Origin of the sequence: Pseudomonas sp. Irchel 3E13 (genome assembly GCF_900187455.1) — a bacterium.
Taxonomy (GTDB): Bacteria; Pseudomonadota; Gammaproteobacteria; order Pseudomonadales; family Pseudomonadaceae; genus Aquipseudomonas.
This window is the reverse complement of sequence record NZ_FYDX01000027.1, coordinates 1-56652: the sequence shown is the minus strand read 5'-3', so window position 1 is coordinate 56652 and position 56652 is coordinate 1. Positions and strand designations below refer to the sequence as shown.

Annotated in this window: 50 protein-coding genes and 1 pseudogene (1 of these 51 only partly in view); 28 read left to right on the top strand and 23 right to left on the bottom strand. The window is 63.6% G+C overall.

Annotated elements, in window-relative coordinates:
* Nucleotides 1-41 carry the 5' portion of a LysR family transcriptional regulator gene (locus CKW37_RS31160; RefSeq protein ID WP_095159943.1) on the bottom strand. The gene continues 907 nt to the left of window position 1, outside the view, so only the first 41 of its 948 coding nucleotides appear in the window; its start codon is at nt 39-41; the stop codon falls past the left edge of the window.
* Between the two features lie 134 nt (nt 42-175).
* Between CKW37_RS31160 and CKW37_RS31155 the strand changes: the two genes are divergently transcribed.
* Together CKW37_RS31155 and mmsB are read left to right on the top strand one after the other, a co-directional pair.
* Complete coding sequence (locus CKW37_RS31155) at nt 176-1702, top strand: CoA-acylating methylmalonate-semialdehyde dehydrogenase (protein WP_095159942.1); 1527 nt, start codon at nt 176-178, stop codon at nt 1700-1702.
* A gap of 10 nt (nt 1703-1712) precedes the next feature.
* The gene (mmsB, locus tag CKW37_RS31150) at nt 1713-2600 is read left to right on the top strand and encodes a 3-hydroxyisobutyrate dehydrogenase (RefSeq protein WP_095159941.1); all 888 of its coding nucleotides are present in this window, start codon (nt 1713-1715) and stop codon (nt 2598-2600) included.
* A 58-nt stretch (nt 2601-2658) separates the two neighbouring features.
* Here the strand turns inward: mmsB and CKW37_RS31145 are convergent, their stop codons facing one another.
* Together CKW37_RS31145 and CKW37_RS31140 are read right to left on the bottom strand one after the other, a co-directional pair.
* Nucleotides 2659-3003 (bottom strand): cupin domain-containing protein, encoded by a 345-nt coding sequence (locus CKW37_RS31145; protein WP_042124881.1) that lies wholly within the window; start codon nt 3001-3003, stop codon nt 2659-2661.
* A gap of 84 nt (nt 3004-3087) precedes the next feature.
* A complete protein-coding gene (locus tag CKW37_RS31140) occupies nt 3088-3975 on the bottom strand; it encodes a LysR family transcriptional regulator (protein ID WP_095159940.1) in 888 nt (295 codons plus the stop codon).
* A gap of 118 nt (nt 3976-4093) precedes the next feature.
* Here CKW37_RS31140 and CKW37_RS31135 point away from each other — a divergent pair, with 118 nt between their 5' ends.
* Nucleotides 4094-4858 (top strand): sulfite exporter TauE/SafE family protein, encoded by a 765-nt coding sequence (locus CKW37_RS31135; protein WP_095159939.1) that lies wholly within the window; start codon nt 4094-4096, stop codon nt 4856-4858.
* Here CKW37_RS31135 and CKW37_RS31130 read toward each other — a convergent pair.
* Entirely contained in the window at nt 4848-5162 is a 315-nt protein-coding gene (locus CKW37_RS31130) for a putative quinol monooxygenase (protein WP_095159938.1), read from the bottom strand. The two genes, CKW37_RS31135 and CKW37_RS31130, sit on opposite strands and share 11 nt — an antisense overlap.
* 190 nt (nt 5163-5352) lie before the next feature.
* On the opposite strand from CKW37_RS31130, the gene CKW37_RS31125 reads away from it, so the two are divergent.
* The 3 genes from CKW37_RS31125 (at nt 5353) to ggt (ending at nt 8654) form a co-directional block, all read left to right on the top strand.
* A complete protein-coding gene (locus tag CKW37_RS31125; protein ID WP_095159937.1) occupies nt 5353-5943 on the top strand; it encodes an NAD(P)H-dependent oxidoreductase in 591 nt (196 codons plus the stop codon).
* 65 nt (nt 5944-6008) lie between these two features.
* The gene (locus CKW37_RS31120) at nt 6009-6905 is read left to right on the top strand and encodes a LysR family transcriptional regulator (protein WP_095159936.1); all 897 of its coding nucleotides are present in this window, start codon (nt 6009-6011) and stop codon (nt 6903-6905) included.
* Between the two features lie 81 nt (nt 6906-6986).
* Entirely contained in the window at nt 6987-8654 is a 1668-nt protein-coding gene (gene ggt, locus CKW37_RS31115) for a gamma-glutamyltransferase (RefSeq protein WP_095159935.1), read from the top strand.
* Between the two features lie 175 nt (nt 8655-8829).
* On the opposite strand, the gene CKW37_RS33900 is transcribed toward ggt, so the two are convergent.
* The 3 genes and pseudogenes from CKW37_RS33900 to CKW37_RS31105 all read right to left on the bottom strand — a co-directional run bounded on the left by CKW37_RS33900 (nt 8830) and on the right by CKW37_RS31105 (nt 11836).
* Complete coding sequence (locus tag CKW37_RS33900; protein WP_371864354.1) at nt 8830-9693, bottom strand: methyl-accepting chemotaxis protein; 864 nt, start codon at nt 9691-9693, stop codon at nt 8830-8832.
* A pseudogene (locus CKW37_RS33895) lies at nt 9685-10614 on the bottom strand (methyl-accepting chemotaxis protein); the annotation flags it as partial. The gene CKW37_RS33900 and the pseudogene CKW37_RS33895, both read right to left, overlap by 9 nt.
* Before the next feature lie 343 nt (nt 10615-10957).
* The gene (locus CKW37_RS31105) at nt 10958-11836 is read right to left on the bottom strand and encodes a neutral zinc metallopeptidase (RefSeq protein WP_095159933.1); all 879 of its coding nucleotides are present in this window, start codon (nt 11834-11836) and stop codon (nt 10958-10960) included.
* A 207-nt stretch (nt 11837-12043) separates the two neighbouring features.
* On the opposite strand from CKW37_RS31105, the gene pcaH reads away from it, so the two are divergent.
* Both pcaH and pcaG read left to right on the top strand, forming a co-directional pair.
* On the top strand, nt 12044-12763 hold the full coding sequence (gene pcaH, locus CKW37_RS31100) for a protocatechuate 3,4-dioxygenase subunit beta (RefSeq protein WP_095159932.1): 720 nt from the start codon (nt 12044-12046) through the stop codon (nt 12761-12763).
* Nucleotides 12764-12776: 13 nt separating this feature from the next.
* Entirely contained in the window at nt 12777-13382 is a 606-nt protein-coding gene (gene pcaG / locus CKW37_RS31095) for a protocatechuate 3,4-dioxygenase subunit alpha (protein WP_095159931.1), read from the top strand.
* A gap of 46 nt (nt 13383-13428) precedes the next feature.
* On the opposite strand, the gene CKW37_RS31090 is transcribed toward pcaG, so the two are convergent.
* Complete coding sequence (locus CKW37_RS31090) at nt 13429-13734, bottom strand: putative quinol monooxygenase (RefSeq protein ID WP_095159930.1); 306 nt, start codon at nt 13732-13734, stop codon at nt 13429-13431.
* Nucleotides 13735-13794: 60 nt separating this feature from the next.
* On the opposite strand from CKW37_RS31090, the gene CKW37_RS31085 reads away from it, so the two are divergent.
* Nucleotides 13795-14199 (top strand): VOC family protein, encoded by a 405-nt coding sequence (locus tag CKW37_RS31085; protein ID WP_095159929.1) that lies wholly within the window; start codon nt 13795-13797, stop codon nt 14197-14199.
* Here the strand turns inward: CKW37_RS31085 and CKW37_RS31080 are convergent, their stop codons facing one another.
* Complete coding sequence (locus tag CKW37_RS31080; RefSeq protein ID WP_095159928.1) at nt 14200-15915, bottom strand: FAD-dependent oxidoreductase; 1716 nt, start codon at nt 15913-15915, stop codon at nt 14200-14202. It abuts the gene before it with no gap.
* 173 nt (nt 15916-16088) lie between these two features.
* Between CKW37_RS31080 and CKW37_RS31075 the strand changes: the two genes are divergently transcribed.
* The 3 genes from CKW37_RS31075 to CKW37_RS31065 all read left to right on the top strand — a co-directional run bounded on the left by CKW37_RS31075 (nt 16089) and on the right by CKW37_RS31065 (nt 18763).
* Nucleotides 16089-16865 (top strand): IclR family transcriptional regulator, encoded by a 777-nt coding sequence (locus tag CKW37_RS31075; RefSeq protein ID WP_095159927.1) that lies wholly within the window; start codon nt 16089-16091, stop codon nt 16863-16865.
* A gap of 130 nt (nt 16866-16995) precedes the next feature.
* Entirely contained in the window at nt 16996-17814 is an 819-nt protein-coding gene (locus tag CKW37_RS31070; RefSeq protein ID WP_095159926.1) for a sugar phosphate isomerase/epimerase, read from the top strand.
* A gap of 88 nt (nt 17815-17902) precedes the next feature.
* Nucleotides 17903-18763, top strand: a complete 861-nt coding sequence (locus CKW37_RS31065) for a DMT family transporter (RefSeq protein ID WP_095159925.1) — start codon at nt 17903-17905, stop codon at nt 18761-18763.
* A gap of 67 nt (nt 18764-18830) precedes the next feature.
* Here the strand turns inward: CKW37_RS31065 and CKW37_RS31060 are convergent, their stop codons facing one another.
* Nucleotides 18831-20171, bottom strand: coding sequence for an MFS transporter (locus CKW37_RS31060; protein ID WP_095159924.1), 1341 nt, complete (start codon nt 20169-20171; stop codon nt 18831-18833).
* A gap of 288 nt (nt 20172-20459) precedes the next feature.
* Here CKW37_RS31060 and quiC point away from each other — a divergent pair, with 288 nt between their 5' ends.
* Together quiC and CKW37_RS31050 are read left to right on the top strand one after the other, a co-directional pair.
* The gene (gene quiC / locus CKW37_RS31055) at nt 20460-22376 is read left to right on the top strand and encodes a 3-dehydroshikimate dehydratase QuiC (protein WP_095159923.1); all 1917 of its coding nucleotides are present in this window, start codon (nt 20460-20462) and stop codon (nt 22374-22376) included.
* Between the two features lie 175 nt (nt 22377-22551).
* The gene (locus tag CKW37_RS31050; RefSeq protein WP_095159922.1) at nt 22552-23220 is read left to right on the top strand and encodes a TetR/AcrR family transcriptional regulator; all 669 of its coding nucleotides are present in this window, start codon (nt 22552-22554) and stop codon (nt 23218-23220) included.
* A gap of 33 nt (nt 23221-23253) precedes the next feature.
* Here CKW37_RS31050 and CKW37_RS31045 read toward each other — a convergent pair whose 3' ends face one another.
* Entirely contained in the window at nt 23254-24114 is an 861-nt protein-coding gene (locus CKW37_RS31045) for a shikimate dehydrogenase (protein ID WP_095159921.1), read from the bottom strand.
* Between the two features lie 163 nt (nt 24115-24277).
* Here CKW37_RS31045 and CKW37_RS31040 point away from each other — a divergent pair, with 163 nt between their 5' ends.
* Entirely contained in the window at nt 24278-25432 is a 1155-nt protein-coding gene (locus CKW37_RS31040; protein ID WP_095159920.1) for an alkaline phosphatase family protein, read from the top strand.
* Between the two features lie 35 nt (nt 25433-25467).
* On the opposite strand, the gene trmA is transcribed toward CKW37_RS31040, so the two are convergent.
* The 3 genes from trmA to CKW37_RS31025 all read right to left on the bottom strand — a co-directional run bounded on the left by trmA (nt 25468) and on the right by CKW37_RS31025 (nt 29282).
* The gene (gene trmA / locus CKW37_RS31035; protein ID WP_095159919.1) at nt 25468-26553 is read right to left on the bottom strand and encodes a tRNA (uridine(54)-C5)-methyltransferase TrmA; all 1086 of its coding nucleotides are present in this window, start codon (nt 26551-26553) and stop codon (nt 25468-25470) included.
* The gene (locus CKW37_RS31030) at nt 26550-27845 is read right to left on the bottom strand and encodes an NCS2 family permease (RefSeq protein ID WP_095159918.1); all 1296 of its coding nucleotides are present in this window, start codon (nt 27843-27845) and stop codon (nt 26550-26552) included. The genes trmA and CKW37_RS31030 overlap by 4 nt, the downstream gene beginning before the upstream one ends.
* Before the next feature lie 204 nt (nt 27846-28049).
* Nucleotides 28050-29282 (bottom strand): MFS transporter, encoded by a 1233-nt coding sequence (locus CKW37_RS31025; RefSeq protein ID WP_095159917.1) that lies wholly within the window; start codon nt 29280-29282, stop codon nt 28050-28052.
* A gap of 380 nt (nt 29283-29662) precedes the next feature.
* On the opposite strand from CKW37_RS31025, the gene CKW37_RS31020 reads away from it, so the two are divergent.
* From CKW37_RS31020 to CKW37_RS31010, 3 genes are read left to right on the top strand one after another with little or no spacing between them, the layout of a single operon-like run.
* Nucleotides 29663-31096 carry a cytochrome ubiquinol oxidase subunit I gene (locus CKW37_RS31020; protein ID WP_095159916.1) on the top strand — a complete coding sequence of 478 codons (1434 nt, stop codon included), beginning with the start codon at nt 29663-29665 and terminating at the stop codon, nt 31094-31096.
* 3 nt (nt 31097-31099) lie between these two features.
* A complete protein-coding gene (gene cydB, locus CKW37_RS31015) occupies nt 31100-32107 on the top strand; it encodes a cytochrome d ubiquinol oxidase subunit II (RefSeq protein WP_095159915.1) in 1008 nt (335 codons plus the stop codon).
* Nucleotides 32108-32120: 13 nt separating this feature from the next.
* Nucleotides 32121-32276: a DUF2474 domain-containing protein gene (locus CKW37_RS31010; protein WP_095159914.1), complete on the top strand. Its 156-nt coding sequence runs from the start codon at nt 32121-32123 to the stop codon at nt 32274-32276.
* Between the two features lie 48 nt (nt 32277-32324).
* Here the strand turns inward: CKW37_RS31010 and CKW37_RS31005 are convergent, their stop codons facing one another.
* Together CKW37_RS31005 and CKW37_RS31000 are read right to left on the bottom strand one after the other, a co-directional pair.
* A complete protein-coding gene (locus tag CKW37_RS31005) occupies nt 32325-33449 on the bottom strand; it encodes a methyltransferase (protein WP_095159913.1) in 1125 nt (374 codons plus the stop codon).
* Between the two features lie 99 nt (nt 33450-33548).
* Nucleotides 33549-34253 carry an autoinducer binding domain-containing protein gene (locus CKW37_RS31000; RefSeq protein WP_095159912.1) on the bottom strand — a complete coding sequence of 235 codons (705 nt, stop codon included), beginning with the start codon at nt 34251-34253 and terminating at the stop codon, nt 33549-33551.
* Between the two features lie 234 nt (nt 34254-34487).
* Here CKW37_RS31000 and CKW37_RS30995 point away from each other — a divergent pair, with 234 nt between their 5' ends.
* Nucleotides 34488-35264, top strand: coding sequence for a ferredoxin--NADP reductase (locus tag CKW37_RS30995; RefSeq protein ID WP_095159911.1), 777 nt, complete (start codon nt 34488-34490; stop codon nt 35262-35264).
* A 58-nt stretch (nt 35265-35322) separates the two neighbouring features.
* On the opposite strand, the gene mscL is transcribed toward CKW37_RS30995, so the two are convergent.
* Entirely contained in the window at nt 35323-35736 is a 414-nt protein-coding gene (gene mscL, locus CKW37_RS30990) for a large-conductance mechanosensitive channel protein MscL (RefSeq protein ID WP_095159910.1), read from the bottom strand.
* Nucleotides 35737-35904: 168 nt separating this feature from the next.
* Between mscL and radA the strand changes: the two genes are divergently transcribed.
* From radA to CKW37_RS30970, 4 genes are all read left to right on the top strand, one after another.
* The gene (gene radA, locus CKW37_RS30985) at nt 35905-37275 is read left to right on the top strand and encodes a DNA repair protein RadA (RefSeq protein ID WP_095159909.1); all 1371 of its coding nucleotides are present in this window, start codon (nt 35905-35907) and stop codon (nt 37273-37275) included.
* 82 nt (nt 37276-37357) lie between these two features.
* Entirely contained in the window at nt 37358-37861 is a 504-nt protein-coding gene (locus CKW37_RS30980) for an RNA polymerase sigma factor (RefSeq protein WP_095159908.1), read from the top strand.
* 68 nt (nt 37862-37929) lie between these two features.
* Complete coding sequence (locus CKW37_RS30975) at nt 37930-38937, top strand: FecR domain-containing protein (protein WP_095159907.1); 1008 nt, start codon at nt 37930-37932, stop codon at nt 38935-38937.
* Between the two features lie 220 nt (nt 38938-39157).
* Nucleotides 39158-41857, top strand: coding sequence for a TonB-dependent receptor (locus tag CKW37_RS30970; RefSeq protein WP_095159947.1), 2700 nt, complete (start codon nt 39158-39160; stop codon nt 41855-41857).
* Here CKW37_RS30970 and CKW37_RS30965 read toward each other — a convergent pair.
* The 4 genes from CKW37_RS30965 to CKW37_RS30950 form a co-directional block, all read right to left on the bottom strand.
* Entirely contained in the window at nt 41796-42587 is a 792-nt protein-coding gene (locus CKW37_RS30965) for a DUF2182 domain-containing protein (protein WP_095159906.1), read from the bottom strand. The two genes, CKW37_RS30970 and CKW37_RS30965, sit on opposite strands and share 62 nt — an antisense overlap.
* A gap of 2 nt (nt 42588-42589) precedes the next feature.
* Nucleotides 42590-44155 carry a tyrosinase family protein gene (locus CKW37_RS30960; protein ID WP_159985350.1) on the bottom strand — a complete coding sequence of 522 codons (1566 nt, stop codon included), beginning with the start codon at nt 44153-44155 and terminating at the stop codon, nt 42590-42592.
* 174 nt (nt 44156-44329) lie between these two features.
* Complete coding sequence (locus CKW37_RS30955; protein ID WP_095159904.1) at nt 44330-45850, bottom strand: nucleobase:cation symporter-2 family protein; 1521 nt, start codon at nt 45848-45850, stop codon at nt 44330-44332.
* Nucleotides 45851-46112: 262 nt separating this feature from the next.
* Nucleotides 46113-46478 (bottom strand): PilZ domain-containing protein, encoded by a 366-nt coding sequence (locus tag CKW37_RS30950; protein WP_095159903.1) that lies wholly within the window; start codon nt 46476-46478, stop codon nt 46113-46115.
* 182 nt (nt 46479-46660) lie between these two features.
* Between CKW37_RS30950 and CKW37_RS30945 the strand changes: the two genes are divergently transcribed.
* From CKW37_RS30945 to CKW37_RS30925, 5 genes are all read left to right on the top strand, one after another.
* Complete coding sequence (locus tag CKW37_RS30945; RefSeq protein WP_095159902.1) at nt 46661-48727, top strand: carbon starvation CstA family protein; 2067 nt, start codon at nt 46661-46663, stop codon at nt 48725-48727.
* Between the two features lie 15 nt (nt 48728-48742).
* Complete coding sequence (locus CKW37_RS30940) at nt 48743-48940, top strand: YbdD/YjiX family protein (protein WP_056841925.1); 198 nt, start codon at nt 48743-48745, stop codon at nt 48938-48940.
* An 87-nt stretch (nt 48941-49027) separates the two neighbouring features.
* Nucleotides 49028-49999, top strand: a complete 972-nt coding sequence (gene yjiA / locus CKW37_RS30935) for a GTPase (protein ID WP_095159901.1) — start codon at nt 49028-49030, stop codon at nt 49997-49999.
* Nucleotides 50000-50147: 148 nt separating this feature from the next.
* Entirely contained in the window at nt 50148-50483 is a 336-nt protein-coding gene (locus CKW37_RS30930) for a type II toxin-antitoxin system RelE/ParE family toxin (RefSeq protein WP_256587899.1), read from the top strand.
* Nucleotides 50484-50786 carry a helix-turn-helix transcriptional regulator gene (locus CKW37_RS30925; RefSeq protein WP_095159899.1) on the top strand — a complete coding sequence of 101 codons (303 nt, stop codon included), beginning with the start codon at nt 50484-50486 and terminating at the stop codon, nt 50784-50786.
* 88 nt (nt 50787-50874) lie between these two features.
* On the opposite strand, the gene glyA is transcribed toward CKW37_RS30925, so the two are convergent.
* Complete coding sequence (gene glyA / locus CKW37_RS30920) at nt 50875-52128, bottom strand: serine hydroxymethyltransferase (RefSeq protein WP_095159898.1); 1254 nt, start codon at nt 52126-52128, stop codon at nt 50875-50877.
* 107 nt (nt 52129-52235) lie between these two features.
* Entirely contained in the window at nt 52236-56084 is a 3849-nt protein-coding gene (locus CKW37_RS30915) for an EAL domain-containing protein (protein ID WP_095159897.1), read from the bottom strand.
* Between the last annotated feature and the right edge of the window lie 568 nt (nt 56085-56652).

The following is a 56652-nucleotide window of genomic DNA, read 5'->3' as shown; positions in this document are numbered from 1 at the left end:
TCCCAGTTCAGTGAACCCAGGGAGGTGATGTTTTTTTGCATGTTGGACCGGCTTTTATGTGCGTTTTTGTTGGAAGTTTGCACATCTATACTCGAAAACAGCCCAGGCCCCAAGCCCCGTCGCGGCTGCCGCGCCGGCAATTCTCTCGCTAAAAACAATTTCCAGGAGAAGCCTCATGAACGCATCCCTCACCCCCGGCCAGACCAAGGTCGACCAGGTCCGCCTGCTGATCGACGGCCAATGGGTCGAATCGAAAACCAGCGAGTGGCGTGACGTGGTCAACCCGGCCACCCAGGAAGTCCTGGCCCGCGTTCCCTTCGCCACCGCCGAAGAGCTGGATGCCGCCGTGGCCGCCGCGCAACGCGCCTTCAAGACCTGGAAAGACACGCCGATCGGCGCACGGATGCGCATCATGCTGCGTCTGCAGGCGCTGATCCGCGAACACTCCAAGCGCATCGCCGTGACCCTCAGCGCCGAGCAGGGCAAGACCATCGCCGATGCCGAGGGCGATATCTTCCGCGGCCTGGAAGTGGTGGAGCATGCGTGCAGCATCGGCACCCTGCAGATGGGCGAGTTCGCCGAGAACGTCGCTGGTGGCGTCGACACCTACACCCTGCGCCAGCCGATCGGCGTCTGCGCCGGCATCACCCCGTTCAACTTCCCGGCGATGATCCCGCTGTGGATGTTCCCGATGGCCATCGTCTGCGGCAACACTTTCGTCCTCAAACCGTCCGAGCAGGATCCGCTGTCGACCATGCTGCTGGTGGAACTGGCAATCGAGGCCGGTGTGCCGGCCGGCGTGCTCAACGTCGTGCACGGCGGCAAGCAGGTGGTTGATGGCCTGTGCACCCACAGCGATATCAAGGCGGTGTCCTTCGTGGGTTCCACCGAAGTCGGCACTCACGTGTACGACCTGGCCGGCAAGCACGGCAAGCGCGTGCAATCGATGATGGGCGCGAAAAACCATGCGGTGATCCTGCCCGACGCCAACCGCACCCAGACCCTCAACGCCCTGGCGGGTGCCGCGTTCGGTGCGGCCGGCCAGCGTTGCATGGCGACCTCGGTGGCGGTGTTCGTCGGCAAGTCCCGCGAGTGGCTGCCGGAGCTGAAAGCGCTGGCATCGAAACTCAAGGTCAATGCCGGCAGCGAGCCGGGCACCGATGTCGGTCCGGTGATTTCCAAGCGTGCCAAGGAGCGTGTGCTGGGCCTGATCGAGAGCGGCATTCGCGAAGGCGCCACGCTGGAGCTGGACGGTCGTGACGTGAAGGTGCCGGGCTACGAGAACGGCAATTTCGTCGGCCCGACCCTGTTCTCCGGGGTGACCACCGACATGCAGATCTACACCCAGGAAATCTTCGGCCCGGTGCTGGTGACGCTGGAAGTCGACACCCTCGACGAAGCCATCGCCCTGGTCAACCGCAACCCCTTCGGCAACGGCACTGGCCTGTTTACCCAGAGCGGTGCGGCGGCGCGCAAGTTCCAGTCTGAAATCGATGTCGGCCAGGTCGGTATCAACATCCCGATTCCAGTGCCGGTTCCGTACTTCAGCTTCACCGGTTCGCGCGGCTCCAAGCTGGGCGACCTCGGTCCTTACGGCAAGCAAGTGGTGCAGTTCTACACTCAGACCAAGACCGTCACCGCTCGCTGGTTCGATGACGACAGCGTCAACGATGGCGTGAACACCACCATCAGCCTGCGCTAAGGAGTTGATCATGCGTATTGCATTCGTGGGTCTGGGCAACATGGGCGCGCCGATGGCGCGCAACCTGATCAAGGCCGGCCACAGCCTCAACCTGTTCGACCTCAACACCACCGTCCTGGCCGAGCTTGCCGAGCTGGGCGGGCATATCAGCGACTCGCCGCGTGATGCGGCGAGCAACGCCGAACTGGTGATCACCATGCTCCCGGCCGCGGCCCATGTGCGCGGCGTGTACCTCGGTGAAAACGGCGTGCTGGCCGGTGTGCGCGCCGGCACGCCGGTGGTGGATTGCAGCACCATCGACCCGCAGACCATCCGCGACGTTTCCGCCGCGGCGGCGAAGCAGGGCGTGGACATGGGCGATGCGCCGGTGTCCGGTGGCACCGGCGGCGCGGCGGCGGGGACCCTGACCTTTATGGTCGGCGGCAGCGATGAACTGTTCGCCAGCCTGCAACCCGTGCTGGCGCAGATGGGTCGCAACATCGTCCATTGCGGTGGCGTGGGCACCGGGCAGATCGCCAAGATCTGCAACAACCTGCTGCTGGGGATTTCCATGGTCGGCGTGTCCGAGGCCATGGCCCTGGGTAACGCGCTGGGCATCGACACCAAGGTGCTGGCGGGGATCATCAACAGTTCCACCGGGCGCTGCTGGAGTTCTGATACCTACAACCCATGGCCGGGCATCATCGAAACGGCGCCGGCGGCGCGTGGGTATACCGGTGGCTTTGGTGCTGATCTGATGCTGAAGGACCTGGGCCTGGCGACCGAAGCGGCGAAGCAGGCGCACCAGCCGGTGATCCTCGGCGCGGTGGCGCAGCAGTTGTATCAGGCGATGAGTTTGCGCGGGGATGGCGGGAAGGACTTTTCTGCGATCGTGGAGAGTTACCGCAAGCCGGAGTGATGCTGAAACCCATCGCTGCGGTTCGGGGCGCCGAACCGCAGCGATTAGACCTTGAAGATCAGGCAAACACGAAATACTTGCGCACCGTCTCAACCACTTCCCAGGTCCCCTTCATCCCCGGCTCGACGATGAAGATGTCCCCCGCCCGCAGATGAATCGGCTCCTGACCATCCGGCGTGATCACGCAGTAGCCTTCCTGGAAATGGCAGTACTCCCACTTCTCGTAGTTCACCCGCCATTTGCCCGGGGTGCAGATCCAGGTGCCCATGATCTTGCTGCCGTCTTCGCTGGTGTAGGCGTTGAGGTTGACGGTGTGCGGGTCGCCCGCCAGTTTTTCCCATTTGCAGGCGTCGAGGACCGGCAGCGGATGGGTATCGCGAAGGACGACGATTGGCTTGGACATACAGGCTCCGGCAGACAGAAGAAAGAGCCCGCAGCCTAGCGAGCCCGTCCATCCGGCAATTGCCTGTACTCGACGTCGAGTTGTCTAAACGCGCGGCGCCAGCGCATCGAGCAATGCCCCGGCCTGGCCGGGCAACGCGGCGAAATCCCGGGCGCAGAGCAGCAGCCGACGCTCGGCCCAGCCTTCGCGCAACGCCACGCTGCGCAGCGGCAACACGCCTTGCCAGCGCTGCACCGCAGCGAGCGGCACGATGCCCAGCCCGGCACCATGGGCGACCATGCGAATCACCCCATCGAAACCCTCCGCCCGCACCCGCACCTGCATCCGCCGGCCCAGGTGCAGCGCCTGTTCTTCCAGGTGCAACGCCAGTGCACTGGCGGCGCCGAGGCCGACGTAACCGTGCTCCAGCGAGCGGGCGAAGTCGAGGTTATCCACAGCCGCGAGCGGATGGTTCGGGGCCATGATCAGCACCAGTGGATCGTCGCGGAAGGGGCGGGTCTGCAGGTCTGCGGTAACCACCGCGTCGGAGACGATGCCGAGGTCGGCGACGCCCTGGCCGAGGGCCTGGACGATGCGCAGGCTCGGCAGTTCCTGGATATCCACATCGATGTGCGGGCGCTGGCGCAGAAAACCGGCGAGCAGTTCCGGCAGGTACTCGGTCAGCGCCGCCGTGTTGCACAGCAGGCGCACCTGGCCCAGCAGGCCACTGGCGTATTGCGCCAGGTCGAACTGCAGGCGCTCCACCTGCTGGCCAATCTGCCGCGCATGATTGACCAGCGCCTGCCCGGCCGGAGTCGGCTGTACGCCACGACGATTGCGCTCCAGCAGGGCGATGCCGAGTGAGCTTTCCATCGCCCGGATCCGCGCACTGGCCGCCGGCAGCGACAGGTGACTGCGCTGAGCCCCGGCGGTGATGTTGCCGCACTCGACGGTGTGGAGGAAAAGGCGGAGGTCGATGAGGTCGAAATGCATGGGCGGGGCCAGCGTGAAGGTTGGCGAAGTATAGAACGGCCAGACTATTGTCTGGCGATAGGCAGGCTCAACTAATCGCGGCTGTTCAGCGCGCATCGCCCACCGCAACATTGGCCCTATGAACACACTTCTCGGCTTCTACCAAGACATCGGCCCAGCCCTATCACTGCTGGTGATAGCAACCTTCCTCCTGGCCGGCGCGGTCAAGGGCGTGATCGGCCTCGGCTTGCCGACCATCGCCATGGGCCTGCTCGGTCTGGCTATGGCGCCGGCGCAGGCTGCGGCGTTGCTGATCGTGCCATCGACCGTGACCAACGTCTGGCAACTGGCGAGCGGCGGGCATTTGCGTGCGTTGCTGCGGCGGCTGTGGCCGGTGCTGCTGATGGTGTTTTTCGGCACGCTGCTGGGCAGCGCCTGGCTGGGTATCAGCAGCGGGGCGTGGGCGGTGCATGCGTTGGGCGGGGCGTTGTTGCTCTATGCGCTGGTCGGGCTGTGGTTGCCGCCGTTCAGTCTGAAGCCGGGGCAGGAGCGCTGGCTGGGGCCGCTGTGTGGCGGACTGACCGGGCTGATCACCGCCGCGACGGGGGTGTTCGTGATTCCGGCGGTGCCTTATCTGCAAGCGCTGGACCTGGACCGCGATGAGCGGGTTCAGGCCCTCGGCCTGTCGTTCACGGTGTCCACCGTGGCGCTCGCCATCGGTCTGGCCGGGCAGGACGCGCTGGGCGGCGAGGCGTTGGGGGCCTCGCTGCTGGTGCTGGCGCCGGCGCTGCTGGGCATGCTGTTTGGCCAATGGTTGCGCCAACGCATCAGCGCGGCGCTGTTCAAGCGCTGCCTCTTCATCGGCCTGGGCCTGCTCGGCGCGCACCTGATGATCAACGGTTAGCCGAGGACTCGCTGAGCATCTCGATCAACTGGATATCGAAATCCCGTTCCAGGTAATCCATGCGCTGCTCGGAGAACTGCTGCATGTGCGGCAGGGCCGAGTGCACGTCCAGCGCCGCCTTGCTGGCCCAGATTTCGTAGAACACGAACAGGCTCGGGTCTTCCTTGTCGCGCAGCATGTGGTACTCGATGCAGCCGGGTTCGGCACGGCTTGGCTCGACGTAGCCACGGAACAAAGCCTCGAAAGCCTCGGCCTTTTCCGGACGGGTCTTGGCTTTGAGGATAAAGCCATAGGGTTCGCTCATGGGATGACCTCCGTTGAATGGGATGCTGATTTTATTTCATCAATAAGCTGGCCATTCGTGCTTTTAGGTCAAAAGTATTTTGCCCGCGCGTGGGTTTTTCCGTAGCCCTGGCCTCATTAATCTGCCGCCATCCAGTTATCCCGGTCCCCAGGCCAGACGCCCGGCAGGACCCCGACAGATGAGGCAAATGATGAAAAAGGTCCTGTTGCTCAACGGTGGCAAGAAATTCGCCCACTCCGATGGCCGCCTGAACGAAACCCTGCATGAGACGGCCCTGGCCTTTCTCGACCGCGCCGGCTTCGACGTGAAGACCACCTATATCGACGGCGGCTACGACAATCAGGAAGAGGTCGAGAAATTCCTCTGGGCCGACGTCATCGTCTACCAGATGCCTGGTTGGTGGATGGGTGCGCCGTGGACCGTCAAGCAGTACCTCGACGAAGTCTTCACCGCCGGCCACGGCAGCCTTTACGCCAGCGATGGTCGGACCCGCTCCGATGCCTCGCAGAAGTACGGCAGCGGCGGCCTGATCCACGGCAAGCAGTACATGCTCTCGCTGACCTGGAACGCGCCGCAGCAGGCATTCGATGATCCTGCCGACTTCTTCGAAGGCAAGGGCGTGGACGCGGTGTACTTCCCGTTCCACAAGGCCAACCAATTCCTCGGCATGAGTGGCCTGCCGACCTACCTGGCGGTGGATGTGATGAAGCGCCCGAACGTGCCGGCCGCGGTCGCCGCGTATGAAGCGCACCTGGCGAAGGTGTTTGGCGTCGAGGCCTGATGCGACTTGCATCGCCGGCTGTGAAGGGCTATCACTCTGCGCGTCGTGTGTCGTGAGGTAGTCCCGTGAAAGCCAGGTCCGATGAGTTGCAGGTGTTCGTCTCGGTGATCGAGTGCGGCTCGATTTCCGCCGCCGCCGAGCAGGGCGGGCAGACGCCCTCGGCGATCAGCCGCACGCTGTCGCGGCTGGAAGCCAAGCTCGGCACCACGTTGATCAACCGCACCACGCGGCGCATGGACCTGACCGAAGAGGGGCGGTATTTCTTCGAGCGGGCCAAGTCCATTCTCGAACAGATGGATGATCTGGAAGACCACCTTTCCCGGCATCAGCAGACGCCGTCCGGGCGCCTGCGCATCAATGCGGCGCTGCCGTTCATGCTGCATGCCATCGTGCCGTGGGTGGCGGAGTTCCGTGCGCTCTACCCGCAGATCCAACTGGAGCTGAACACCAGCGACCTGATCATCGACCTGCTGGAGCAGAGCACCGACGTGGCGATCCGCATCGGTGATCTGGCCGACTCCAGCCTGCATGCTCGCTCGCTCGGCTGCAGCCCGCTGAACCTGCTAGCCAGTCCTGAATACCTCGAACGCCACGGCACGCCGCAGCGGGTCGAAGACCTCGCCGGGCATACCTTGCTCGGTTTCACCCAGACCGAAACCCTCAACCACTGGCCGCTGCGTCATGTCGAGGGCGACCGCTTGCTGATCCGCCCGGACCTGTCCGCCTCCAGCGGCGAAACCCTGCGTGCGCTGGCGCTGGCCGGTGATGGCATTGCCTGCCTGTCGCATTTCATGACCCACGAGGACATCCGCAATGGTCGCCTGCAGGTGCTGCTGGGCGATTTCAACAGCGGTTATCGCCAACCGATCAATGCGGTGTATTACCGCAACTCGCAACTGGCGCTGCGCATCCAGTGCTTCCTCGATTTCATCCAGCGCAAGCTGGCGGCCTACGCCTGCTGAAGAAACGTCCTTCAGCGTTTGAAAACTCTTCCTTCATAGTCCTTACTGGTTGTTCAACGAAAACAACACCAAGGACGTTTTATGCGCGTTGTGATTTTTCGAACCTTGGGCCTCGGTGCGGCGATTCTCGCCAGCGCATCGGCTTATGCAGTCACCCTGGACGGCGGCGCCGTTGCCGCTCCCGATCAATATGGCGCACAGGTCGCCGCCGACATCCTCAAGAAGGGCGGCAACGCGGTGGACGCCGCAGTCGCCACGGCCTTCACACTCGCGGTCACCTACCCCGAAGCCGGCAATATCGGTGGCGGCGGGTTCATGACCCTGTACGTGGACGGCAAAGCGTATTTCCTCGACTACCGCGAAGTGGCGCCCAAGGCCGCCACGCGCAACATGTACCTGGACGAGAAGGGCGAGATCATCGAGAACCTGAGCCTGGTCGGCGCCCGCGCCGCGGGTGTGCCGGGTACGGTGATGGGCTTGTGGGAGGCGCACCAGAAGTTCGGCAAGTTGCCTTGGTCCGAACTGCTGACCCCGGCGGTGGGCTATGCGAAGAACGGCTTCAAGGTCGCCGCCAAGCAATACCAGTACCGCGAAGATGCGTTGGGATTGTTCAAGGACAGCACCAACTTCAACGACTACTTCGGCCAGATGAAGGTCGGCGAAACCTTCAAGCAGCCAGAGCTGGCGCAGACCCTGGAACGCATCGCCGACAAGGGCGTCAGCGAGTTCTACCAGGGCAAGACCGCCGACCTGCTGGTGGCGCAGATGCAGGCCAGCAACGGCCTGATCAGCAAGGACGACCTCAAGGACTACAAGGCGGTGTGGCGCGAGCCGATGCGCATCGACTGGCGCGGCAACACGGTCTACACCGCGCCGCTGCCCAGCTCGGGCGGTATCGCCCTGGCCCAACTGCTGGGCATCAAGGAGCAGCGTGCGGCTGACTTCAAGGGCGTCGAACTGAACTCGGCGCGCTACATCCACCTGCTGGCCGAGATCGAAAAACGGGTGTTCGCCGACCGCGCCGACTACCTCGGCGACCCGGCCTTTGCCAAGGTGCCGGTGGCGGAACTGGTGGCGCCCGAGTACTTGGCGCGGCGGGCCAAGGAGGTCAACCCGAACGCGATTTCCGAGACCGAGAAAGTCCGTCCGGGGCTGGAGCCGCACCAGACCACCCACTTCTCCATCGTCGACAACCAGGGCAACGCGGTGAGCAACACCTACACCCTGAACTGGGACTACGGCAGCGGCATGGTGGTCAAGGGCGCGGGCTTCCTGCTCAACGATGAAATGGACGACTTCAGCTCCAAGCCAGGGGTGGCCAACGCCTTTGGCGTGGTGGGCGGCGATGCCAATGCCATCGAGCCGGGCAAGCGCATGCTGTCGTCCATGAGTCCGAGCCTGGTGACCCGCGATGGGCAGGTCACGCTGGTGCTGGGCACGCCGGGCGGTTCGCGGATTTTCACCTCGATCTTCCAGGTGCTGAACAACCTGTACGACTTCAACCAGCCGCTGGAAAAAGCCGTCGCGGCGCAGCGGGTGCATCACCAGTTGCTGCCGAAGGACACCATCTATTTCGACGCTTATGCACCGCTCACCGGTGAGGTGGCGCAGGAGTTGAAAAAGATGGGCTACACCCTTGAGGACCAGGGCTGGGAGATGGGCGATGTGCAGGCGATCCGGGTGATGGGGACCAAGCTGGAGACGGCTTCGGATCCGCGGGGGAGAGGGGTAGGGCAGGTGGTCAGGTAATGGCTAGAAGGCGCTTGTCAAAAGATCGAGTAATGACCACTAGGCGCTAGCCCGAAGTGTTCCAGCGTTCTTGAGATCGAGCGCCGCCCGCGCGGCGCTCGGTCTTGAGAACGCTGAAAAACTGTCGACTAGCATCTGGTCGCCATTACCCGGTCTCCTGACTGGAGCCTCATGCTCACACCCGGAAGTGACTCACCATCAACTGCAACTGATTCCCCAGCCGCGCCAGCTCGACACTGGACGCCGCCGTCTCATCGCTCGCCGCCGCTGTCTGTTCCGACACATCCCGCACGCTCAAGATACTGCGGCTGATTTCTTCGGCCACGGCGCTCTGCTGTTCGGCTGCTGCGGCGATCTGCTGGTTCATCGACTGGATGTCGGACACCACACGGGTGATGCTTTCCAGTGAGGTGCCGGCCTTGCGCGTCAGTTCGACGCCGCTGTCGGTCAGGCTGCGGCTGCCGAGCATGATGTTGGCCACCTGCTGGGTGCCGCTCTGCAGGCCGGCGACCAGTTCTTCGATTTCTTCGGTGGATTTCTGGGTGCGCTGGGCCAGCCCGCGGACTTCATCCGCGACCACCGCGAATCCACGTCCGGCCTCGCCGGCACGGGCCGCTTCGATGGCGGCGTTGAGGGCCAGCAGGTTGGTCTGTTCGGCCACCGACTTGATCACGTCCATGACGCTGCCGATCTTCTGGCTTTCTTGCTGCAACTGCGCCATGGCTTGAGTGGAGCGCTCCACTTCGCCCGCGAGTTTTTCGATCTGGGCGATGGCTTGCGACACCACCTGATCGCCGGCCCGGGCCTGCTTGTCGGCGTCGGTTGCGGCTTCGGAAGCGTGCTCGGCGTTACGCGCGACTTCCTGCACGGTGGTCGCCATTTCGTGCATGGCGGTGGCGACCTGATCGGTCTCGACTTTCTGGTTGTTGGCGCCGGCGCTGGTCTGCTCGGTCACTGCGGAGAGTTCTTCGGCGGCGCTGGCGATTTGTGTGACGCCATCACGGATGCCGCTGATCAACTCGCGCAGGGTCGTGCCCATGCGCTGGATGCCTTGTTGCAGCACGCCCATTTCGTCGCGGCGGGTGACGCGCAGTTCGTGGGTCAGGTCGCCGGCGGCGATGCGCTCGACCACGTCCAGGGTCTGGCGCAGCGGGCGGGTGATCTGGCGGGTGATCAGCACCGCAGCGACGATGCCGGTGAGCAGTGCCAGCAGGGTTGCGATCAGTTGCAGGGTGCTGGCTTGGGCGCTTTCGGCGTCGCGGCGCTCGAGCTGGATCTTGTAGAGGGCTTCGCTGCGATTGACGATGTCGTAGCCCTGCGCGGTCATTTCCTGGCGCGCTACGCCGATCTCGGCGATAGCCGCCTTGTAGCGGTTGAGGGCATCGCGATAGCCGCTCAAGGCCGTTTCGAACTGCTGGATGCGCGCGGTCTCGTTGGGCAGGGCGCGGCTCAGCTGGCGGGCCTGGTCCAGCGCGCTATCCAGTTGGCGCAGGGCGGTCTGTTCGCTTTGCGCGGTGTTGTCGGCGATGTAGCCGCGGACTTCCAGGCGTACCAGCAGCAGTTGCTCCTTGGCGGCGCTGGCGGCGCGGTATTGCTCCAGGCGGGCGGAATCGCTGTCCGGCTGGGTGAGCACGTCGCGGTTGATGCCCTCGATCAGTTGCAGGGCGGTAGCGGCGGTGGTTTCCAGGTCGCTGCGGGCGGTCGCGCTGGCCTTGTAGGTGGCGCGCATCTTGTTCAGCGAGACCTGATAGGCGCTGATGATCTGCGCCTGCTCTTCCAGCAGCTTGACGTTTTCCGGGCTCTTGAAGGTCTTCAGCAAGCGTTGCTGTTGCTGGCTGAATTCATTGAGCTTGACCTGCACGTTGCCGGCGGCGTCGTCGTCGCCGTTGGCCAGCATGTATTGCAGGCGCGCGACCCGCAGGTTGGTCAGGTCGCTGTTGAGGCGGGTGATGTCGCTCATCCAGTTGCTGCGCTGGATCAGGCTGTCGAGGCTGTTCCAGCCGGTCAGTGCGAGCAAGGCGGTCAGCAGCAGGACCAGGCCGAAGCCCAGGCCGAGTTTCAGGTTGACGCTGATGTTGGCAAACCAACTGTTCATGGGTTCCCTCCAGGAAAAGGTGTAATCGGGTCGCTGATGATTTGTTTTTCTTGGAGGCCAGCGGATGTTGAGGAGCTTTTATCGGCGATAAGACGGGGAGCTGAAACGCTTTTTCAGTAAAACCGACAAAAACACTCAACAAAATGTGACAAGCCCCGCAAGTGCGGGGCTGTGGATGGAAAAAGAAGGGGTATTTGCAGGGGGATTATCAGAGCGCCTTGGCGTTGAAGGTGTCGCACTGGTTGATATCACCCTTGCCGAAACCGGCCTTGAACCAGCGCACTCGCTGCGCCGAAGTGCCGTGGGTGAACGAGTCGGGAACCACGCGGCCCTGGCCCTGTTGCTGCAGGCGGTCGTCGCCGATGGCGTTGGCGGCGTTGAGGGCTTCTTCGACGTCGCCCGGTTCCAGCCAGTTGTGCCGTTGCTGCGCCTGATAGGCCCAGACCCCGGCCAGGCAGTCGGCCTGCAATTCCTGACGCACCAGCAGGCCGTTGGCGCCCTCGACCCGCTGGCCGCTGCGCCGCGCCGCGTCGACCTTGGCCGAAACGCCCAGCAGCGTCTGCACATGGTGGCCGACCTCGTGGGCGATCACGTAGGCCTGGGCGAAGTCGCCGGCGGCGGCGAAGCGTTGTTCCATTTCGCGGAAGAAGCTCATGTCCAGGTACACCTGCTGGTCCGCCGGGCAGTAGAACGGGCCGGTGGCCGAGGTGGCGAAGCCGCAGGCGGATTTCACCTGGCCGCTGAACAGCACCAGTTTCGGGTCCTTGTATTGCTTGCCGGCCTGGGCGAAGAGCGCCCGCCAGGTGTCTTCGGTGTCGCCGAGGATGCTGGCGACGAACTGGCTGCCTTCGTCATTGGCCGCCGGCTTCTGGCCAGTCTGGGTTTGTGTCGGGGCGCCTTGTTCCATTTGTCCGGCGAGTTGGCCGAGGATCTGCATCGGGTCTTGCCCGGTGAGCAGGCCGATACCGACGATCAGCACCACCGCGCCGAGGGTGAGCCCCTTGCCGCCACCGAAGCGCGGACCGCCCGGACTGTCGCCCCGTGCATCGACCACGTTGTCGCTGCGTCTGCCTTTTCGCCATTGCATGGGTTGTCTCTCCCGGGTGGATTTATCGCCATGAAAGGTTAGCCCACGACCCTTGGTCGAGGGAGCCCTGTCGCTATTCATAACCAAATGGTTATGTTTGTCGGTGTTCTTTTCAGTATTCGCCGGGGCTGGTCCGCGAGACACTTTGTCACACCACCTCGCCCGTCCTGATCGGGCTCTCCATAAATCCAAGAACAGGAGAACGGCATGTCTGCTACAGACACCAGTCGCTTCGTTATCCGTGATCGAAACTGGCATCCAAAAGCCTTCACCCCGGACTACAAAACCTCCATCGCCCGCTCGCCGAGCCAGGCGCTGGTCAGCATTCCGCAGTCGATCAGCGAAAGCACCGGCCCGAACTTTTCCCACCTGGGTTTCGGTGAGCACGACAACGACCTGCTGCTGAACTTCAACAACGGTGGCCTGCCGGTCGGCGAGCGCATCATCGTTGCTGGTCGTGTTTTCGATCAATACGGTAAGCCGATTCCCAACACTTTGGTTGAAATGTGGCAGGCCAACGCTGGCGGCCGCTATCGCCACAAGAACGACCGCTACCTGGCGCCGCTGGACCCCAACTTCGGTGGCGTCGGCCGCGCGCTGACCGACAGCGAAGGTTTCTACAGCTTCCGCACCATCAAGCCGGGCCCGTACCCATGGCGCAACGGCCCGAACGACTGGCGTCCGGCGCACATCCACGTGTCGATCAGCGGCCCGTCGATCTCCACGCGTCTGATCACCCAGCTGTATTTCGAAGGCGACCCGCTGATCCCGCTGTGCCCGATCGTCAAGTCCATCGCCAACCCGGACGCCGTTCAGCGCCTGATCGCGCGCCTGGACATGGGTAACGCCAATCCGATGGATTGCCTGGCGTACCGCTTCGACATCGTGTTGCGCGGCGAGCGCAAGACCCACTTCGAAAACCGCTGAGAGGAGTCCAGTCATGCCTATCGAACTGCTGCCGGAAACCCCTTCGCAGACCGCCGGCCCTTACGTCCACATCGGCCTGGCCCTGGCGGCCGCCGGTAACCCGCCCCGCGCTCAGGAAATCTGGAGCCAGATGGCCCGCGAAGGCGCGCCGGGCGAGCACATCGTGGTGTTCGGCAACGTCTATGACGGTAATGGCCACCTGGTCCGCGACTCCTTCGTGGAGTTCTGGCAGGCCGACCACACCGGCGCCTACAACACCGATTACAACGTGGAAAATGCGTTCAACGGTTTCGGGCGCACCGCCACCACCTTCGACGAAGGCGAGTGGACCATGCACACCGTCAAGCCCGGCGTGGCGAACAACGCCGCCGGCGTGCCGATGGCGCCGCACATCAACGTCAGCCTGTTTGCCCGGGGGATCAACATCCACCTGCAGACCCGTCTGTACTTCGATGACGAAGCCGAGGCGAACGCCAAGGACCCGGTGCTGAACCTGATCGAGCAGCCACAGCGTCGCGCCACCCTGGTGGCCAAGCGTTGCGAGTTGAACGGGAAGACCGCGTATCGCTTCGACATCCGCATTCAGGGTGAGGGCGAGACGGTGTTCTTCGACTTCTGATCGGAGTCTTCTTTGTTTGGGACCGCAAAGCGGTCCCAAATACCTTTCATCCCCGCGTGGCATTGAACGCCAGCACATCCCCCTCGATTACCTCCTGCTGCACGATCAGCGGGTCCACCAATGGCCGGCTGGCGAGGAAATGCGGCGTCAGCAGATGGGCCTCGAAGGCCGCCTCATCCGTGTACACCTCATACAGCCAGACCAGATCCGGCGCACTCCTGTCCCGCACCACATCGAACACCAGACACCCCGGTTCGTCACGCACCGAACGGGCGGCATTGACGCTCATCGCATCCATGAATTGCTCCAGGCTACCGGGCTGAAGCTGGGTCTTGAGTAGAAGGCTGTACACGTCGAACTCCGTTTTGTCTTATATTTGCGAAAAATTGTATACAAAAACGGAGCCGAAACCATGCCTGTTCGTCCAAGCCGCCTCAACGGCCTGCGCCATATCGCGATTCTGGTGCCGAACCTTGAAGTCTGTGAGCGCTTCTATGTCGATGTGCTGGGGATGGAGGTGCTGCACCGTGCCCATGAAGACCTGGTCTATCTCACCTGCGGCAACGACAACCTGTCGCTGGGCCGCGCCTTCGCCCCCAGCAGCGGGGCGCAGGCGGTGGATCATTACGGTTTCGTGGTCGACAGCCTGGACGAATTGCACGCCTGGTATGGCTATCTCAAGGAATGCGGCGTGACCTTGCTGGACACGCCGTTCGCCCATGGCGATGGCACCTGGAGCTTCCACCTGCTGGACCCTGCGGGGAACAAGGTCCAGCCGATCTATCACCCGGCGATTTCCGGGCAACGCTTCAACTGATCATTCGTAGGCGCTGACGCCACTGATGTGGCGTGCGGCGATGTAGCCGAAGGTCGCCGCCGGGCCGAGGTTGATGCCGCCGGCGGGGTAGTGCCCGCCCATGATGCTGGCCATGTCGCAACCCGCGGCGTAGAGGCCTTCGATGGGTTGCTGACGGGCGTCCAGCACTTGCGCGTGTTCGTTGGTGCGCAGCCCGGCGAAGGTGCCGAAGCAACCGGGCTCGACGTTGACCGCGTAGAACGGGCCTTTCTCGATGGGCGCCACGCACGGGTTGGGACCGTGCAGGGCGTCGCCCTGTTTGCGGTTGTAGAGGGTGGTGCCGCGCCCGAATTGCGGATCTTCGCCGCGCTCGGCGTGGCGGTTGTATTCGCTGACGGTGTCGAGCAGGCCGCGGGCGTCGATACCGCATTGGTTTGCCAGGTCGTGCAGGCTGTCCGCGCGTTTGAGGTAGCCGTTGCGCACCAGCGCCGAGGTCGGCAGCGGGAACGGGCGGGCGATGCCCAGGCCGTAGCGGCGCTGGAAGGTGTGGTCGCAGATCAGCCAGGACTCGACCTTCTCGCCCGGCGCGGCGGCGACCATGGCGCTGACGTAGTCGTAGTAGCCACCGGCTTCGTTGACGAAGCGCTGGCCGTTGCTCAGCACACCGATGATCCCCGGCTTGCCGCGTTCGATGATGTGCGGGAAATGGCCGGCGCTGCCGTCCTTGTACGGCACCTTCGACACTGGCGCCCAGGCCACCGCGCAGTGCAGGTCGTCGGCGACGCGGCCGCCGGCGCTCTCGCCCAGGCGCAGGCCGTCGCCATTGGCGGCGAGCGGCGGCAGGGCCAGGTGCTCGTGGCCGGTTGGCGTGCGCGGGAACATCGCCTTGCGGCGTTCGATGTCGTTGGGGAAGCCGCCGGCGGCGAGGACCACGGCGCGGGCGTTGATGGTCACTTCGCCGTTGGCGGTCTGCACCACCGCACCGCTGACCCGGCCATTCGCATGCAGCAGGCGCCGCGCGGGCGCCGACTCCCAGAGCAGCACGCCGAGGTCTTCGGCGGATTTCGCCAGGCGCGCAATCAAGGCCACGCCGTTGACCAGGTGCAGGGCGCGGCCGTGGGTGGCGAGGTCGATCAAGTGTTTGCCGATGCGCCGGGTCACGTGCAGCAGCGAGCGCCAGGAGCGGGTCAGGGTGAGGAAGGCGCCGAGGTCCTTGCCGGCCATGATCGGCATGCCCCAGAACGAGGTTTCGCGCATGGTCCGGCGCAGGCGCTTGAGCAACTTGCCGGCCTTGCGCCCGTCGTAGGGCGCGGCGATCACCGAACGACCGCCCGTGCCGGCGCCGGGCGTGTCGCCATGGATGTCGGCAATGCCGTTGCCGTCGGCGAACTGCAGTGCGGTGTGTTTCTCGAAGAAGCTCACCATGTTTGGCGCGGCTTCGAGGAAGGCGTCGATCAGCGGCGCGTTGAAGCGCTCGCCGAGTTCGTGTTCCAGGTAGGTACGCGGCGCCGAGCGGTCCTCGACGATGCCGGCGCGGCGCGCCAGCGGGTTGCACGGCACCCACATCCAGCCACCGGACCAGGCGGTGGCGCCGCCGAAGACCGGGTCTTTCTCCACCACGATGACCTTCTGCCCGTGCCATGCGGCGGTTACCGCAGCGCTGAGGCCGGCGGCGCCGGAACCGATCACCAGGACATCGCAGTCCACTGTGCGGGCGTGTGAGGGAAGGGCAGTCATGGAGCGTCCTCGGAGAAAAGGCTGGATTGTTGTTTTTGGAACATGATTCCATATTCTCTGATCGCCTCGGCGCTGCCAAGCGTTGTGTCGCGAAGTTGGGCGAAGATCGAACAGTGGTTTGCGCTTTGTCCGGCGCTCTTTAGAATTCGGCAACATTTTCAGGGACCATGACCATGGCCGGCAGTCAGATCGAACGCGCGCTCAGCCTTATCGAAAGCCTCACCAGCGAACCTCGCGGGTTGCCGATGCAGGCCCTGGCCGAGCAACTGGACATTCCGAAGAGCGCGACCCACCGCATGCTCGCCGAGCTGATCCGCCTGGGTTACGTGCGGCAGAACCCGGAGAACAGCCGCTACCTGCTGAGCACACGGCTGGTGGCCCAGGGCTTCCGCTACCTGGCCAACAGCGGCGCGGACATCGTCCAGCCGATCCTCGACGAACTGGCGCGGCAGAGCGGCGAACTGGTGCGCCTGGGCGTGATCGACGGCGAGCGGCAGACCTGGATCGCCAAATCCCAGGGCGCTCGCTCCGGGCTGCGCTACGACCCGGATATGGGCCGTGATGCGCCGTTGTTCTACAGCGCATCGGGGCATGCGTGGCTGGCCAGCCTCAGCGATGCCCAGGCGCTGCTGCTGGTGGAGCGCCAGGGCGTGGGGCCGCGCGAGGACTTCGGGCCGGGCGCGCCGAAGTCCAATGCCGAGCTGCTGGAGCGCCTGCGTGTGGCGCGTGAGCATGGCTATGCCTGGGTGGTGGAGAGCTCCGCGGTGGGCATGTCGGCGCTGGCGGCGGTGGTGGCGGATCCGCGCGACGGGCATGCGGTGGGCGTGGTGAGCATTGCCGGGCCGACGGCGCGGATGACCGAGGCGCGGATGCATGAGCTGTCGGCGGCGTTGCTGGCGACGACGCAGGAGTTGTCGGCGGCGAGTCCGGCGTCTGAGTTGTTCGTCTGATTTCTGCTTAGGGCCATACAAACCACCTGACCTGTTCAGGCGCTCATCGGTTTTTTTCTGCTTGCATTGAAACTGGAACCAAGTTCTAAATATTCGCATCCAGAACAACAACCCCAAGAGATGCCCGCCAATGAGTCAACGAGTCCTGTCCCTGGCCGCCCTGACTGTCCTCGAACTGTCGCCACCGGAAATGGTCGAGGTCGCCGCCCGCGCCGGCTACAGCCATGTCGGCCTGCGCCTGGAGCCGGCCACGCCGGAAGAACACCATTTCCCGCTGGTCCGCGATGCCGACCTGCGCCGGCAGACCGCCGAGCGCCTGCGCGATACCGGCATCAAGGTGATGGACGTGGAAATCCTCCGCCTCAAGCCGGAAACCCGCGTCGCTGATTTCGACGCGCTGCTGGCGGTCGGTGCCGAATTCGGCGCCACCGAACTGCTGGTGGCCGGCAATGACCCGGACCCGGCGCGGATGACCGAAAACTTCGCCGCCCTCTGCGACCTGGCCGCGAAATACGGCATCCACCCGCACCTGGAATTCATGCCCTGGACCGACGCGAAGAACCTCACCGAGGCCCTGCGCATCGTCGAGAACGCCGGGCGTGAAAACGGCTGCGTGCTGGTCGACGCCTTCCATTTCGATCGTTCCGCCTCGCGCCTGGAAGACCTGCGTCAGGTGCCGGCCTCGCGCATGCGTTACCTGCAACTGTGCGATGTGGCCGGGCCACGGCCGGACGATATGGCCGAAATCCTGCGCCAGGCGCGTAACGAACGGCGTTTCCCCGGTGATGGCGATTGCGACCTGCGCGGGCTGCTGACCAGCGTTTCCCCCGACATTCCGTTGAGCCTGGAAATCCCCACCCGGCAGTTGCTGGAGCAGGGCGTCTCGGCGCTGGAGCGCGCGCAGTGGGCGCTGGACAAGACGCGTCAGGTTCTCAGTCAGGTGCTGTAGTCACCCGCGCATCGGTGAGGTCGGGCGCCGCCTGGCCTGACCCTTGCTCGGCCGAGCCCTTCGCGAAATCATCGACCCGAGCCCGTCCATGCCCCCTCTCAGCCAGCCGTTCAAAGGCATCCTCCTGGTCGTTGTCGCGACCTTTCTGTTTTCCAGCCATGACGCCATGTCCAAGTACCTTTCGGGGTTCTACCCGATTGTCTGGGTGGTCTGGGCGCGCTACCTCGTACACACCTTGTTGATGCTCGGGATCTTCCTGCCACGGGCCGGTTTGCGTGGCTTGCGCACGCGTCGACCGGGTCTGCAGGCGGCGCGGGCGTTGTGTCTGCTCGGTTGCAGTTTGCTGTTCACCAAGGCGTTGCAGTACCTGCCGCTGGCCGAGGCGACGGCGGTCAACTTCCTTGCGCCACTGATGGTCACGGCGCTGTCGATGCCGCTGCTCAAGGAGCGGGTGACGCGCGGGCAATGGCTGGCGGTGCTGGCGAGTTTCATCGGCGTGCTGGTGATCGTGCACCCCGGTGGTGCGCTGTTTACCCCGGCGGTGTTGCTGCCACTCGGCTCGGCGACCTGTTTCTGCTTCTATCAGATCCTTACCCGCAAGCTCAGCGACATCGACAGCCCGACCGCCAGCAATTTCTTCACCGGTGTGTTCAACACCCTGGTTATGAGCCTGCTGGTGCCGTTCTTCTGGACCGTTCCGAGCCTCACCCACGGCCTGATGACCCTGGCCCTGGGCACCTTCGGCATGCTCGCCCACCTGTTCCTGACCCAGGCGTTCCGCCACGCACCCCCGGCGATGCTGGCACCGTTCAGCTATTGTCAGATCGTGTTTGCCGGGTTGATGGGCATCGTGCTGTTCGGCCAGCGGCCGGACCTGTGGGGCATGACCGGTATCGCCGTGGTCTGCCTGAGCGGGCTGGCGGCGGCCTGGTTGCAACGGCGGCGCTGAAACGACCGCGGGGCCGGCCCCGCTCCGTTGCCGGAGAGGGCAGGCCCCGCGTCATGTTGCGGAGGAATCAGATGTCGACTTTAGGCACTTTGCGCGGTGCCATGAAGTACATCCAGGTCAGGGCAATGAAGTACATCGCCGGGATCATGGTGAACAGGATGCTGTAGTTGTTGTTGGTGACGGTCAGCACGTAGCCGACGATCTGGGTCATGAACATGCCGCCGATGGCCGCGCACATGCCGCCGAAGCCGAACACCGTGCTCATCATGTGCTTGGGCGTGTAGTCCATCACCAGGCTCCAGATGTTGGCGGTCCAGGCCTGGTGCGCGGCGATCGCCAGGGAGATGGCCAGTACCGCGATCCACAGGCTGCTGGCGCCAGCGGCGAAGATCACGCCGATGATGGTGGCGGCGAACAGGGCCATCGACATCAGGCGCGCCTTGACCGGTGCCACGCCGCGTCCGATGAGGAACGAGGAGAGGATGCCGCCGCCGACGCTGCCGAAGTCGGCACTGAGGTAGATCACGATCAGCGGGATACCCATTTGGGTAACGCTGATGCCCAGGCTGTATTGCTGGTTCAGGAACGGTGGCAGCCAGTACAGGTAGAACCAGAACACCGGCGCGGTGATCGAGTAGGCCAGGGCGAAGGCCCAGGTGCCACGCATACGCAGGATGCGCGAGAACGGCACGCCTTTCTGCTCAGGTTCGGCTTCGCCTTGGACGTAAGCCAGTTCGGCTTTGCTCACGGTCGGGTGTTCTTCAGGGTTGAAGTACTTCAGGCCCCAGAAGGTGACCCAGACCAGACCCAGTGCGCCCATGGCCATGAACGCGGCCTGCCAGCCCCACACGGTGAGGATCAGTGGCAGCAGCATCGGCGTGAACATGGCGCCAACGTTGGTGCCGGCGTTGAAGATACCGGTGGCGACGGCGCGCTCACCGGCCGGGAACCACAGGCGGGTGGTCTTGACGCAGGCCGGGTAGTTGGCCGCTTCGGTCAGGCCGAGAATGAACCGGCAGACCATGAAGCCGACCGCCGAGGTGGCCAGGCCGTGAGCGCCGGTAGCCAGGCTCCAGAGCAGTACGGCGCAGAAGAACACCTTCTTCACGCCGACCTTGTCGATCAAGCGGCCCTGCAGCACGAAGCCGATGGCGTAGCCGACCTGGAACCAGAAGTTGATGTTGGCGTAGTCCATCGCCGTCCAGCTCATTTCCTTGGCCAGGATGGGCTGCATGACGCCGAGGGCGGCGCGGTCGATGTAGTTCAGGGTGGTGGCGAAGAACACCAGGGCAAGCATGACCCAGCGGGTCTTGCCCACGGCCATGGCGCCGCGGATCTTGTCGCCCATTCCTGCGTGCGGGGTGTTGCCCAGAGGCTGGGCTGCGGGATTGCTGGAGCTTTGTATCATCGTGGGTTACCCGTATTTTTATGTTTATGGGTCGAGCCTGGGTGACGCAAGAAAACGTAGTGCATGTGGATTACTTGGCAGGATCGTCCCGGTCAGGTGGCCGATGAGTACCCGCTTCATGGTTGGAAATGGTGCGCACTGCTCAAAAAAGGGTCAATTCGTCACAGCGCATTTCGGGCGATAATCGCACACAAAACTAACCGGTTCGTACCTTTTGGTTGAGGTGTTTTCCGCGCCGGCCAATAATTCGTCACAGTTGGGGCACTGCCTGCCCGTTGGAGACTGAAGATGCAGCGTTCGATTGCCACCGTGTCCTTGAGCGGCACTTTGCCAGAAAAGCTCGAAGCCATTGCCGCCGCCGGGTTCGACGGCGTGGAGATTTTCGAAAACGACCTTCTGTACTACGACGGCAGCCCCCGTGAGATCCGCCAGCGCTGCGCCGATCTGGGCCTGGCGATCACCCTGTTCCAGCCGTTCCGCGACTTCGAGGGCTGCCGCCGCGACCGTCTGTCGCGCAACCTCGACCGCGCCGAGCGCAAGTTCGACCTGATGCAGGAACTGGGCACCGATCTGGTGCTGGTCTGCAGCAACGTCGCCGCCGACGCCCTGGGCGAGCGGCAGATTCTGGTGGACGACCTGCGCCTGCTGGCCGAACGTGCCGGCGCCCGTGACCTGCGCATCGGTTACGAAGCGTTGGCCTGGGGGCGTCATGTCAACCAGTGGGAGCAGGTCTGGGACATCGTGCGCGAGGCCGATCACCGCAGCCTGGGCATGATTCTCGACAGTTTCCACACCTACTCGATCAAAGGCGACCCGAGCGGCATCGCCAAGATTCCGGGTGACAAGATCTTCTTCGTGCAGATGGCCGACGCGCCGATCCTGGCGATGGACGTGCTGGAGTGGAGCCGGCATTTCCGCTGCTTCCCCGGCCAGGGCGAATTCGACCTGCCGGCGTTCCTCGCGCCGATCCTGCAGGCCGGTTATCGCGGCCCGCTGTCGCTGGAAATCTTCAACGATGGATTCCGCGCCGCGCCGCCACGGGCCAACGCCGCCGACGGCCTGCGCTCGTTGCTGTACCTGGAAGAGAAGACCCGCGAGCGTCTGGCCCAGGTCGCGCCCGAAGTGGCCGTCGAGCCGGACCTGCTGTTCAGCACGCCACCGGTCGGCGCTTACGACGGCATCGAATTCCTTGAATTCGCCGTGGACGACGCGCTGGGCGCCAAGCTCGGCAACTGGCTGGAGCAACTGGGCTTCGCCCGCGTTGGCCAGCACCGTTCGAAGAACGTCAGCTTGCTGCGTCAGGGCGATATCAACCTGATCCTCAACGCCGAGCCCTATTCCTTCGCCCACAACTTCTTCGAAAGCCACGGCCCGTCGCTGTGCGCCACGGCCGTGCGGGTCAAGGACAGCGCCAAGGCCCTGGCCCGCGCCGTGGCTTATCACGGCCAGCCTTATCGCGGCCTGGTCGGCCCGAACGAGCGTGAGCTGGCGGCAGTGCGCGCGCCGGACGGCAGCCTGATCTACCTGGTGGACCAGGATGTCGATGGCCGCACCATCTACGACACCGACTTCAGCCTCAACGGCCAGCCGGCACCGACCAGCCTCGGCCTGACCCGCATCGACCACATGGCCATGGCCCTGCCGGCCGACAGCCTGGATAACTGGGTGCTGTTCTACAAAAGCCTGCTGGACTTCACCGCTGACGACGAAGTGGTGTTGCCCGACCCGTATGGCCTGGTGAAGAGCCGCGCCCTGCGCAGCAAGTGCAGCACCATTCGCCTGCCGCTGAACATCTCCGAGAACCGCAACACCGCGATCTCCCATGCGCTGTCCAACTACCGTGGTTCGGGCGTGCACCATATCGCCTTCGACTGCGAGGACATCTTCTCCGCGGTCAAGCGTGCCAAGGAAGCCGGCGTGGCCCTGCTGGACATTCCGCTGAACTACTACGACGACCTCGCCGCGCGTTTTGATTTCGACGACGAGTTCCTCAGCGAGCTGGCGTACTACAACGTGCTGTATGACCGCGACGCCAACGGTGGCGAGCTGTTCCACGTCTACACCGAGCCGTTCGAGGAGCGTTTCTTCTTCGAGGTGATTCAGCGGCGCAATGGTTATGCCGGGTATGGCGCGGCGAACGTGGCGGTGCGCCTGGCGGCGATGGCCAAGGCCCGGGCGGGCGGGTTGCGGCACGCCAAGCTCTGATTCGATTGAGCGTACATCGCGACGGTTCGGCGCCCCCGACAAGCTCGCTCCTACGGCTGTAGGAGCGAGCTCGCTCGCGATGGGGTCAATGCAAAATCCCCTACACCTGCAAGGCTTTCTTCTGACGCAACCGAGGCCCATAATTGCGCGGTTAATCGAAGGCCATGAGCTGCGTATGACAACCACTCCAGCACTTTACGTCGCGCCCGAAACCGCGCCACGCAAAGGTCGCAAGAACAATCCGGAAAAAACCCGCGAGAACATCCTCCAGGCGGCGATCACCGAGTTCGTCCATCAGGGACTGGCCGGTGCGCGCGTCGACGCCATCGCCGAGCGCACCCAGACCTCGAAGCGGATGATCTATTACTACTTCAACAGCAAGGAGCAGTTGTACGTCGAAGTGCTGGAGAAGCTCTACGGCGATATCCGCAGCACCGAAAGCAACCTCCACCTTGCTGAACTGGAGCCCCGCCAGGGCATCCGCCGGCTGATCGAATTCACCTTCGATCACCACGACCGCAATGTCGATTTCGTGCGCATCGTGTGCAACGAGAACATGCACCACGGCGAGTTCGTGAAGCAGTCTTCGGCGATTCGTTCGATGAACAATACGGTGCTCAAGGCGCTGAACGAGATTCTGCTTCGGGGGGCAAGCGAAGGGTTGTTCCGCGAGGGGCTGGATGCACTGGATGTGCACCTGCTGATCAGTTCGTTCTGTTTCTACCGGGTGTCGAACCGTCACACCTTCGGTGAAATCTTCCAGATCGATTTCGAGGACCAGGCCGTGAAGGCCCGGCACAAGGAAATGATCTGCGAGTCGGTCCTGCGTTACCTGCAGGCCTGATGTGTTCATCGCGGGCGCGGCCCGCGATGGTCCTCAGTTACCCAGGCTGTGGAAGTGCCCGGTCATCCGTTCCGGATCGGGCTGCACGCCACTGAACAGCTCGAACGCCTTGACCGCCTGGTACACCGCCATGGTGCCGCCATTGAGCGTACGACAGCCCAGCGCCCGGGCTTCGCGCAGCAGTTCGGTTTCCAGCGGGAAATAAACGATCTCCGCAACCCACAAATCCGCCCGCAGCAGCGCCTTGGGCACCGGCATGCCCGGCAGCTTGGCCATGCCCATCGGCGTGGTGTTGACCAGTCCGCAGGCTTGGGCCATGGCGCTTTCCAGTTCGTGGCCGACTTTCGCCGGGGCCGCCGGGAAGTGCTGGTTGAGGTTATCCACAAGGGCCTGGGCGCGTTCGATTTCCACATCGAACACCGTCAGTTGTTCCACGCCTTCGCTCAGCAGGGCATGAGCCACTGCCGCGCCTGCGCCACCGGCGCCCATCTGCACCACGCGCTGACGCGAGACATCCGTCAGGCCGCGGCGGAAGCCTTCGGCGAAGCCCAGGCAATCGGTGTTGTGGCCGATACGGCGGCCGTCCTTGAGCACCACGGTATTGACCGCGCCGATGCCGCGGGCTTCCGGGGACAGTTCATCGAGCAGCGGCAGAATCGCCTGCTTGCACGGGAAGGTGATATTGAGGCCGGTGAAGCCCATGTACTGGGCGGCGGTCAGCAGTTCTTCAAGAGCCGTGCTGTCGAGCTTGAGCTGGTCCAGGTCGATCAACCGGTAAAGGTAATTCAAGCCTTGGGCGGCGCCCTCGTGCTCGTGCAGCGCGGGGGTGCGCGAGGCCTGGATGCCCGCGCCGATAAGGCCGGCGAGAATGCCGGGCGGTTTGGCCAGATTCATCGGTAAAGACTCCGTTGTTGTTCTTGGGAAAAAGTCGGGGAGGAGTGTCCCGCTAAAATGTACCGGTTGGTTAACAGGAATCAATCGGCCAGTGTCATAAGTGTTCGCTGATCGAACAGGCTGTGCTAAACCTTGTGGTTCATCAGAGGAGGAGGGGCGAAGGATGGCTTTTCAAGCACAAGTGACGGATGAACTGACGTGGCCGGGGCTGGCCAGTCTTACCCAGTCGATCCTGTCGGGGCTGGGGGCGGAGGGTTTTCGCAATCCGTTCGGTCTGGCGCCGTCGCCCGCGACCTGCCTGCTGTTGATCGACGGGCTGGGCCAGCACCTGCTCCAGGAGCACGCCCGGCATGCGCCGTTTCTCGCTTCGCTGATGCGCCCGGAAGGTGTGTTCCGCGTCGGTTTTCCCGCGACCACCGCGTCAAGCCTGGCGGCGTTGGCCTCGGGCCTGGGCAGCGGCGCTCATGGCATCGTCGGCTGCACCTTCGCCCTGGATGCCGGGACTGAGTTTTCACCGCTGAGCTGGACCTGCGCGCCCTTTGGCTCTGAAAGGCTGGTCACGGCGCCACCGCCGCCCGAACAGTTCATCGTTCCGCAGACCGCCTGGGAGCAGGCCACCGAACAGGGCTTGCGGATCAGTACGGTGATGTCGGCACGCTTTGCCGATTCCGCCTATACCCGGGCGATCTACAAAGGCGCGCAGATTCTCGGCGCGCCGGGCTACGAGGCGTACCCGGCGCTGGTGCGTCAGGCCCTGACGCTGGATGCGGCGTCGTTCTGTTTTGCCTATTTCGGCGACCTGGATTTTGTCGGGCACCTCTGCGGCCCTGGCACCGAGCAGTGGCTGGTGCAACTGCGCAACGCCGACCGGCTGGCCGAAAGCATCTACCGTCAGCTACCCGCTGGCGCGCAACTGCTGGTGACGGCGGACCACGGCATGCTGGCGCTGGACAGTGCCGCGGTGGTGGATTTCGACCGCGAGCCGGGGTTGCGGGAGGATGTGCTGGCGCTGGCCGGGGATATTCGCGCACGGCATGTCTACACCGGCGGGCTCCATCAGGATCGGGTGCAGGAGCGCTGGCGCGGACGGTTGGGAGACGGTTATCAGGTGTTGAGCAAGGCCGATGCGATTGGCAGCGGGCTGTTCGGCGATGTGGTATTGAGCCAGGCGGAGGCGCGGATTGGCGATCTGATCGTGATTCCCACCGGGGATGGCGGGATCATTCGCAGCGAGGTGGAGCGCGATGCCAGTCGTTGGCAAGGCCACCATGGGGCATTGACCGATGCGGATCAGTTGGTGCCGTTGTTGATGGCGTGATAGCTGTCGGGCCTGCAAAGCAGGCCCGACCGTGATCACCGCCGAACCAGCAACACCCCACTTTCCATATGGTGGGTGTACGGGAACTGATCGAACAACGCACACCGCTCGATCCGGTGGGTGTCGTTGAGCTGGGCAATGTTGGCCGCCAGCGTCTCCGGGTTGCAGGAGATGTACAGGATGTTGTCGAAGCGCCGGGTCAGTTCGCAGGTGTCCGGGTCCATGCCAGCACGCGGCGGGTCGACGAACACGCTGCCGAACGCGTAGCTCTTCAGGTCGATGCCTTCCAGGCGGCGGAACGGCCGCACCTCGTTCAGCGCTTCGGTCAGTTCCTCGGCCGACAGCCTCACCAGGCGCACGTTGTCCACGCCGTTGTCGTCCAGGTTATGCAGCGCCGCGTTCACCGAGGTCTTGCTGATCTCGGTGGCCAGCACATTGCGCACCCGGGTCGCCAGCGGCAGGGTGAAGTTGCCGTTGCCGCAATACAGCTCCAGCAGGTCATCTTCACGCTCGCCCAGCGCATCGAAGGCCCAGCCCAGCATTTTCTGGTTCACCTGGCCGTTGGGCTGGGTGAACGCGCCTTCCGGCTGGCGGTAGCGGAAGTTGCGACCCGCCACCTGCAGTTCTTCCACCGCGTAATCACGGCCAATCACCAGGCGCTTGCCCTTGGAGCGACCAATGATGCTCGTGCCCAGATCGGCGGCCAGTTGCTGCGCCGCTGCCTCCCACTCTGCGTCCAGCGGGCGGTGGTAGCACAAGGTGATCATCGCGTCGCCGGCCAGGGTGGTGAGGAACTCCACCTGGAACAGCTTGTTGCTCAGCGCCTCGCTGGCCTGCCACGCGGCTTTCATGCGTGGCATCAGCTCGTTGATCCGCAGGCTGGCGATGGGGAAGTCGTCGATCAGGATCGGCGTGTGTTTCTCCCCTGGCGCGAACATCGCGTAATGGCGCTGGCCGTCCTGGCGCCACAGGCGGAACTCGGCGCGCAGGCGGTAGTGCTCGCGCGGCGAGTCGAATACCGCCGGTTCCGGCGCGTCGAACGGCGCCAGCAACTCGCGCAGGCGCTCGACCTTGGCCGCGATTTGCTGGTCGTAGGTGGAAGGGTCGAAGACAGCACTCATGCGTTGAACCAGCCCAGCTTGATGACGAACAGGATGGAAAGGATCACCAGCGCCGGGTTCAGGTCGCCACGGCGGCCCGACAGCAGCTTGATCGCAGTCCAGGAGATGAAGCCGAAGGCGATGCCGTTGGCGATGGAGTAGGTCAGCGGCATGGCCAGGGCGGTGATCACCACGGGTGCGGCTTCGGTGATGTCGTCCCAGTTGATTTCAGCCAGGCCCGAGGCCATCAGCACGGCGACGAACAGCAGCGCCGGCGCGGTGGCGAAGGCCGGCACGCTACCCGCCAGCGGCGCGAAGAACAGTGCCAGGAGGAACAGGATGGCGACGACGATGGCGGTCAGGCCGGTGCGGCCGCCGGCGCTGACGCCCGCTGCCGACTCGATGTAGCTGGTGGTGGTCGAGGTGCCCAGCAGCGAACCGGCCATGGCGGCGGTACTGTCGGCGATCAGCGCACGGCCCATTTTCGGCATATGGCCGTCCTTGCCCATCAGGCCGGCGCGCTTGGCGACGCCGATCAGGGTGCCGGAGTTGTCGAACAGGTCGACGAACAGGAAGGCGAAGATCACGCTGATCAGGCCAACGTCCAGCGCGCCCTTGATGTCCAGTTGCAGGAAGGTCGGTGCCAGCGACGGCGGCATCGACACCACGCCTTCGAACGGCGTGACGCCCAGGGCGATGGAGGCGATGGTCACGGCGAGGATGCCGATCAACACCGCGCCACGGACCTTCAGCGCTTCCAGCGCGACAATCAGGAAGAAGCCGAGGATGGCGAGGATCGGCGCCGGCTGCTTGAGGTCGCCCAAACCCACCAGGGTGGCCGGGTTATCGACGACGATGCCCGCGTTATGCAGGGCGATCAGCGCCAGGAACAGGCCGATACCGGCGGCGATCGCCGAACGCAGCGGCAGCGGGATGCTGTTCACGATCCATTCGCGGATACGGAAGATCGACAGCAGGAAGAACATCACCGCCGAGATGAACACCGCGCCCAGCGCCACCTGCCAGGTGTGGCCCAGGTGCAGCACCACGGTGTAGGTGAAGAAGGCGTTCAGGCCCATGCCCGGCGCCAGGGCGATCGGGTAGTTGGCGATCAGGCCCATGGTGGTCGAGCCGATGGCCGCGGCCAGGCAGGTGGCGACGAACAGCGCGCCCTTGTCCATGCCGGTCTCGCCGAGGATGCTCGGGTTGACGAAGAGAATGTAGGCCATGGCCAGGAACGTGGTGACGCCCGCCAGGATCTCGGTCCGCACATTGGTGTTGTGTGCTTTTAGTTGAAACAGCCTTTCCAGCATGCCCTGCTCCCCGTGGCGCGATGTGACGCCAAAAATTGTCGACTCAGTCAGAAAAGCACAAAGCTCCCGGCCTTTCCGTGATTTTTACTGGTCGGAAAAAAGCCGCGCATCATACCAGCATGACTGGCCGAGGGTAATGCGCCGGACCGCCGGCGGGGCGGGGGCTTGCCAGCGATGAGGCCCCCCAGAGCGACGGCGCTCGACTCAGGTGTCCGAGCGCCGGCTGTGCATGTGATCCCTTCCTGCCAGTGTCGGGAACAGTTTTATCCACAGCCCCGTCACCATCAGCGTCCCGACGCCGCCCATCACCACCGCCGGCACGGTCCCGAACCAGTGCGCCGTCACCCCCGATTCGAACTCGCCGAGCTGGTTCGACGCGCCGATGAACAAGCCATTCACCGCGCTTACCCGCCCGCGCATTTCGTCCGGGGTCTCCAACTGCACGAAGGAGCTGCGGATCACCATGCTGATCATGTCCGCCGCGCCGAGCACGGCCAGCACCGCGAGGGAGAACCAGAACGAGGTGGACAGGCCGAAGGCGATGGTCGCCACGCCGAACACGCCCACCGCGGTGAACATCACCCGGCCGACCTTGCGCTCCACCGGGAAGCGCGCCAGCCACACGGACATCAGCAGCGCGCCCACCGCTGGCGCCGAACGCAGCAGGCCCAGGCCCCACGGCCCGGTCAGCAGGATGTCCTTGGCGAACACCGGCAGCAACGCGGTGGCGCCGCCGAGCAGCACGGCGAACAGGTCGAGGGAGATGGCGCCGAGGATGTCCGGGCGGCTGCGGATGAAGCGAATCCCCGCCAGCAGCGATTCCAGGCTGGCGCGGCCTTGGATCAGCGGGGTCTGGCGCGAGGTCAGGCCGAGGGTCAGGCAGCAGGCGATCACGTACAGGCACACCGTTGGGCCGTACACCCAGACGCTGCCGAAGGCGTAGAGAAAACCGCCCGCCGCCGGCGCGACGATGGTCGCCGATTGCATCGCCGAGGCCGACGCCGCCACCGCCCGCGGGAACAGCTCGGCGGGCACCACGTTGGGCAGCAGCGCCTGGGTCGCCGGCATCTCGAAGGAACGGGCGCTGCCGAGCAGGAAAGCCAGCACAAAGATCAGTTCGCGGCTAACCGAATCGGTGGTGCTGGCGATCGCCAGGGCCAGGGCGATCATCGCCTGCAGGCTCTGGCACAGCGCGGCGACGCGGCGGCGGTCGTAGCGGTCGGCGACATGCCCGGTGTGCAGCATGAACAGCACCCGCGGCGCGAACTCCACCAATCCGACCAGGCCCAGGTCCAGCACGTTGCCGGTCAACTGGTAGAGGTGCCAGCCAATGGCCACGGTGAGCATCTGGAAACCGCTGGCGGTGAATACCCGGGCCAGCCAGAACGAAAGAAACGGACGGTGATGACGAAGCAACAACGGGGCGTGTGCTGACATGACGGACTGCCGGGCCTTCATGAGGGGAGGGGCGTTGCAGGTTAACACCGGGCTGTAACAAAAGGTTGCAGAACCCGCCGTTGTCGTGCGGTCAGCGCACCGATTCACCTTTTCGTAAAGGGGGGTGAGGCAACCGGTCACGCGGCAACGCACCACACAACCGCGCGGCGTCTTCGCGACTATCCTTTCTCCCTGTCGTTGATCTGGATCAATAGTTGTTTTTGCAACGATCGATGCGTCAGCGATGGGCCCTCGGGCCGAAATCCCTGTGGTGCGAAAGTTTTCAGAACAATTCCAACTTGCCGCACTCAACCACCGTAGGGGCAGTTGGCGCCAAGGCAACGGACCCTGACGCCGGATTACCTGAAAGAGGAAGCACTATGTTCGGATCAGAGGCACTCGATCTCGCCCGAATCCAGTTCGCGTTTACCGTGTCCTTTCACATCCTGTTCCCGGCCATCACCATCGGCCTCGCCAGCTACCTGGCGGTGCTCGAAGGCCTGTGGCTGAAAACCAACCAGAACGTCTACCGCGATCTCTACCATTTCTGGTCGAAGATCTTCGCCGTCAACTTCGGCATGGGGGTGGTCTCCGGTCTGGTGATGGCCTACCAGTTCGGCACCAACTGGAGCCGCTTCTCCGACTTTGCCGGCGCGGTGACCGGGCCCTTGCTCACCTACGAGGTGCTCACCGCGTTCTTCCTCGAGGCCGGTTTCCTCGGCGTCATGCTCTTCGGCTGGAACCGCGTGGGCCGTGGCCTGCACTTCTTCGCCACGGTCATGGTGGCCATCGGCACGCTGGTCTCGACGTTCTGGATCCTCGCGTCCAACAGCTGGATGCAGACGCCCCAGGGCTACGAAATCATCGATGGCCGGGTGATCCCGGTGGACTGGCTGGCGGTGATCTTCAACCCGTCGTTCCCCTATCGCCTGATGCACATGGCCACGGCCGCGTTCGTCGCCACGGCGTTCTTCGTCGGCGCCTCGGCGGCCTGGCACTTGCTGCGCGGCCGCGATAACCCGGCGATCCGCAAAATGTTGTCGATGGCCATGTGGATGGCCCTGATCGTCGCGCCGATCCAGGCGGTGATCGGCGACTTCCACGGCCTCAACACCCTCAAGCACCAGCCGGTGAAGATCGCCGCCATCGAAGGCCACTGGGAGAACGTCGGCGACGAGCCGACCCCGCTGATCCTGTTCGGTATCCCCGACATGAAGGCCGAAACCACCCGCTTCAAGCTGGAAATCCCGGCGCTGGGCAGCCTGATCCTGACCCACAGCCTGGACAAGCAGGTGCCGGCGATGAAGGACTTCCCGCCAGAAGACCGGCCCAACTCGACGGTGGTGTTCTGGTCGTTCCGGATCATGGTCGGCCTCGGCATGCTGATGATCGCGGTGGGTCTGTGGAGCGTCTGGCTGCGCAAGCGCGGCGCGTTGTACAGCTCGCGGCCGTTCCTCTACCTGACCCTGTGGATGGGCCCGTCCGGGTTGATCGCCATTCTCGCGGGCTGGTTCACCACTGAAGTCGGTCGCCAGCCGTGGGTGGTCTACGGACTGATGCGCACCGCCGACGGTGTGTCCAACCACAGCTACGCCCAACTGGGGATCACCCTGGTGATATTCGTGGTGGTGTATTTCGCCCTGTTCGGTGCGGGCCTCGGCTACATGATGCGCCTGGTGCGCAAAGGGCCGAAGACCGGCGAAGGCGAGGAAACCAATCCGGGCGGACCCGGCCAGCCACGCACCCCGGCGCGGCCGTTGTCGGCTGCCGACGACGATCACGAAGAAGGCGCCAGCCTGAACAAAGGACACTGAATCATGGGTATTGATCTTCCACTGATCTGGGCTGTGGTCATCATCTTCGGGATCATGATGTACGTGGTCATGGACGGCTTCGACCTCGGCATCGGCATTCTCTTTCCCTTCGTCAAGGGCGACACCGACCGCGACGTCATGATGAACACCGTCGCGCCGGTCTGGGACGGCAACGAGACCTGGCTGGTGCTGGGCGGTGCGGCGCTGTTCGGGGCCTTTCCACTGGCCTACGCGGTGGTGCTGTCGGCGCTGTACCTGCCGTTGATGCTGATGCTGGTGGGGCTGATCTTCCGCGGCGTGGCCTTCGAGTTCCGCTTCAAGGCCAAGGCCGACAAGCGCCACCTGTGGGACAAGGCGTTCATCGGCGGCTCGCTGGTGGCGACCTTCTTCCAGGGTGTGGCGCTGGGCGCCTTCATCGAGGGCTTCAAGGTGGTGGACCGCCAGTTCGTCGGCGGCACGCTGGACTGGATGACGCCGTTCGCGCTGTTCAGCGGGCTGGGGCTGATCGTGGCCTACGCCTTGCTCGGCTGCACCTGGCTGATCATGAAAACCGAAGGCAAGCTGCAGGAGCAGATGCACAATCTGGCGCGGCCGCTGGCGCTGGTGCTGCTGGCGGTGATCGGCGTGGTCAGCCTGTGGACACCGCTGGCCTACCCGGACATCGCCAAACGCTGGTTCAGCATGCCCAACCTGCTGTGGTTCATGCCGGTGCCATTGCTGGTGATGGTCACCTTCTACGGCCTGCTTCGGGCGGTGGCGCGCAATGCGCACTACACGCCGTTCCTGCTGACGCTGGTGCTGATCTTCCTTGGCTACAGCGGCCTGGGCATCAGCCTGTGGCCGAACATCATCCCGCCGTCGATCTCGATCTGGGACGCCGCCGCGCCGCCGCAGAGCCAGGGCTTCATGCTGGTGGGCACGCTGTTCATCCTGCCGTTCATCCTGGGTTACACCTACTGGAGCTACTACGTGTTCCGCGGCAAGGTGACCCACGAAGACGGCTACCACTAGGAGGGTTCAGGACATGACCGGTAAAGACACCTTCGACGCCGAGAAAAAGCCGCTGTGGCAGCGGCTCGGCTGGCTGGCGCTGATCTGGACCGCCAGCGTCGCGACCCTCGCGGTGGTGGCGTGGCTGATGCGGATGTTCATGAGTGCGGCGGGATTGACCACGCACTAGTCCTGCCGCTAGTCGCGACGGTTCAGCGAACCGTCGCGATCGCCGGCATCACTTGCGCGCCTTGAGCACCACGAACTTCGGCGTCGCCGCCACCTGTTCCACGCCCCGGAACAACCGCGCCAGCTTGGTGTGGTAGCCCAGGTGGCGGTTACCGACGACATACAGCGAACCGCCGGTGACCAGCGCTTCCCGCGCCTGCTGGAACATCCGCCAGGCGATGAAATCACCCACCACCTGCTGCTGGTGGAACGGCGGGTTGCACAGCACGATATCCAGCGAATCCTCCGGCTGCCCGGCCAGACCATCCGCCGCGCGCACCTCCACATCGCGCTCGCCCAGCGCCGCCTGCCAGTTCTCCCGCGCCGACTGCACTGCCATGTACGACTCATCCACCAGCGTGTAGTGCGCCTGTGGATTGTCCAGTGCACTGGCGATGGCGAGGATCCCGTTGCCACAGCCAAGGTCCGCGACCCGGGCGCTGCCGAGATTTTTCGGCAGATGCGGCAGGAAGGCGCGGGTGCCGATATCCAGCCCTTCGCGGCAGAACACGTTGGCGTGGTTGAGCAGTTCCAGCGCCGGCTTGTCGAGGCGATAGCGGCTCGGGTAAGGCGAGACGGCGCGGGGCTTGTCTTCGTGGGTGGCGATCAGCAGGCGAGCCTTTTTCTGGGCCAGCGAGGCCTGCATCGGGCCGATGTACTTTTCCAGCAATTCACCGGCCGCCCGCGGCAGGTGCTTGATCATCGCCCCCGCTACTACTCGCGCGCCCGGCGCCAACTGGCCTTGCAGGCGGATCAGTTGTTCTTCGAGCAGGGCCAGGGTCTTCGGCACGCGCACCAGAACGTGATCGAACGGGCCTTGCCAGGCTTCACTGGCCGGCACGAAGGGCACGCTGTCCCAGGGCTGGTCGTTGCGCGGCAGATTCTTTTCCAGGCCCAGGCGGGCGAGGAATGAGTCGCCGCTGCTGGTCACCGCGAAGTGCGACCGCAGGCTGATGGCCAGGCCGCCGAAACTGTCGTTGAGCACCAGCACCCGCGTGCTGGCGGGCAGCGCCTGCCCGGCCAGGTGCTCCAGCAGGTATTCGTCGGCGGCATCGAAGGCTTGCAGGGGATCGTTGGCGTATTCGGGCTGGCGGATCAGGTCGAGGTCGGCAAAGGGGCTGTTCAGCAGGGGCATGGTACGAGGGCTCTGGGGCATGGGTGTGCACCGCGCTGCTCTGGGCAGGCGGGGTGACAGACAGGTGCCGATTCTACAGGGCTTTATTGCCCAACGGGGTCAGAGCAGACCGTGCAGCGCGGCGAGGGCCACGGCGCCGGCCTTGTTGTTGGCGTTCATTTTGGTGATGACGCTGCGGATGTGGAAATTCACGGTGCTCTGCGAAAGGGTGAGGATGCAGGCGATGTCCGAGGCGGTCTTTCCCGCGGCGGACCATTTCAGCACTTCCCGCTCCCGGTCGGACAAGCCGAAACCATTGGGCTTGAGTGGATTGATCTGTTCCAGCATCAGTGTGTGCAGGACATTGCACAGCCACAGCGCCTGGCCGGTCTTGTCATAGAACTCGGCGACACTGACGACATCCTGGCTGCGCACCAGACTCAGCACACTGTTGTTGCCGCGCATGTCGTGGGCGGCCTGACTCCAGCCATAGACCAGCCCGTGGGCCTTGGCGTCCATGCGCAGTTGCGGGGTTTCGTGGAACACCTCGTCTTCCCAGAGCAGCGGGATCAACGAGTGGCGGCAATGGGTGAAGGTCGGGTCCTGGATCAGGTAGTTGCAGTCCCGGTAGTGGTCGTTCCACTCGGCGGAAAAGTTGTTGAGCATGAGGGTCTGCGGCGTGAGGCCGGAGGCCTGGCTCTGCACCACCAGGCTCAGGTATTCCATATCCAGTTGCTGTGCCAGGGCCAGGGCCTGGTGAAACAATTGTTCGGGGTTGTGCTCCCTGATCAGTTGCTCGAGTTGATCCTGCTTCCAATGCGGCATCTCAACGGTGCTCCCTGATATGGATCCAACTGCTCAATGGTGCAGGCTGAGTATAGGAATTGTCCTACATGGCGATTGGTTTTTTTCGCTATAACTTGACGTATGTCATGACTCCTAAAGGCTATGTGGCGTAACGCAATGTTTAGCTCGGCTCCGGGAAACCACCACAAACCGGCGGTGTTTATTCCGGCGGCTTTGCGCGAAACTGGGCGCACCTGATTTCCGGAGCCAACCATGACTGCCAGCGCGGAGAAATACACCCGCCAGACCCTGCTCGATGTCCAGCCGCTGACCCCCAGCCTGTTCAGCCTGCGCACCACGCGCGACAGCGGTTTCCGTTTCCGCGCCGGGCAGTTTGCCCGCCTTGGCGTGACCAAGGCCGACGGCAGTGTGGTCTGGCGCGCTTACTCGATGGTCTCGTCGCCCTTTGACGAACACCTGGACTTCTACTCCATCGTGGTCCCGGGCGGTGAGTTCACCAGCGAACTGAGCCGTCTGCGCGAAGGCGATGAGCTGCTGATCGACCGCCAGGCGTTCGGTTACCTGACCCTCGATCGCTTCGTCGACGGGCGTGATCTGTGGCTGCTGGCCACTGGCACCGGTGTCGCTCCGTTCCTGTCGATCCTGCAGGACTTCGAGGCCTGGGAGCGTTTCGACAGCATCAAGCTGGTGTATTCGGTGCGTGAGTCTTGCGAGTTGGCTTATCAGTCACTGATTGCCGGGCTGGAACAGCGCGATTACCTGGCCGAGTACGCCGGCAAATTGCAGTTCATTCCAGTGGTGACGCGCGAACAGCATCCGGGGGCGCTGAACGGGCGCATCACCACGCTGATCGAGAACGGCGAACTGGAGCGTGCCGCCGGCCTGGAGCTGACCCCCGAGCACTCGCGGGTGATGCTGTGCGGCAACCCGCAGATGATCGACGACACCCGCCAGGTGCTGAAAGCCCGCGACATGAACCTGAGCCTGAGTCGGCGGCCGGGGCAGGTGGCGGTCGAGACGTATTGGTGAGTGATCAGGCCAGACAATAAAACGGCGCCTCGGGGCGCCGTTTTTCATTTGTCTGGGTTCAAGGCCTGTCGTTTTGCGCCTTGAGCAGGTCACGAATCTCGGTCAGCAGGGTTTCCTGTGGCGTCGGTGCCGGTGGAGCGCTCGGCGCCACGGCTTCTTCGCGCTTCAGGCGGTTGATGACCTTGACGCCCATGAAGATGGCGAACGCCACGATCACGAAGTCGATGATGGTCTGGATGAACTTGCCGTAGGCCAGGACCACCGCCGGAATGTCACCTTCCGCCGCTTTCAGGGTGACCGCCAGGTCGCTGAAGTCGACACCGCCGATCAGCAGTCCGATGGGTGGCATCACGACGTCGCCGACGAAAGACGAAACAATTTTGCCGAAGGCTGCGCCGATGATGATACCGACCGCCATGTCCACGACATTGCCCTTGACCGCGAAGGCCTTGAATTCACTGATCATGCCCATGGTTTATTCCTTGTAACAATTGAAGGGGTGAACGCAGTGTAAATCAGCCTTCCGCTTCATGCGCTGCGCCGCTTTCAAATGACCTCGCTCATAGCCAATGGTTTGGTCGCGTTGGCGCCTTTCCCGGTGCGGCGGCTATCATGGCGACTTTTTCCAGGAGATTGCCCCATGGCCAAAGCCAAGCGGTTGTACGGCTGCACCGAGTGCGGCGCGACTTTCCCGAAATGGGCTGGCCAGTGCGGTGAGTGCGGTGCCTGGAACACCCTGACCGAAACCATGATCGAGAGCGGCGGCGCCGCGGCCCCCAGCGGACGCAGCGGCTGGGCCGGCGAGCAGGCGAAGATCAAGACCCTGGCCGAAGTCTCGGTCGAAGAGATCCCGCGCTTCTCCACCGCCAGCGCCGAACTGGACCGCGTGCTCGGCGGCGGCCTGGTGGACGGCTCGGTGGTGCTGATTGGCGGCGACCCCGGCATCGGCAAATCCACCATCCTTTTGCAGACCCTCTGCAATATCGCCACGCGCATGCCGGCGCTGTACGTCACCGGCGAGGAATCCCAGCAGCAGGTGGCCATGCGCGCCCGCCGCCTGGGGCTGCCGGAAGACAAACTGCGGGTCATGACCGAAACCTGCATCGAAACCATCATCGCCACTGCTCGGGTCGAGAAACCCAAGGTCATGGTGATCGACTCGATCCAGACCATCTTCACCGAACAACTGCAGTCGGCCCCCGGCGGCGTCGCCCAGGTCCGCGAAAGCGCCGCGCTGCTGGTGCGCTACGCGAAGCAGAGTGGCACGGCGATCTTCCTTGTCGGCCACGTCACCAAGGAAGGCGCCCTGGCCGGGCCGCGGGTGCTGGAGCACATGGTTGATACCGTGCTGTATTTCGAGGGTGAATCCGACGGTCGCCTGCGCCTGCTGCGGGCGGTGAAGAACCGCTTCGGCGCGATCAACGAACTGGGCGTGTTCGGCATGACCGATCGCGGCCTGAAGGAAGTCTCCAACCCCTCGGCGATCTTTCTGACCCGGGCCCAGGAAGAAGTGCCGGGCAGCGTGGTCATGGCCACCTGGGAAGGCACCCGGCCGATGCTGGTGGAAGTTCAGGCGCTGGTGGACGACAGCCACCTGGCGAACCCGCGGCGGGTCACCCTCGGCCTCGACCAGAACCGCCTGGCCATGCTGCTGGCGGTGCTGCACCGCCATGGCGGGATCCCGACCCATGACCAGGACGTGTTCCTCAATGTGGTCGGCGGCGTGAAAGTGCTGGAAACCGCGTCGGACCTGGCGCTGATGGCTGCGGTGATGTCGAGCCTGCGCAACCGGCCGCTGTCCCATGGCCTGCTGGTGTTCGGCGAGATTGGTTTGTCTGGCGAAGTGCGCCCGGTGCCCAGCGGTCAGGAGCGCCTGAAAGAAGCGGCCAAGCACGGCTTCAAGCGCGCCATCGTGCCCAAGGGCAACGCGCCGAAAGAAGCCCCGCCGGGCTTGCAGGTGGTCGCGGTAACCCGTCTGGAGCAGGCACTGGACGCGCTGTTCGAGGAGTGAGGCGCAGGAAGCGGTTTCTTGCAAGTGATTCTCACTAACGAGTAGCATGGCGCCTCCATTCCGATAGCCTTCTGGAGTTCGCGTGGCGGAGTCCGACCTCAAGCGCCTGTTCCTCAAGCACGCGAAAACCCTGCAAGGCCTGCTCACGCGCAAGGTGCGCGACCCGCAACTGGCCGCCGACCTGGTGCAGGAAAGTTTCCTGCGCCTGGCCGAGCAGCAGGCCAGCGAGCGCATCGAAAACACCCCGGCCTACCTCTACCGCACGGCGCACAACCTGATGATCGATCACGTGCGCCAGCAGCAGCGGCGCAAGACCGATCTGGTGCCCCACGAAGCCCTCGAAGGTATCGTCGAAGACAGCCCCGGCCTGGAAGAAACCACCGCGGCCGAACAGCACATGCGCCGGTTACGCGCGGCGATGAACGCGTTGCCGCCGCGAACCCGCGAAATCTTCCGTCTCAACCGTCTGGAGGGCCTGACCCATGCTGAGGTGGCGCAGCGCCTGGAGATTTCCGACAGCTCGGTTCAGAAGCACCTTTCCAAGGCGCTGGCCTATGTGATGCAGTGTTTGCAGGAGCCCGAATGACGAACGGTTTACTGGGAAATGCGCCGTCAGACGTCAGCCCTTACATAACCAGAATTCGAGAGAACCGTGTGAGCAGCGAGATTCCGCCAGAGCAAGCAATTCGCGAGCAGGCCGCCGAGTGGGCGGTCCTGCTGGATGCCGGGAGCCTGAGCCCCGAGCAACGGCAGGCGCTGGCCGCGTGGCGCGACGCCGACCCGCGTCATGCCCCGGCGTTGACGTTTGCCCAGGGCACCTGGGCTGATCTGGGGCGGCTGGGGCATCTGGACGAAACTGTCGCCGTTCCGCCGCCGGCCGCTTTGGCAGCGGCACCGCGTCCGGTCACGGGACGGCGGCGCCGTTCGCGGCTGGGCTGGGCGGCCACCAGCACCGCCCTGTTGTTGCTGGCGGTGTTCGCGGTCGATCGGGCGCCGGGCGTGCTGATCCAGATGAGCGCCGACTACGCCACCGGCCGCGGCGAAATCCGCCAGGTGACGCTGCCGGACGGTAGCCGCATCGACCTCGACAGTCACAGCGCCATCAGCCTCGCCTTCAGCGACAGCGAGCGGCGAGTAAAGCTGCTGGCCGGGGATGCGGTGTTTTCCGCGGCCCCGATTGGCGAGCGCGAGACGCGGCCGTTCGTGGTCGAGTACGCCGGCGCCAGCACCCGGGCCTTGGGCACGCGCTTCGTGGTGGGTGGCGCAGGGCAGGGCGGTTGGGTCGGGATGCTCGAACACAGCACCCGGGTCAGCTTGCAGGAGCCGCCGGTCGCGGGCGTGGCCGAGCAGGTGCTCAACGAAGGGCAAAGCCTGCGTTATGACCGCGAACACGGTATCCGCCCCTGGCCGCAACAGGATCCACTGCGCGCCAGCGCCTGGCAGCGTGGCCTGCTGGTGTTCGAGCGCGAGCCGCTGGCTGCGGTGGTCGCGCAGATCAACCGCTACCGTGGCGGGCACGTGATGATCGGCGATGCGGCGCTGGCGAAGCGTGAAGTCAGCGGCATGTTCCGCCTGGATAACCTCGATCAGTCACTGGCGATGCTGACGGATGAGCTGAAGGCCCGGCGGGTGGATGTGCCTGGGTTGACGCTGATTTATTGAAGATTCTGCGGGGCGCTCGATCTGAGGGCTCCCGCAAAGATCAAGACCAGCACCGACCAGCCCCCCCAAAAATTTATTTACTGACTTTTCCGCCCCAACGCGTCTGTTTGTTGAGATTGATTTTCATTAATAGAAAACGCCAACACAGCGAGCAACAGACGTGACCAATCCACAACAACGACGTAACCGGTTCAACCGGGTTGCCCTGGCCAGCAGCCTGATGCTGGGCGCCTGCACTTTGCCGATGGGGATCGCTTCGGTGCATGCCGTGGAACAGGGCAGTGGCGCCAGCCAGCGCAATGCGCTGATCCGGTTCGACATTCCCGCCCAGTCGCTGGACAGCGCCGTGCTCGTCTTCGCCGAGCAGGCCAAGGTCCAGGTGTTCTTCGACAGCCGCAAGCTGGTCGGCCTGCGCAGTGAAGGGCTGCGTGGCGAGCATTCGGCGCAGGACGGCCTGGCGATCCTGTTGCACGGCAACCCGGTGCGCTATCAGTTCAGCGGCAACGACCGGGTCGGTCTGGAGCGCCTGAGCGACGACGGCAAGGCGATGGAACTGGGCAGCACTCACATTCAGTCCCAGGGCGATGGCGATTGGGTCTACACCGCGCCGCGTTCGGTCAGCGTGATCACCCGCGACCAGATCGACAAACGTCCACCACGCCATGCCGCCGACATGCTGGAAGAGACCGCCGGCGTCTACAGCGCGGTCAACCAGCGCGACCCCGGCCTGTCGGTGAACATCCGCGGCGTTCAGGACTACGGCCGGGTGAACATGAACATCGACGGCATGCGCCAGAACTTCAACGTCAACGGTCACCAGCAGCGCAACGGGATCATGGTGGTGGACCCGGAGTTCGTCAGTTCGGTGGAAATCGAAAAGGGCTCGCAGTCGGGCATGGGCGGCGCCGGGGTGCTGGGCGGGATCGCCAGTTTCAACACCGTTCAGGCCAGCGAGTTCCTCGGCCCGGACAAGGAATACGGCGGCCGCCTGCGCGCCGGCCACGGTATCGGTGAGCTGGGCAACGGCACCTATTTCAACGGCAGCGCGCTGTTTGCCTTCGGCAATGAAGTGGGCGACCTGCTGCTGGGTGTCAGCGAACGGCATTTCGGCGATTACCGCGCCGGCACCCACAACAAGGACAACCTGGGCACCCAGATTCGCGCGCGCGATCTGTATCCCGAAGCCTGGGAAAGCTGGCTCAACAGCGAGGTCGGCGACATGGGCAGCGTGACCCGTTCGCGCTTGCTCAAGCTCGGCGTCAACCTGCCGCAGGATCAGCGGGTCCAGTTCAACTACATCGAGACCGATACCGACAGCAAGGACTCCTGGACCTGGCTCACCGATGACCTGAAGCAGTTCTATTACAAGCGCAGCGGCGCCACCGACCTCAATGCGAAGAATGCCTCGATCGACTACAGCTTCACCCCGGACAACGACCTGATCGACCTCAAGGCCAAGCTCTATTTCGTCCGAACCCGGATGGACCGCTGGAACTCCAGCAATGACGCGAGCCCGTCCAGCGGCAACTGGTATGCCCCCTACAACGACCGTTTCCAGACCGACACCTGGGGCCTGCAAGTGCAGAACACCTCGCGCTTCTACATCGGCGCGGCGGACAAGCTGACCCTGAACTACGGCACCGAGCTGTACGAAGACCGCTTCAAGCCGGAGAGCGAGCGCCTGCCAGCGGCCAACGAAAACGCTTACCCGTATGTCCAGGGCGCTACCCCGGAAGGCAAGAAGCTGACCGCGAGCCTGTTTGCCCAGGCGCAATACGAGCATGACAACTGGCTGACCCTGGATGCGGGCCTGCGCTACGACCGTTACCGCCTGAGCGGCGAAACCGGGATGACGGTGTGGATGTTCCCGGAAGGTCCCTACGAAGTTGGCGCCGCCCCCAAGACCCAACAGCACCTGATATTCGACGAAGACATCGAGCAAGGGCACTTCTCGCCCACCTTCGGTATTGCGGTAAAGCCCGGCGTCGACTGGCTGCAGCTTTATACCCGCTGGGGCCGCGGCTGGCGCGCGCCTTCGGTGACCGAAGTGTTCATGACCGGCCGCCCGCATGCCGGTGGCGGTGCGCAGATGGTCTATCCCAACCCGTTCCTCAAGCCGGAAACCTCACACGACTGGGAGGTGGGCTTCAACATCTTCAAGGAATCGCTGTTTCGTGACGGCGACCGCCTGGGCGTGAAGGTGGCGTACTTCGATACCCGCATCGATGACTTCTCCTTCCTCGACACCAACATCAGCGTGCCCCACGAGACGGCCTCGGGGATTGGCCTGGGCCGCATGGCCTATCAGAACAACGAAGAAACCACCCGTTTCCGCGGGGTGGAATATGCCCTGGACTACGACGCCGGTGATTACTACGGACGACTGGCCTACACCCACATGATCGGCACCAATGATTTCTGCTCGCGGCAGTTCTTCCTGGGCGGCGCCAAGACGCCAGTGCGGGTCGGCACGGTGACCCGGCCGGTGCAGATCGGCAACCGCATCATCCTGCGTCAGTTCACCATCAACCAGGCCGTGGACAACGAGGCCATGAGCAACCAGATGAGGTGTGGCGACATCATGGGCAACGCGACCTACATGCCGGCTGACCGCGGCTCGCTGACCCTGGGCATGCGCTTCCTCGACAACACGCTCGATATCGGTGGCCGTCTGCGCTACAGCAAGGGCAACGGCGAAAACCTCAATGACCACTCCTACGCCACCCTCGACCAGGCGATGTGGCCCAAATACAAGGTCTACGACCTCTTCGCCAGCTACTGGATGACGCCGCAGATCAACGTGGCAATGGCCCTCGAGAACGCCACCGATGAGTCGTATTTCGTGGCCATGGGCGACGTCAACAACCTGTCTCTTGCACGGGGTCGAACCCTGACCGGGATGCTTGAGTACCGCTTCTGATGCGATGAGGCGCCGGCAGCGGCCAGCGCCAGCGCATGGCTCGCGCCGGACGCTGACGTTCATGCACCAGCCAGAGCGTGCACAGCAACATCACCAGCAGATGTCCCTGCTGAACCAGCATCGGCAACAGCATGGCCGGCCAGCAGGCGAGGATGCACCAGCCGGCCTTGCTCACGCCGTAGCCCAGGCAATCCGCCGCCATGTCCCAGCCGAAGGCGGAAATCCGGGGTGAGGCGTGGCAGCGGTTGAGGCTTTTCTGCTTGAGCGGTGTGGCTTGCCACACCAGCGCAACCAGCATCGCCAGCGCCGTTGCCAGCCACAGCGCTTCGCCGGCCACCAGCTTGAGGCCGATCGACAGCAGGGTCAGCACGATCCCGGCGACACTCCACAGCGCAACGTAACCCGCCACGAACAACGCCACCGCCAGCGGACGGCGCCGTGGCAGGCTGCGTTGCCAAAGGGTTGCCATGGGACTGGCGAGCAGCAACGGCATCATCGCCAGCAGCATCACTAGCCAGGACTGCCATAGCCCCAACGGGTCGAGCACCAGGGCCTGGCTGATGCCACTCCAGCCGAGCGTCGAGAGCAGGTCGGCAATCGAGCCGCAGAAGGCCGGCAGCGCCGATTGTGTCGGTGCTGCCGCCAATGCCGCCCACCCCGCCAGGCTGGCGGTGGCCAGCCATGGCCAGGGACTGTGCAGCCAGGCGAGGCTACGTTGCCTGACGCTCATCCTCACTCGCCCTGACGGTAGATACTGATGCGTCCTACCGAAATGCTGTCGCCGGCACCCAGTTCCTTGTCGGGATACAGGCTGACCTGCAGATGCTCCAGATCGAGCCCACCGCTGGCGCGCAGCGCGTCGACGATTTCAGTGATCTCCAGCGAGGCGCTGACACCGCCGCCGCCGTGTGGATCGCTGGCATCACTGGCGGCCGCGATACCGAACAACGACACGCCGCCGGCACGCAGTTCCGGATGGACGCCGGGTTGCTCGCCGTCCGGCACGTTGATGTAGACCTCGATGAACAGATTGTTGCGGCGTCCGCGGATGTTTTCCAGATTGAGGAAAACCCGCTCGTGACCAGGCGCGGCGACGTTTTCCGCTCGCAGGCCCTTCGCGGCCAGGCTTTTCGCCACTTTGGCGACGCCCGGTTTGTCCAGCCGCACTTGCGTGGCGCTCTTGCGGCCCTGCAGTTTCACGCTGCCACTGTTGGCACCGATCAGTTCGACGACAGGATCTTTCACGGCGGCCACCGTTGGGCGAGCGGCGAAGGCGACAGCGTCCTTCGCGGCTTTCGCAGGTTTCGGTACGGGATCGTGGAAGCTTTCGTAGGTATAGCCCAGCGCTTTCAGGTCGAGGGTCTGACCGACTTTCCAGAAAGTGCTTTCACCGTTTTCATCCGGGAAGATGAACGGACGGCCTTGCGGGGGGCCATTGACGAAGGCGGATTCGGTCGGGTTCTGGTGGCTTGGATCTCGGTTCAGCCAGATCTGCCAGAGCCGGTCGATGTTGGCGTGGTGCAGCCAGAACACCGGGTCGAGGCCGGCGGTACGCGGATCGGCCATCAGGCCTTCATGGTATTCCGGGGAGGTGTCCGGCTTGCCGTTGTCACCGCCGACCATGTTGTGCACGTTGTTGTGCGGGCTGCTTTCCAGCAGGCCGAACGGGTAGTCGCGGGTGCTGCCGTGGTTGAAGCCGGTGGCTGCGCCACCAAAGCCCGGGGAACCGCCGGTCTGGACGCCCGTGTACTCCGCTTCTTTGAACGCGCGGGCAAGGTCGAGTTGTACGGGGGCGAGGGTGATGTTGCCGTTTCCGTCGATGCCGTAGCGCAGGTCTACCGGTAAGGCGAGGGGGTTTGGCGTGCCGTCCGGGAGGGTCTTGTCGTAGAACTCCTGGGGCAGGCCGAGGGTGTCGGGGCGCTCTGCGTAGTCGTCGTAATCCCAATACGGCAGCGCCCAGTCTGCGGGGCCGCCCAGCTTGACGATGGCGTCACGGACGATCTTCTCGAACGACAACAGATAAGGGCGGTGCCACGGCAGGAAGAACCAGGTCCGGTGCTGGCACTGGTCCCAGAACAGTTCGCGGTCAGCGGGTGCCGGCAGTTTTTCACCAGGGGTGTAGTAACCGTCGGTGACCCACAGCTCCTTGTTGAAACCATGGATCGCGGCGAGGAAGCGCCAACTGGTCGGGTCATCGATGGGGCGCGATTGCAGTTCACGGATTGCCTTGGCGTACCACAGCAGCGTCGGGTTCCAGGTTTCGCCCAGGTTCCACAGATCCTTGCGGACATAAGTCATGTTCACGCTCTCCATATTCCATGTGAAGGGGTTCCATACGGACCGATGACGATAGTCCAGTGACGGCAATGTGCCATGACCCTATGTCGAAATGTTGAACGAAGCTGACGGCGGACACTAAAAACAGAAAAAGGGCCGGTGCTTTCGCACCGGCCCTTCAGGTTTGCCGCGTTATCAGTGTTCCGCTACGGCCTGTCTTCGCGGGGCCGTGTCGGGGTTGCCGTCATGGTCCACCACCGGGACTTCCTTGCCTTCGGCGTCGAACAATTTGCCGTCCTTGAAGTAGTCGCCATCACGCAGCACGGAGATGTCGGAGTAGTTCAGGGTGCGCTCGTAGCCTGCGGCGAATACCGACTGCTGGTCCGAGTTGCCGGTCTTGAAGTGGTTGAACAGCAGGTTCAGCGAGATAGCCATGATGGCCGCCGAGCTGATCCCCGAGTGGAAGATGGTTTCGAACCAGTTCGGGAAGTGATCGTAGAAGTTCGGCGCGGCGATCGGGATCATGCCGAAGCCCAGCGAGGCGGCGACGATGATCAGGTTCATGTTGTTCTTGTATTCCACCTTGGACAGGGTACGGATACCACTGGCAGCCACGGTGCCGAACAGCACGATACCGGCGCCACCGAGCACCGAGGTCGGTACTGCGGCAATGACCCGGCCCATGATCGGCAGCAGACCGAGGACCACCAGGATCACCCCGCCGGTCGCCACCACATAACGGCTCTTGACCCCGGTCACAGCCACCAGGCCGACGTTCTGGGCGAACGCGCTCTGGGTGAAGGAACCGAAGATCGGTGCCAGGATGCTCGACGCCATGTCGGCGCGCAGGCCGTCGCCCAGACGCTTGGAGTCAACCTTGGTGTCGATGATTTCGCCGACCGCAAGGATGTCCGCCGAGGTTTCCACCAGGGTCACGATGATGACGATGCACATCGACAGGATCGCGGCGATGTGGAAGGTCGGCATGCCGAAATGGAATGGCGAGGGCAGGGCGACCATCGGGCCTTCCAGCACCTTGCTGAAGTCGGCCATGCCCAGCGACCAGGCGATCAGGGTGCCGATGACCATCGCCAGGAGGATCGACAGGCGCGAGATCGACGCACTGCCGAGCTTGCTCAGGAGCAGCACGAAGGTGAAGGTCAGGGCCGCCAGGCCGATGTTTTCCATGCTGCCGAATTCCGGCGATTTGCTGTTGCCACCCATCACCCAGCGGGCCGCGACCGGCATCAGGGTCAGGCCGATGGTGGTGATGACGATACCGGTCACCAGTGGCGGGAAGAACTTGGTGATGCGCGAGAAGATCGGCGTAATCAGGAAGCCGAGGAACGAGGCCGCCATGACAGCGCCCAATACCCCCGGCAGGCCACCGCCGCCTTCAGTGGAAAGGATGGCGCCCATGGTGGCGACGCCGGCGAAGGACACACCCTGTACCAGCGGCAACTGGCAGCCGAAGAACGGCAGGCCAAGGGTTTGCAGCAGGGTGGCCAGGCCACCGGCGAACAGGGACGCGGCGATCAAAAGACCAATCTCCGCAGGCCCGAGACCCGCGGCCTGGCCGAGAATCAGGGGGACAGCAACGATACCGCCATACATCGTCAAAACGTGTTGCAGACCATAGGCCAGGTTGGGACCCAGGCCGAGATTTTCGTCTTCAGGACGCGGAACTGAAGACGTGCTTGGTGAGGACGTGTTCATGGGAGCGTGATCTCTGTTTTATTGTTGTGCCGCCACTGTAGACAACTGCTACATAAGATTGCCAGCACAATTGTATACAATTTTTTGATTGTCTCAGGGACACTCTGCCCTTGACTTGAGCACGATCACCTTTGCAGCTTTCGTTCCAACAGGCGTGCTTCAGCGCTGAAAGGCCACGAAAGGGCCTTTCAGGTGTAGGGGATTAGCGGGATTTAAAGCTGATCAGGTCGTCAGGTTCTAGTGGGTAGCAGGCTAAACGATCTTAAACTTCGATGAGTTCGTGGAATTCCCGCTCCAATTCGGTGCGGTCAGCCAGGTTGAGCTCGATAAGGCGGCACAGGTGCTCCATCGAGTCCAGATCGATGTGTAGACAAATGAAGCCCAGATGTGGGGGCTCTATATGGCGCAATTGCACCTGCATCCTGACTACAGCGTCTTCGCTCAGATGCACGGCGGCCTCGAATAATTGCTCGCCGTCACCGTCCCAGTACTCCGGAGACTCGATCAACAGGCCTTTGAGCGAGATATCGATCAATTTGACCGGCCAGCACCGCTCACCCTGAACCAGTTCGGTTGGCGCATCGAAGGCAATGCGTTTGAAGCGTCGACGTTCATTCTGGTCGCTCATGCTCGGCCCTCCAAGGTTCCTCTGAACTATAGCGCAGTGCTTGCCAGCGCTCGGCAAGGGGCGCAATCTGCGATGGTGGCCATGGGCTCTGGAGGCTCTAGACCAACGTTGGGGCTGGCCTTTCCGGCCAGTATCGCTAGACTCGAAAAGCTACCTTTTTATCCACTAGCTGGAAGCGAACCATGAACAACAATAATAGCCTGGCCCGCCATATTCCCTGGCTGGCGCTGGCAGTGATAGGGGCCTGTGCGCTCGGGGTGGTTGCCCTGCGGCGTGGCGAAGCCATCAATGCCTTGTGGATTGTCGTCGCCTCGGTGGCGATTTATCTGGTTGCATACCGTTACTACAGCCTGTTCATCGCCACCAAGGTGATGCAACTGGATCCGCGCCGGGCCACTCCGGCGGTCCTTAACAACGATGGCCTGGACTACGTCCCGACCAACAAGCACATCCTCTTCGGTCACCACTTCGCCGCCATTGCCGGCGCCGGCCCGCTGGTCGGTCCGGTTCTCGCCGCGCAAATGGGCTATCTGCCCGGCACGCTCTGGCTGATTGCCGGCGTGGTCCTGGCCGGCGCGGTGCAGGATTTCATGATCCTGTTCCTCTCCACTCGCCGCAACGGCCGCTCCCTGGGCGACATGGTGCGCGAGGAAATGGGCCGGATCCCGGGGACCATCGCGCTGTTCGGCTGCTTCCTGATCATGATCATCATCCTCGCGGTGCTGGCGCTGATCGTGGTCAAGGCCCTGGCCGAGAGCCCATGGGGCATGTTCACGGTGATGGCGACCATCCCGATCGCGATGTTCATGGGCATTTATATGCGCTACATCCGCCCGGGCCACATCGGCGAGATCTCGCTGATCGGCGTGGTGCTGCTGCTCCTGTCGATCTGGCTGGGGGGCCAGGTTGCCGCAGATCCGGTCTGGGGCCCGGCGTTCACCTTCACCGGCGTGCAGATCACCTGGATGCTGGTGGGCTATGGCTTCGTCGCTGCGGTGCTGCCGGTCTGGCTGGTGCTGGCACCGCGTGACTACCTGTCCACCTTCCTCAAGATCGGTACCATCATTGCCCTGGCCATCGGCATCCTGGTCATCGCGCCCGAGCTGAAAATGCCGGCGCTGACCCAGTTCACCGACGGCACCGGTCCGGTCTGGAAAGGCACCCTGTTCCCGTTCCTGTTCATCACCATCGCCTGTGGCGCCGTGTCCGGCTTCCATGCGCTGATCTCCTCGGGCACCACGCCCAAGCTGCTGGACAACGAAACCAACGCCCGTTACATCGGCTACGGCGGGATGTTGATGGAGTCCTTCGTCGCCATCATGGCCATGGTTGCCGCCTCGGTGATCGAGCCGGGTGTCTACTTCGCCATGAACAGCCCGGCCGCAGTGGTCGGCGCCGACGTCGTGTCGGTGGCGCAGACCGTCAGCAGTTGGGGCTTCGCGATCACGCCGGAGCAGCTCGAAGCAACCGCCCGTGACATCGGCGAGCACACCATCCTGGCCCGTGCCGGTGGTGCGCCGACCCTGGCGGTGGGTATCGCGCAGATCCTCCACCAGGTGTTGCCGGGTGAGAACACCATGGCGTTCTGGTACCACTTCGCGATCCTGTTCGAGGCGCTGTTCATCCTCACCGCGGTAGACGCCGGTACCCGAGCCGGTCGCTTCATGCTGCAGGACCTGCTGGGCAGCTTCGTTCCGGCGCTGAAACGCACCGAATCCTGGGGCGCCAACCTGCTGGCCACCGCCGGCTGCGTAGCGCTGTGGGGTTATCTGTTGTATCAAGGCGTGATCGATCCGCTGGGTGGCATCAACACCTTGTGGCCGCTGTTCGGCATCTCCAACCAGATGCTGGCCGGTATCGCGCTGATGCTCGGCACCGTGGTCCTGATCAAAATGAAGCGCCAGCGCTACATGTGGGTCACACTGGTTCCAGCAGTATGGCTGCTGATTTGCACCACCACCGCGGGCCTGATCAAGCTGTTCGACCCGAACCCGGCCGTCGGCTTCCTGGCCCTGGCCAACAAGTACAGCACCGCGCTGGACGCCGGCCAGGTACTGGCACCGGCCAAGGACATCGGGCAGATGCAGCACGTGATCTTCAACGCCTACACCAACGCTACCCTGACTGTGCTGTTCCTGATCGTCGTGTTCAGCGTCCTGTTCTTCGCCATCAAGGTCGGCATCGCCGCCTTCGGCAAGAAAGAGCGCACCGACAAGGAAACGCCTTTCCAGGCGCAACCAGACGCTTAACCGAGGAATGCCATCATGTTCAACGACCTGGGTCGACTGGGTAAGTACCTGGGGCAGGCAGCCCGCCTGATGGTCGGGATGCCCGACTACGACAACTATGTCGAACACATGCAGGGCAAGCACCCGGACAAGCCGATGATGAGCTACGAGGAGTTCTTCCGGGAACGCCAGGAAGCTCGCTACGGCGGCAAGGGTGGGCCCAAGTGCTGTTGAAACACAGCGCTTGGCGTCAGTGACAGACCTGTGGGAGCCCGGTGCGCCGGGCTCCCACAGTCATTTTCAGCGTCAGGAGAATTCCCCGTGCAGTCCCCCATTCCCGTTACCGTGCTCAGCGGCTTCCTCGGTGCCGGCAAGACCACCTTGCTGCGGCACATCCTCAAGGCCGAGCACGGCCTGAAAATCGCCGTCATCGAGAACGAGTTCAGTGATGCCGGTATCGACAGTCAATTGCTCGGCGACGAACCGGTGCAGGTCATGACCCTGGCCAACGGCTGCGTCTGCTGCAGCATCCACACCGACCTGACCAAGGCCCTGTTCCTGCTGCTGGAGCGCCTGGACAGCGGTGAAATCGCCTTCGACCGGCTGGTGATCGAATGCACCGGCCTGGCCGATCCCGCGCCAGTGGCGCAGACCTTCTTCATCGAAGAGGAACTGCGCGAGCGCTACATCCTCGACGGCATCATCACCCTGGTGGACGCGGTCCACGCCGACCTGCACCTGACCCAGGCCATCGCCCAGGCCCAGATCGGCTTCGCCGACCGGCTGCTGCTGAGCAAGACCGACCTGGCGGACAGCCAGTCCGTCGAAGCCCTGACCGACAGGCTTGGCCGGATCAACCGCCGCGCGCCAATTCGCGTGGTGGATAACGGCCGCATCGACCTCGCCGAACTGCTGGATGTGCGGGGCTTCAACCTCAATGCCGACCTCGGTGGCGGCTTGAGCCTGCGCCCGGTGGCGGGTCCGGCGACCCCGGACCGTATTTCCAGCATGGTCCTGCGCACGGAAACCCCGCTCGACATCGACCGCCTCAGCGACTTCATGAACGAGTTGCTGGAAGAGCACGGCAAACAGTTGCTGCGTTACAAAGGCGTGCTGAACATCGCCGGCGAAGACCGTCGCCTGGTGTTCCAGGGCGTGCTGAAACTCTATGGTTTCGACTGGGACACCGAATGGGCCGAGGGAGAGGCCCGCGAGAGCGTGATGGTGTTCATCGCCGATCAACTGCCGGAAGAGAAGATCCGGGCGGGGTTTGAGGCGTTGGCTGGTAGTTGATGAGGACGGGGCTGACTGGTTGATGCCGCCTTATGGCGGCATTTTTTTGCCTTGTGTTTTCAAGGCGCGTCGCTGTTGCGAGGCATCACAGTCAGTCTTCTTGAAAGGAGTACCTTTTTTGGTACACTTCAGCCCAAGCCACCGGCCTTTGGTTTTAACAGTCAGATTTTTTCGAACGGAGGCTGGCAATGAACCGGTGCGAGAATGGCTAGGTCAGTTGCCGCGGGCTCATCGGCAGTCAATCGGGATTGAGATCAAATCTGTGCAGACAGGCTGGCCGCTAGGCATGCCGCTGGTCAGGAAAATGGAGCGTGGTCTTTGGGAAGTCCGTGTCGATTTGGGTGAGAGCCGTGCCCGGGTACTCTTCACGCTTGTGGAGGATGTCATGGTCTTGCTCCACGGCTTCATCAAGAAGAGTCAGAAAACGCCGTTGTCCGACCTGGAAACCGCCAGGCAACGAAAGGCGAAGTTGTGGAGGCAGTGAATGAACCAACATATTGGGTCGGACTTTGACGACTTCCTTGCCGATGAAGGCCTTGGTGAGGAAGTTTCCGCTGCTGCACTCAAGCGGGTGATCGCCTGGCAGCTCGAGCAGGCGATGAAAGAACAGAGGATCAGCAAGAAAGCCTTGGCTGAGCGAATGAAAACGAGTCGAACAGCGGTGGACAGAGCGTTGGATCAAAGTGATCCCGGCATGACGCTGGCGACGCTTGCGAGTGCTGCCCGAGCTTTGGGACAGCGCGTCGAGGTGCGTTTGGTTCCCGAGGGATGTTCCCGGCAACCGTGATATTCCGCCCACAAAAAAACCGATGCCAGTCACCCGGCATCGGTTTTTTCATGCCCGGCAATCAAGCCACCGGGCGGTCATCGGTCAATCAGTTGCCGTAAACCGGCAGCTTCTTGCAGATGGCTTTGACTTTCTCGCGAACAGCGTCGATCACCGCTTCGTTGTTCAGGTCAGCCAGGATGTCGCAGATCCAGCCAGCCAGTTCCTTGCACTCGGTTTCCTTGAAGCCGCGAGTGGTCACTGCCGGGGTGCCGAAGCGCAGGCCGGAGGTGACGAACGGGGAACGTGGATCGTTTGGCACGGAGTTCTTGTTCACGGTGATGAAGGCGCGACCCAGGGCGGCGTCGGCGTCTTTACCGGAGATCTCTTGTTTGATCAGCGAGAGCAGGAACAGGTGGTTCTCGGTACCGCCGGAAACCACGTCGAAACCGCGCTCGATGAAGACGCTGGCCATGGCCTGGGCGTTTTTCACGACCTGTTGCTGGTAAGCCTTGAACTCAGGCTGCAGCGCTTCCTTGAAGCAGATGGCCTTGGCGGCGATCACGTGCTCCAGTGGGCCACCTTGGGCGCCCGGGAAGACGGCGGAGTTCAGCTTCTTCTCGATGTCGGCGTTGGCGCGAGCCAGGATCAGGCCACCACGCGGACCGCGCAGGGTCTTGTGAGTGGTGGTGGTGACGACGTCGGCGAATGGAACCGGGTTCGGGTAGACGCCCGCGGCAACCAGACCGGCAACGTGGGCCATGTCGACGAACAGGTAGGCACCGACCTTGTCGGCGATTTCGCGGAAGCGGGCGAAGTCCAGGACCTGCGAGTAAGCCGAGAAACCGGCAACGATCATTTTCGGCTTGTGCTCGACCGCCAGGCGCTCGACTTCGTCGTAGTCGATCAGGCCATTGCCGTCGATGCCGTATTGAACAGCGTTGTACAGCTTGCCCGACGAACTCACGGCGGCGCCGTGGGTCAGGTGGCCGCCGTGGGCCAGGCTCATGCCGAGGATGGTGTCGCCCGCTTGCAGCAGGGCCAGGTAAACGGCGCTGTTGGCTTGCGAACCCGCGTGCGGCTGGACGTTGGCGTAGTCGGCGCCGAACAGTTCCTTGGCGCGGTCGATGGCCAGTTGCTCAACCACGTCGACGAACTCGCAACCACCGTAGTAGCGCTTGCCTGGATAGCCTTCAGCGTACTTGTTGGTCAGCACCGAACCCTGGGCTTCCATCACGGCTGGGCTGGTGTAGTTTTCCGAAGCGATCAGCTCGATGTGCTCTTCCTGGCGCTGAGCTTCTTGCTGCATGGCTTCGAAGAGCTCGGCGTCGTACTTGGCAATGGTCAAATCACGGCTGAACATGGCGGTCCTCAAGGATCGGGGTGAAATAGGCGGGCATTCTACCCCATAGACTTTTGTCTGGCATATGAAAGGGGATCATCTGGCAGACAAATGGGATTCACGCAGGATCACTCAAGCATGAACAGGGTTTCGTTACTGAATTGCGCCTCGAACTGGTTAGGCGGCATCGGGCGCCCGAACAGGTAGCCCTGGACCTCGTCACAGCCGTGTTCGCGCAGGAACTCCAACTGTTCGTGCGTTTCCACGCCCTCGGCGATTACCGCGAGGTTCAGGCTGTGGGCCATGGCGATGATCGCCCGGGCGATCTGCGCGTCCTGCTCGCCTTCCGGCAGGCCGTCGACGAAGGTGCGGTCGATCTTCAGCACGTCGATGGGGAACTGCTTGAGGTAGTTCAGCGATGAATAGCCGGTGCCGAAGTCGTCTACCGCGATGCTCAGGCCGAGGTTCTTAAGGCTGTCGAGAATCTGCATCGCCTCGTTGACCTCGCGCATCAGGATGCTTTCGGTCAGTTCCAGTTCCAGGCACGCTGGCGGCAGGTCGGTTTCCTTGAGGATGTTGGCGATCCGCGTACCGAGTTGGCCGTCGGAGAACTGCCGCGCGGAGATGTTCACCGAAACTTTCGGCACGCGCACCCGTGCCTGATGCCAGGACTTGAGCTGGCGGCACGCCTCGGCGATGACCCAGTCGCCCACATCCACCACCAGGCCGAGTTCTTCGATCACCGGGATGAAATCCCCCGGTGGCACCAGCCCGCGCTGCGGGTGACGCCAGCGCAGCAGCGCTTCGGCGCCGGTCAGGCGTTTGCCGTCGCCGCTGAACTGCGGTTGGTAATAAAGGATGAACTCGTTCTGCTCCAGCGCGTGGCGCAGGTCGCTTTCCAGCTCCAGACGCTCCAGGGCGCTGGCGTTCATGTCCGCCTGGTAGAACTGGAAGTTGTTCTTGCCGCGTTCCTTGGCGTGGTACATGGCCGTGTCGGCGTTTTTCATCAACTGGCTCAGTTCGCTGCCGTCCTGCGGGCTGAGAGCGATGCCGATACTGGCGGTGACGAAGAACTCGCGGTTTTCCAGGACGAACGGTCGTACCAGACTGCCAAGAATCTGCTCAGCCACATTGATGGCGCGGTTCAGCGCCATTTCCCGGGTCGCCCGTGGTTGCAGCAGCAGGGTGAATTCGTCGCCGCCCATGCGCGCCACGGTGTCGTCGTCGTCGACGCAGTCCAGCAGGCGCTCGGCCATGTCCTTGAGCATGCGGTCGCCGGCGGCGTGGCCGAGGGAGTCGTTGATCGGCTTGAAGCGATCGAGGTCGAGGAACATCAGCACCACCCACGACTTGTGCCGCTCGGCCTGTTGCAGCGCCGTGTGCAGGCGGTCCTGGAACAGCGTGCGGTTGGGCAGGTGGGTCAGGGCGTCGTAGTAGGCCAGGCGGTGAATGCGTTGTTCGCTGGCCTTGCGCTCGCTGATATCGGTGAAGAAGCACACGTAGCTGGCCAGGTCGCCCTCGTCGTCGAGCACCGCAGTGATGCCGACCCACGCCGGGTAATGCTCGCCATTGCGCCGCTTGAGCCAGACTTCGCCTTCCCAGGTACCGCGCTGGTGCAGTTGCTTGAGCACATAGCGCAGGTGCGCTTCCTGTTGTTCATCGACGGTAAGCATGCCGGGCAACTGGTCGAGCACATCGCTCACGGCATAGCCGCTGACCCGGCTGAACGCCTCGTTGGCCTGGACGATGTAGCCGGCCGGGTCGGTGATGAGGATCGCCGAGGTCGAGTGCTCGAAAACCGTTGCCGCCATGCGCAGGTCTTTTTCCGCGCGGCGTTGCTGGCTGATATCGCGACCAACGCCGAGGATGCCGCCGAACTGGTCGTGCTCGTCCCAGACCAGCACCAGGCGCAGTTCGATGGGGATCTTGCGGCCGTCGGCGCGCAGGCAGTCGAACAGGAACAACTGGGTCGGCACCTGGGTGCGCAGGGCTTCCAGTTGCGCGGCATCGCCGAGGGCGCGGTTGACCCGCTCGACCAGGGCGGACAGCCCGGTCAGTTGCGCCGGGTTGGCGATGGTCGATTGCCAGCCGTTGTTGAAGATCCACTCGACGTCATAGCCCAGCACTGCCCGCACGGACGGGCTGACATAGTTGAGGCGCAACTGGTCGTCGGTGGAGAAGATCACGTCGCTGATGCTTTCGGCGAGCATGCGGTAGCGTTGTTCGCTGTCGCGCAGCGATTCGCTGGCTTCGAGCTGGTCGGTGACGTCCTTGGCCACGCCGATGATCCGCGTGACGTGGCCGGCCACGTCGCGGGTCAGCGCCTGTTCGCGGATGTCGTAGCGGCGCCAGCGCTGATCGTGATGGCGGAAGCGCAACTGGCAGTGCAGTTGCTCGACGTAGCCGCTCTGGCGCTGCTGCTGGCGCAGGTCGCGGTAGAGCGCGGCGTCTTCCGGGTGCAGCAGGACTTCCCAGAAGAACTCGCCCATCTGCGCCAGTTCGTTGCGCGCGTAGCCCAGGGTCTGGCCGAGGTGGCGGTTGCTGAAAATCATCCGCAGGCTCTGCACGTCCTGGACGTAGAGCTGATCCGGAACGGTACGGACCACGTCGGACCAGAAGCTCTCGCGCTCCAGCAACGACAGTTCGACGCGCTTGCGGCTGGTGATATCGCTAATGCTGAGGATCACCGCGTGATAGTCGCGACGCGCCTCCGGGAACCGCACCATCAGCCACAGGTGCTGCTCCAGCCCTTGCTCGGTCGGCAGGCGCACTTCCAGTTCCAGTTGCGCCTGGTTGTCCAGCACAGCGCCCAGCAGTTGCAGACCGATGCCATCGTTTTCCAGCGCGCTGCCGGCGACCAGTTGCCGCCAGGCCCCCTCGCAGCAATCCACCCCCAGCAGTTGCAGGGCGACCTGGTTCACTTCGGTGACTTTCAGTTCGTGCAGGAGGATTTCGCGCAGCGCCGGGTCCAGTTCCAGGCGTTGCTCCAGTTCGTTGCGGCTGCGCAGGCGCAGGCGTTCGAGGATCGCGGCAAGGCCCGAGAGGTCGAGCACGCAGAGGGCGACGCCGGTGCTTTCGAAAATGTCCTGATAGCGCCGACGACCTTCCTGCAAGACGCGATTGCGGCGGCGCATGTTGATCAGCGCCAGCAGCGGTAGCAGGGCACAGAGCACGACCAGCATGGCTTTGCCGACCAGCGCCGGAAGCAGGTCGCGGCGGCTGCGTTCGGCGTCATAGAGGCCGCGCAGTTGCCAGTCGCTGTTGTCGAGGAAGGCCAGCATCACGCTTTGCAGCGGCGCCTGTTCGCTATTCGGCGTGGTGTCCGGGCGCGGTTGCAGGTGAGTGCTGATGATTTCCCCGGTCCGGCTGTTTTCCAGTTGCCACTGCGGTTTGACCGCGTGCTCCAGGCGGCTGGCCAGTTGCTGGTACCAGGTCGGCTGCATGCGCAGCAGCCAGTAGCCGTTGCTGGTTTCGCCGGGCTGGCGCAGCAGCAGGTAAATAAAGGCATTGTCGTCAGCGTTGCTGAAACGGTAGGTGCTGTCGCGGTTCTGCCGGAGCAACTCGGCCATCGCCGGTTGGTCGGGGGAGTTGTCCATGCTGTCACGCAGGATCTGCCCATCGCCATTCAGCCAGGCGAGACTGTGCAGGGCCGGCATTTGTTGATGCAGGCGAGTGAACAGGGCGGGGACGGCATCTTCGTCCGGAACCGCGGCATTGGCCTGCAGCAGGTTCAGCGCGGACTGGGCGTCGAGGGCCAGGCTCAGGTTCAGGCGATCGGCGAGTTCGGCGGCGGCATCGACACTGTGTTGGCGGCGATCGGCGAGGATGTGCCGGTATTGATCGAGCATCTGCCAGAACAACAGGGCCAGCAAAAGCAGCACCAGGATCGCCAGTGCGCCCTTCAGCGACCCGCGCAGGGACTGACCCGACGCAGTGGAGGCTTTGCGTAAGGAGGACGGCTGAGTGAGATTGGTCAAACGGTGATCCTGCGGTATGGCTGGCCGTGGTCCAGCAGCGCGAGAGCAATGCCAGCCACACGGGCGGCGATCCAGGGCTGCACTATAAGCCTGACGCCCGAAGGGCGGCTAGCATGCCTTGAGTTGTGGCAAAGTGCCAGTCATCTTCGTCGCAAAGATTCGACCTGACGAAAGGTCGTCACGACCGCCGGGATACGCTCAACGGGGATGCCCCTGCCCGCCGCCCTCCAGTTCGGGTAACCTTACGGGTTCCGACTACCAGATAGACAAGGGTGAGGCCGTTGCCTGAGCCCGCCGCGCACCTGCCCCGCGAAAACGCCGGCAGCGCCGCGACGCAGGCCAGTAGCGCCTTTCCCTGACACCCGGTTTGTTCCAGCCCTGTCCTGGCGACGGGGCTTTTCCAACGATTCGAGCGAGGTCCGCATTTTGGCTCAATACGTCTATCTGCCCTATTAAGTTTTAGTCACGTTTATGATCTGCAATAGAGCCCTCCTGGCTACTAGCTTCCCGGCCTGCCCACCATCTTTATCTTCTCAGTCCTGTGTCAGGTCAGAGCTTTTAGTTAGCT

Bases quoted from the DNA above. Each gene is read 5' to 3' on its own strand.
- CKW37_RS31155 (WP_095159942.1), top strand. From the start codon at position 176: ATGAACGCATCCCTCACCCCCGGCCAGACCAAGGTCGACCAGGTCCGC.
- mmsB (WP_095159941.1), top strand. From the start codon at position 1,713: ATGCGTATTGCATTCGTGGGTCTGGGCAACATGGGCGCGCCGATGGCG.
- CKW37_RS31145 (WP_042124881.1), bottom strand. From the start codon at position 3,003: ATGTCCAAGCCAATCGTCGTCCTTCGCGATACCCATCCGCTGCCGGTC.
- CKW37_RS31140 (WP_095159940.1), bottom strand. From the start codon at position 3,975: ATGCATTTCGACCTCATCGACCTCCGCCTTTTCCTCCACACCGTCGAG.
- CKW37_RS31135 (WP_095159939.1), top strand. From the start codon at position 4,094: ATGAACACACTTCTCGGCTTCTACCAAGACATCGGCCCAGCCCTATCA.
- CKW37_RS31130 (WP_095159938.1), bottom strand. From the start codon at position 5,162: ATGAGCGAACCCTATGGCTTTATCCTCAAAGCCAAGACCCGTCCGGAA.
- CKW37_RS31125 (WP_095159937.1), top strand. From the start codon at position 5,353: ATGAAAAAGGTCCTGTTGCTCAACGGTGGCAAGAAATTCGCCCACTCC.
- ggt (WP_095159935.1), top strand. From the start codon at position 6,987: ATGCGCGTTGTGATTTTTCGAACCTTGGGCCTCGGTGCGGCGATTCTC.
- CKW37_RS33900 (WP_371864354.1), bottom strand. From the start codon at position 9,693: ATGGGCACGACCCTGCGCGAGTTGATCAGCGGCATCCGTGATGGCGTC.
- CKW37_RS31105 (WP_095159933.1), bottom strand. From the start codon at position 11,836: ATGCAATGGCGAAAAGGCAGACGCAGCGACAACGTGGTCGATGCACGG.
- pcaH (WP_095159932.1), top strand. From the start codon at position 12,044: ATGTCTGCTACAGACACCAGTCGCTTCGTTATCCGTGATCGAAACTGG.
- pcaG (WP_095159931.1), top strand. From the start codon at position 12,777: ATGCCTATCGAACTGCTGCCGGAAACCCCTTCGCAGACCGCCGGCCCT.
- CKW37_RS31085 (WP_095159929.1), top strand. From the start codon at position 13,795: ATGCCTGTTCGTCCAAGCCGCCTCAACGGCCTGCGCCATATCGCGATT.
- CKW37_RS31080 (WP_095159928.1), bottom strand. From the start codon at position 15,915: ATGACTGCCCTTCCCTCACACGCCCGCACAGTGGACTGCGATGTCCTG.
- CKW37_RS31075 (WP_095159927.1), top strand. From the start codon at position 16,089: ATGGCCGGCAGTCAGATCGAACGCGCGCTCAGCCTTATCGAAAGCCTC.
- CKW37_RS31070 (WP_095159926.1), top strand. From the start codon at position 16,996: ATGAGTCAACGAGTCCTGTCCCTGGCCGCCCTGACTGTCCTCGAACTG.
- CKW37_RS31065 (WP_095159925.1), top strand. From the start codon at position 17,903: ATGCCCCCTCTCAGCCAGCCGTTCAAAGGCATCCTCCTGGTCGTTGTC.
- CKW37_RS31060 (WP_095159924.1), bottom strand. From the start codon at position 20,171: ATGATACAAAGCTCCAGCAATCCCGCAGCCCAGCCTCTGGGCAACACC.
- quiC (WP_095159923.1), top strand. From the start codon at position 20,460: ATGCAGCGTTCGATTGCCACCGTGTCCTTGAGCGGCACTTTGCCAGAA.
- CKW37_RS31050 (WP_095159922.1), top strand. From the start codon at position 22,552: ATGACAACCACTCCAGCACTTTACGTCGCGCCCGAAACCGCGCCACGC.
- CKW37_RS31045 (WP_095159921.1), bottom strand. From the start codon at position 24,114: ATGAATCTGGCCAAACCGCCCGGCATTCTCGCCGGCCTTATCGGCGCG.
- CKW37_RS31040 (WP_095159920.1), top strand. From the start codon at position 24,278: ATGGCTTTTCAAGCACAAGTGACGGATGAACTGACGTGGCCGGGGCTG.
- trmA (WP_095159919.1), bottom strand. From the start codon at position 26,553: ATGAGTGCTGTCTTCGACCCTTCCACCTACGACCAGCAAATCGCGGCC.
- CKW37_RS31030 (WP_095159918.1), bottom strand. From the start codon at position 27,845: ATGCTGGAAAGGCTGTTTCAACTAAAAGCACACAACACCAATGTGCGG.
- CKW37_RS31025 (WP_095159917.1), bottom strand. From the start codon at position 29,282: ATGTCAGCACACGCCCCGTTGTTGCTTCGTCATCACCGTCCGTTTCTT.
- CKW37_RS31020 (WP_095159916.1), top strand. From the start codon at position 29,663: ATGTTCGGATCAGAGGCACTCGATCTCGCCCGAATCCAGTTCGCGTTT.
- cydB (WP_095159915.1), top strand. From the start codon at position 31,100: ATGGGTATTGATCTTCCACTGATCTGGGCTGTGGTCATCATCTTCGGG.
- CKW37_RS31010 (WP_095159914.1), top strand. From the start codon at position 32,121: ATGACCGGTAAAGACACCTTCGACGCCGAGAAAAAGCCGCTGTGGCAG.
- CKW37_RS31005 (WP_095159913.1), bottom strand. From the start codon at position 33,449: ATGCCCCTGCTGAACAGCCCCTTTGCCGACCTCGACCTGATCCGCCAG.
- CKW37_RS31000 (WP_095159912.1), bottom strand. From the start codon at position 34,253: ATGCCGCATTGGAAGCAGGATCAACTCGAGCAACTGATCAGGGAGCAC.
- CKW37_RS30995 (WP_095159911.1), top strand. From the start codon at position 34,488: ATGACTGCCAGCGCGGAGAAATACACCCGCCAGACCCTGCTCGATGTC.
- mscL (WP_095159910.1), bottom strand. From the start codon at position 35,736: ATGGGCATGATCAGTGAATTCAAGGCCTTCGCGGTCAAGGGCAATGTC.
- radA (WP_095159909.1), top strand. From the start codon at position 35,905: ATGGCCAAAGCCAAGCGGTTGTACGGCTGCACCGAGTGCGGCGCGACT.
- CKW37_RS30970 (WP_095159947.1), top strand. From the start codon at position 39,158: ATGCTGGGCGCCTGCACTTTGCCGATGGGGATCGCTTCGGTGCATGCC.
- CKW37_RS30965 (WP_095159906.1), bottom strand. From the start codon at position 42,587: ATGAGCGTCAGGCAACGTAGCCTCGCCTGGCTGCACAGTCCCTGGCCA.
- CKW37_RS30960 (WP_159985350.1), bottom strand. From the start codon at position 44,155: ATGACTTATGTCCGCAAGGATCTGTGGAACCTGGGCGAAACCTGGAAC.
- CKW37_RS30955 (WP_095159904.1), bottom strand. From the start codon at position 45,850: ATGAACACGTCCTCACCAAGCACGTCTTCAGTTCCGCGTCCTGAAGAC.
- CKW37_RS30950 (WP_095159903.1), bottom strand. From the start codon at position 46,478: ATGAGCGACCAGAATGAACGTCGACGCTTCAAACGCATTGCCTTCGAT.
- CKW37_RS30945 (WP_095159902.1), top strand. From the start codon at position 46,661: ATGAACAACAATAATAGCCTGGCCCGCCATATTCCCTGGCTGGCGCTG.
- CKW37_RS30940 (WP_056841925.1), top strand. From the start codon at position 48,743: ATGTTCAACGACCTGGGTCGACTGGGTAAGTACCTGGGGCAGGCAGCC.
- CKW37_RS30925 (WP_095159899.1), top strand. From the start codon at position 50,484: ATGAACCAACATATTGGGTCGGACTTTGACGACTTCCTTGCCGATGAA.
- glyA (WP_095159898.1), bottom strand. From the start codon at position 52,128: ATGTTCAGCCGTGATTTGACCATTGCCAAGTACGACGCCGAGCTCTTC.